Raw genomic sequence first — 57,671 nt, 5'->3', positions numbered from 1 at the left:
GAGGAATCAGTTTCTATTCAATTTAATTAACTATTTTTCAAGAAATTTAGATAATATTTTAATTGGAAAATTCATATCTTTAAAAGCTTTAGCTTTTTATGACAAAGCATACATGTTATCACTGTATCCAAATCAAATGCTAACTGGTGTTATTACATCGGTTATTCAACCCATTATGTCTGAATATGAAGATCAAAAAGAAATAATTAAAAAAACTTATATAACTATCTCAAAGTTATTAGCAATAGTGGGAATGCCACTTACTGTATTTCTATACTTTTCTTCAAAAGAAATAATATATATAATATTTGGTCCTCAATGGGCAGAAAGTGTAGTACCGTTTCAAATTCTAGCTATATCAATTTGGATACAAATGATTTTAAGTAGTACAGGTTCAATATTTCAATCTGCTAATCGAACTGACCTATTGTTAAAGACTGGAATAGTAAATACAGCTCAAAATATATTGTGTATTGTTATTGGTGTGTGGACTGGGAGAATAGAATATGTTGCGGCTCTTATTGTAATATCATTATCTGTTAATTTTATCATAGCGAATTATTTTTTGATGAATAAATTGTTTAAAACAAGGCAAATAGAATTTTATAAAATATTAATTTCACCTATAGTTATTTCTTTAATACTCTTAGTTCCATTATTAATTATTAACTTATTAAAATTACAATATTCCCTGCCAATTCTTTTTATTTTTAAAGGATTATTAAGTTTATTGCTCTATTTATTAGGATTAAAATTAACTGGAAATATGATTTTAGTAAAAAAAATACTTAAAAGAAGAAATGCTTGATCTATTATGAGTTAAATAATTGCTAGGTAATAATCAATTCACTAAAAGATGTAATAAAATGATAGTACTAAAAAAGAAACCTTTAAAATAGACCTATGTTCGAATAAGAGAAAAAGATAACTTGTTACAGTTAGAAATTTCAAAGTTTAATAATAATTTAAGTATTTTCGACCGGAATTGGATTAAGATAGTGACTCTTTAAAGTGTATAGTATCTGTTATCCGTTTCGCCGGATTAAAGGTAGTGGTGATTCGGTAGTAACTCCCTCCAAAAAAGGGATATATTCCTATTATATAAAAGCATTAATTATCAACCTTTATTTAGATATTATAATGACAAGCTAGGGAATTTGTTCTTATTAACCCATATCCGCAATTACACTTGAGATTGTTGCATTATCATGGGCAGCAATATAATACTTAAACAAGTTATTAAGGAGACAATCTTCTATGAGACGTTATGAAGAGTTAGACTCGCTTAGAGGTTTAGCAGCTTTATCAGTTGTTTTTTGCCATTTTTTATTGATATATCCAGCATTAGATTATCTGAACAATATTAACAACGACTTTTGGTTTTTTAAATTCACTCCGTTACATCTTCTTTGGTCTGGTCATGAAGCAGTAATATTGTTCTTTATTTTGAGTGGGTTTGTCCTTTCATTACCTTTTTATAGTGGAAAAAGTGTAGATTATATCACGTTTTTAACTAAGCGCATATGTAGAATCTATTTACCTTATATTATAGCAGTTGTTTTTTCATTGGCTGGATGCGTTGTACTTTACAATGGAAACCTGACAGGTTTGAGTGAATGGATAAATGTAAGATGGGATGATCAAATATCCTTAAAAATGATTATTGGCTATGTATCCTTAATATTTCTTCCTAGTTACTCAGGAAACGAATATAATCCTGCGTTATGGTCTTTAGTACATGAGATGAGGATTTCAATAATCTTTCCTATAATAATTTTCTTCATTAATCGTTTAGATTGGAAAGTAAGCGTATTAACAGCTGCCTTGCTATCCTTCCTAGGTTTCGTGGGGAAACAAGCAGGATTGCATTTTCTGTTAAGTGATTTCCTGTTTAGTTTGCAATATCTTTTTATGTTTGTAATTGGTTCACTAATGGCAAAGCACAAAGATTGTTTAGCTACACAATACTCAAAATTATCTAGACCGGTACATGGATTGGCATTAATAGCAGGAATACTTTGTTATACTTATAGCTGGTGGTTCTTTTACGATATAAAAATACTTCACTTAGAAGTCATAAATGACTGGGTAATTACTTTAGGAGCGGCTATTTTTATTATCTACTCCTTATTTTCTAAAGTAACTAAAATACTGTTGTTATTTAAACCGGTTCACTTTCTAGGGGAAATTTCTTATAGTCTTTATTTATTTCATGGATTAGTACTTTTAAGCTTACTTCATATACTGCATGATTCTCTATCAACTTGGATAATATTAATGTGTTCACTATTTGTATCTATAGGTATTTCGACTATTTCTTATTATCTAATTGAAAAACCTTCTATAACATTGGGTAGAAAAATTGCATCACAACTTACAGAAAAACAAAAAGTATTTAAGAAATCAGCATAGCATTTGAAATTGTTGAACTTTGGGTGTCAGGCATCAAAAGACAAAAGGGGCATTTTGTACATGTGGAAAGTACAACGAACTTTGTGTAAGCGTAAAATAATCCCCACCTACTCCGTAGATGGGGATCAAGTTATTATTTAGATAATCGGTTAAACACTCTACAGTAGATTGGTAGGGTTGTTGACCAGGGTAGTACTTTATCAATGGCACTTTCATCTTTAATATCCATGTTGGGAAGAACCTCGAATAGATAGCGAAGATAATAATATGGGTTTAATCCATTTTCTTTTGCTGTCTCTTGAATATTGCGGACGTAATAAGCCAGCTCTGCGGAGTTTCGAGCCACCGTTAAAATCGGGTGTCCGGTAGAGCGACCGAGCTTAGGTTGCAACATATACTGGGTGGGATTCCCACCGAGAAAAAGTTAGCCACTCACTCGTGGCGAGTCTTGGAGGGTAATGGGTAACCGTTGCCTTTAAGCGTAGACAGTTAGATGATGGGCTGTAAGCCGTGTGGCTGAAGGGATTGAGCTCCGAAATGCCAAATCGAGAGGGCTGATGCGTTTACCGGTGCAGAAAGCAACATTTCTATTATCGCAACTGGCGAGATAATCTCGATGGGAATTTCCCTCGCTGACCAAAACGGAATCGGGTGTCCGGTACCGACAAAAGACAAAACTGTGAGTTTGTTCGCATGGAAAATACACTTCGGTTAATGGGTAGTATGGGTTAAAAAGGGAGTTGATTAATTCAACTCCCTTTGTGTGATTCGCCATGCATATGAGTGTGAAAAATTTTTTATCTTAGAAGGATTCTAGCAAACTATGTCGAAATGTATTTTTTAGAAAGCTGTGTTAGCTATATTACCCTCATGCCCGCTTATCCTCCAGTCGTACATGCTTAAATTCCCTTACACACTCAATTAACTTCCATCTCATTTTTATGCACCGGTTCTGTGTTTACTGTAATGTTTCCAAAATAGTTAATTTCACTCCGGTATGTATTTCTAAATGTGTAAAATATTGATTCTAATAAATAATCCTTAATCTATCTTCTATGTTATTATTTCTATTAGTTAAAGATATAGGAAGGAAGTTATTTATGAAGAAACTTTATAGTTTACTAGCTGTATTATTGTTTATTTCGGTTTTGGTTACTCCTGTTGATGCTTCGGCAGCTTTAAAAAAGGTTCCTATTGAAGATCAAATAGAAAAACTTACTCTGGAAAACAAAGAAATGAAAAATGAAATTAAAGAGCAATCATCGTCTATATAAAGGGATTGGAATTAGAAAAGGAAATGTTCGATAGTCTGATTGCTATAAAGGACGACAGAATAGGGCTATTAGAAGGGAATATTAGCACTATACTTGAAACCATAGGGTTAATTTTTGCGATTTTGATTGGGCTTAGTTTCTTTATCAATCGTAGAATAAGCAAAAGTTTAAGGAATGCTGAAAAAGTTAAAGAAAAGTATGAGTTGTTGGCTGAACAAGTAGATAAAAGAGTAGAAGAAGTAAACGAGGCTTATGAACAAATTGGAATAATAATTAACTCTAAAGAATTTGCTGATGCTCTAACTAAGATAGATGAATTGTCACATGAGCTTGAGACTAGTAAACAAAAACATACGAAGTTACTATCCACTTTAAAGAGAATGGATTCTACAATTGAACGATTACAAGAAAGTCAAACAAAGGAAACTCTTAGGAATCTTGTATACGAGTCAGATGAATTGGCCTCTAGTATATTAATAAAAAATAGTTTATCTGACTTTAGATCACCGTTACCTATTGAAAAAGTACTACATGATTCAAGATTGAAACCTAAAAAAAGTATAGCTAGAAGTACAATTGATAGAGAATTTTAACACCATAAATATTTGCAGACCAATAGGGCTATGGTGCCTGACACCATCAAAAGACAAAATGGACAATTTTTCCGTGTGGAAAGTACATTATACTTTAATAAAGAGGAAGTCTCAAAAACATATGTTTTTGAGACTTCCTCTTTATATTTTATAATCCGAAATCTTCGTTTAGTTGGTGATCATGAACCCATGGCGGATAAAACAAAATAATCCACATCTCTAATACAATATATTATTTTTACTCCCTTATGATTACGGTGTGACCGTCAAGTAGAATGACACAATTTTTGCTCGTTAATTTGAAATAGGGTATCCGGTACCGACAAAAGATATGGTAGTGTTAGGGGGCTAAAAACCTATACCTCGATAGTAAACAGTAGTGTTAATTAACCGGAAATTGAGGCAATACATGTTCAAATAATTGGACATATTAACTGAAAGAGGAAATAGCCGGGTCTATTATTTCCATGAGGGTAGTGATTATTAGAACGGAAGCAAGGTGGCCGTTTCATGCTTCTACTGGAATCTGGGTGATAGGCATAATGAGTAAATTATCTTGGAAGGTAGTTAACCATTTTAATAGTGTTAACTGCTTTTTTGTTGTTTATTTTTGAGGAGTTTCTGGTGTTAGACAACGAAAAAAGATAAACAGTGCAAAAAATGACATTAAAGTACAAAAATCTATCTTTTTTTCTATTATTTACTTATTTTCGACAATTTTTTCATGTACCATATAGCATAATGAAAATATAGGAAGTGGCAGTACTGAGTTAATCAGGGACTGAGTATTTTTACCCACGCGAATTTCATTAATTTGGAGGTGCGATTTTCATTGATTGATAAAAATCAGGTTACATATATACACAAATTAACAAAAATAGAAAATCATAATTTCCTTCAAAAACCTGAGTTTGCCATTTTTAGAAAACGGGCTCAATATATGAAGAAGCAACTGGATCAACAAGAATTTCGAATTACCATAGTAGGGGAGTTTAGTGCCGGAAAATCGACTTTTCTGAATGCATTAATGGGTGAAGACGTTCTACCTCACGCTTTGCGAGAAACGACAGCCTCTGTGACCTATATTCGAAATGTTGGACCGACCCATCCGCTTGTCAATAAGATGGTTATTGAGTTTTCAGATTCGACAAAAAAACCCATTACTCTCGATATTGATAGTAATCCTGAGGCTCTCAAACAATATGTAACGACGATGTCAAAGGACTTTAATGTGGTAGAAGAAATAGGCGCAGTACATATTTATTTAAATTTCCCTTATACAAATGAACCGATTGTATTCGTCGATACTCCTGGATTAAACGGGATGGCAGAGGGGCATTACAGTTTAACGTTATCTGAGATTCAAAAGGCCCATGCGAGTATTTTCCTATTCCATATCCGTGGGTTATCTCAAACGAACATAAGGTTACTGAATCTTTTAGAACAGTACCAACAGAAATTTATCTTTGTCATGAACTTCATTGATGAACTGAAGAGTGAAGAAGGTGAAAGCGTTGAAAAGAAAGTAAAGCAGCTTCAGAAAGAGTTAGAGAAAGCTGGAGTACAGCCTCCTTTTCCATTGTTTGGGGTTTCTGCATTAAAAGCATTAGTGGCTAAAGACACCAATTTGAAGAGAGTCTATGCTCATGATGAAATTGATGTGGATGAAATGAAACGAGCTCAGCTGATGATAGATTCCCAATTCACCGAGCTAGAAGACTATCTCTGGAAAGACGTCATTTTACAAGAGAAAGAGAAGATCTTCAAAGATAGTATGGACCGAAGTATTCAACAATTGATAACAGACTTAGTAGAAGAATTACAAGAGTTATCCAAGCTGAATGCAGCTAAGATTGATCAAGAGGATCGTCTCGAAGTAGAAAGGCGAATCGAGCGATTAACATCCAGATCGGTGAAAAATTGGCAGATAACCGAAGACTATATCGGAAGTCGTGAAAATGATCTTGTAAAGATATTTAGAGAAAAGGTACAACAAGACCTTACCATGATACGAGAGGACTTTGAAATAGAAATACGAAAATTGACTTACCAGCAATTGGACCTTTTTAAGTCAAAAGTTGAGAACCATGAATATCAAAAGGAACTCACCCAAAAGATTATTGAACTCCGAAATTCCTATGAAGGGGTTTTAAAAGATTTTTTAGAAGAGGTTTACCAAGGGGCCATTTTACGAATTCGGAAATTCCACCCTACCATTGTTGTCCAATCGAATCAAAAATTAAATTTTCAATTTGCTATGAAAGAGGCTGAGTTTGATAGTCTTGATATCGTTAATCAATTAAAGTCGATTAAGCAAAAAGAAAAGAAAGCGGTTGAAGATTCTAGGGCTTTTACTGTAGAGAAGGCTAACTCGGAAAATGAATTAAATAAGATTAAAGCTGAATCTCAGAATCTAGTTAGAAAAGAAAATGAAAGCATCCAAGAGAAAAACCGTAAAATAAGTCATTTAGGTTCTATGCCGGATGTCTATCGTTATGATGAAAAACGTTATCGAGAAGTGGAAAGGGCAAAGTGGAGCCCGTTTAGACTGTTCAGTGAAACCAAAACGGAAAAATATACTGTAAGAGTAACAGACGATAGCGAACAGCGTAAATGGAAGGCCAATAAAGAAAAAATAGAGAGAGAATATAACCAACAAATTTCAGATATCCAAAAGAAACAAGAGGATTATGAAGAGAAACAACGACGACTTTCTCGTAATAAGGTTGAAAACAGCCACAAATTAGACCAAGTCAATCGTAAACTGGATGAGTATGCAAAGGAAGTGCAGCACCTTGAAAAACTTAGAAGAGAAATCTATGAAAAGAACAAACGTGAGTATTTTGAAATACAAAAACGGGACTTATTGAATCTAGTTCGTACCCATATGGATGAAATTGTCCTTCATGAGTTTGAAGAATTACTCATCCAAAATATTCAATCCAACATAATGAAAATCAAAAAATCGACTCAAAAGTATTACATCGATTCAGAGAATAAGTATCGCCAAAAGCTACAGCTATTATTACAAAGAGCCAATCATGATTTTGATGAAAAACTAGAGAGAACTATTCAAAACGCTATCAAGGAAATTTCGAGCTTTTTTAAAGAAGAGGTACATGTTTAAGGAGTGTCAGTCTATGGAAACTTTAGAAATACAAGCATTTGAAGGACGCAAAAACAATCTATTAGGTCTATTGGAACGAACTAGAGCTTATTTTGAAAAGATAGGAAATGACGACAAGGTTAAGTCCTTCGAATCCTTATATCAAAATGTGCAAAATGGGGAATTTGTCATTGTAGTGGTAGGGGAGTTTAGTGCCGGAAAATCGACTTTTCTGAATGCATTAATGGGTGAAAAATATTTGCCATCCTTTACCAGTGAGACAACAGCCACCATTAACTACTTGAAGCATACAAATAAATCTCTAAATGGACGCGGTTTGGAGGTTGTTTTTAAAGATCAATCTAAGGGAGTGGCATATGGGGATGCTACGCAAAAGGATATTGAAAAGTATGTGTCGACCTCTAGCACCACTGATGTTGTGAATGAAGTAGAGTATGTGAATCTATTCTTAGATTCTCCTTTTCTTGAAAAAGGAGTTATGCTCGTTGATAGCCCTGGATTAAATGGAGTAGCAGAAGGTCATCAGGAAGTAACGGAACATCAAATTGAAAAGTCACATGCTTGTATTTTCATGTTCAACTCTACCCAACCAGGAAAAAAATCAGACTTTGAAGTCTTAAGCAAACTCACAAAGAAATTCAATACTATTATTCTCGTGTTGAACCAAATCGATAAAATCAAAAAAGACGAAGAAACAGTAGAGGAAGTAGTTGATCGCTTAAAACGAGATTATGCTAAGCAATTTGAAGGCAGTGCCATTCCAGAAATTTGGCCGGTAGCTGCTTATCCTGCCCTAGTTGCTAATAGTACTCAAAATTTAGAATATCCCGATAATACAGGTAAGCGAGACCATTCCCCTCAAGACCGTGCCAGATACTTAGATGCTTCTCGTATCGAGCCATTCAAAAATCGCCTATGGAAGTTTATTACCCAAGGTGAGAAAGCACAACAAGAGATGCTTGCACCTGTTGAAAAAGTGAAAAGTGCCTTATTGGATCGCCGCACGGATATCGAAAACCAGATCTTTAATCTCACTACATTAGAGGATGCACAAGAGGTTGAGGCTCAAATGAATTTTTTACAAGAAGAAATTGAAAAGCTGGAAGGTGAAATGCAAAAAAGTAAACAAGGCATTGATGGGGTACTGAAAGAAAAACTAAGCGACTCCATAAACCAGTTGAAGTCTGGAGCTCAAAACATCCAACAACGTTATGCCAGAAGGATTGAGAATTGGACAGAATTGGACGATGTTGAGTATGAATTTGACGAGATTCAAAATCGAGCGAGTCGTGATTTTGATGGAATGATGAAAAACGCCTTTGATACCTTCATGACTGAATTTGAAGACACAATGAGATTACAGTATGTAAGCTTTATGGAACAGGTCCAATCTAAAGTACAAGAAAGTCACTCTATTTTAGAAAAAATGACTGTTCCTAAACCAGAGGAATTTGTTTTTGACGCGACGCAATTCCATGTTGGGTTAGATAAATTTGAAGAACAAAGAAGAGCCATTGAGGCGGAGCTTGCTAAATTTGATGGAGAAATTGAAAGGGTTCAAAAGGATTTTATCCAAGCAGAGCTCATTCGTTCGGACAAGGAAGCCCTGGAAAGAAGATTAGAAGGTTTAAAAGAGAAGGAAATGTTTTACATCCAAGCACTTGGAGCAAGACCTGCTGTAAACTACTATACGGAATTTGAAGATACGAAACAAGGCCGTGGTGGTATATTGGGCTGGACTGCTGATTTATTTATCGGAAAGAAGAATGTACAAACCCAAAAGAAAGTCATGGATGACTCCCTTGTCAAAAGCTATGAAGCAGAACGTGAATCTTATCGAAATGCGATTCTGCAAAGTGAAGATAGTATTAAGAAGCAAATGGAAGATCTAGAAAGTAAAGTGGAAAAATCACCAGAGGTATTAGAGTATGAACGTCAACAAATTGAGCGCCAAAAGGAAGCTATTCGACAAAAAAGAGAATCTTATGAGCAGCAATTTAAAGAAGAATTCCAGAAAAAGAATCGCCGAGCGCTGTTGAAAGTGAAGCACCAAATGGGCGATTACATATCGGAGTTAACGAAACAAGGGGAAGAAACCTTTAAGAACTCATTAGGAAAGAAACGGAAGGAATTAACGGAGATTGTCATCAACGTAGTAGATGCAAAAATTCGCAAACAGATTTTGGATAAGGAAAAGGAATTACAGGAGTTGGCTGATACCTTAAAATCCTCAGCCGCAGAAATACAGAAGAAAATTACGGCTTTCGAAGAAGAAAAGTCGGATGTCATCGAGCTATTAAGCGAAGTGGTTTCTTTAGAAATGGAAATCCAAAGTCTGACAACCGATTCCATTCAAACATCTAGCGTGACAGCCACTATATCGTAATGGAGGAGACCAGATGAGTTTTGAGGTTTTCAATAATATTGCCTTGTATTTACAAAATGCACAATTAGTAAAGCAAGTAGAAGTACTACAGAAAATGAATGAGAAAACAGCTGTATACGTCCCTCTCATAGGTCAATTTTCAGCAGGGAAATCCAATTTACTAAACAACCTGTTCGGAAGGAAGATTCTCCCGACGATGTTGAGTGAAACGACAGCTTTCTCTACGTATATTTCTTATGGAGAAGAGGAAAGTGCCTATCTCATTACAGTAGAAGGTATCCGTTATCCCATTAGCTTAGAGCAGCTACTGAAGCTAAGCCAACAAACTTTTTCTGATCAAAAAAGTTTAACTGAAATTCTGGATATCCCTATTTCAGAACTGGATGTGGATTCTATACATGTTCACATTCAGCACCCATTATTACAGAACGGCCTAGTCTTTGTGGATACTCCGGGATTAAATACTTTACTACAAACACATGAGAATCGTACGCAAGCCTTACTTCCACAAGCCAATGCCATTCTTTATGTGCTTGGAAAAAGTTTAACTGACTCAGACCTTACCATCATTCGGCAAATTGACCAGTTGGGAATTGAGATGATTTTTGTCCGTACTCGATTGGATGAAGTAAAATCTTCAGAAGGAGAATTCGTAGAAGATGTCCTTCAAAAGGATCATTTACAATTAAAAAAATGGCTAGGTAAAGAACCGAAATTACTTGGAGTTACCAACGAACTTGATTTCTTAGCCTATCCTGAATGGAAAACTCGTATGAATACGTTGTATCAGCATCTATCACACCATCTTGCTAGTCAAGTAGAACAAGTGAAAGCAACTAGTATTCAAACCCGTTTGTTGTTAATCGCTACCGAAATGCTTCAAGAATTGGAAGATAGAAAACACCAGTTGGAAGAGCTTAAGCAAGTGGATTTGATTGTTTTAGAAGAACGGGTTCAAGAATTAGAAAGACAAATTTCTATTTTAGAAGGAAAGTTAGCCACTCAATTTGACCGAATTCATTCCCAATTTACCGAAGTAGAGAAGCAAATTTATTCCCAGTTGGAGAGTGGCTTTCATAAGACTAAGAAGAAATTTGAAAATAGCCTTCAGGAGCAATCATCTCTTCAAAGTCTTCAAGAAGTGGGAAGACAGTTATCTCGAACTTTCATAGATGAGGTGACAAAAGAAGCAGATCGTATCGTAAAAGACAATGTCAATCAATTTTTTCGTGGAATGACCGTTGAATCAAATGAGCTCCTTGCAGATGTGGAGCGTCAAGTAGAAGGTAAACAAGCATTATCTATGAAATTAACTATCGATATCCCAAGTATAGAGGATATTTTTGAAGATGCTGCCTTTCTCGAAGAATATTTCGACCAGGCTGAAGGAAATGAGGATTTGCAGGAGCAACTTCAACAGCTTAAAGAAGATCGGGAACAGCTGAAAGTGGAAATGGCGATTATTTCACAACAAAAAAATGAAGTGGATAGAGAGAAAAGAACGTTAGGTGGGTATCAATCCCGTTATAAACAAGTCCGAACCTCTAATATACAAGAGGTGTTAGGAAAGCTTGGGATGGGGTTAGATTTGGCCTTATTATTTGTCCCGGGGACGGCTGTAGCAAAGGGAGCTGGTCTAGTAGCAAAAGGCGCCGGGGCGATTTCTAAATCAACTAAAGTGATAAAAATTGCCACTGATGCTGCTAAAATTGCCGAAAAGGCAACGAAAACGGCCAAAACGATTGATAAGGTGAAAGATGCCCTTTATATGGCAAAGACCGTTCAAGAAAAAATAAGAAACAATGAGATCGCTCAAAAAACACCAGGGTTATTAGATATGGTAACCGTTGAATTCTGGTTCCGAAAAGTCGGTGAAGTTATCGATGGACCTACTAAGCATGTGGAAGACGATGAATATCGCCAACAATATCAAGCAGTAGAAAGGGAACTCTCAGCTAAATATGAAGCAGCAAAACTAGAGGAATTAACCCGTTTACAACAATTAAATCTAATTAATACGAAAGAAGAACGATTGAAAAAAGAAAAGGAAATTGAAAAACGTAACCAACTGCGGATTCAGCAGGAAGTGCAGAGGGAAAGAGATCATTTCATGCAAGAAACAAAAAGGAAGCAAATAGAATCTTATCGAAGACAATTAGTCAGCCAGTTTGAGGAAGCAGTTGATGGGTTATTACACCAGCAATCAGAATTTGTAGCACAATTCTTAGCGGAATTAATAGAGAAACTTCCAACTTCCCTTTCGATGCGGTTACAACAAGAGATTACCATTTATCGAGACCAGCTTCATAAAGCAATAGAATTGAAGCAAATGGGGGAACAGGAAGCCCAACAAAAAGAGCAGTTGCTAACAGAATATATTCAATTTCTAAAAGAATATAGTCTAGAGACATATGCTGTGAACTGAGGGGATATCTAAATGTCAGTCAGTGTAAAAAAGAAAAAGCGTGTAAAAAATCATTTTACTTGGCTCCAAGTCCTTTCAAAGCTGAGAAGTATTGTGATTCTAGGGTGCAAAGGAAATGAAAGATATGAACTAGTTCGTTCCTATCTTTCTCCTTCTTTTTGTTTACAAGACGTTTGGCGGAATATCATGTTTGACAAGACGTATGTGTTATACCCAAGTATAACCAATGAGTTATATGTCAAAAGGGAAAATAACCAAGTGGAGAGTTGTGAAAACATTCATTTGGCCACAGAAGATGAGATTGTTTTTGTTCCAGTTGATCCAAGTCAATTGCCAAGTGGCAGTATGATGGTTATACCCCCTGCCATTCTTGAGAAAGAATTACATTCTGTGATATGGGACCCTATGTTTCGAAATCAACGAACCGAATTTGTGTGGGTCGAAGCCTTTCCATATGGGAAAAGTGAAAGTATCAATGCCCTCCTCCATCTGGAAAAGGAATACGAAATTCAAAGGAATGAGATTCATTATGCTTTTATCGAATCTCAACGAAACTTTGCCTACACAGACTTGGATACAATTCAAGAAGCGATGGAAGTGGCGAAACAAGTTTATCGGAAGGAAGGATTTAGAAAGTCCATATCTATCATTCATGGGCTGCTTTCTCCGTATACGTTGAGCTTACTCATGACAGAGGAAATGCCATATACAGAAAAGCTTCTGAATGAAATTCATCAAGTAGTGGAGAAAAATAAGCGACAGTGTGAAAGGTTCTTTGAGGAGGATTATTTAGACATTGTGGTAGAATTACGTCTTCCTATCATGCTTGAGGAAGTATTTGATTATCAGGCATTAAAGAAAATAAAAAAGAAGAAGGTTTTTGACCAATGGATGGATCAAATGGAAGAGTATATTTTTCAGAAATTCACTCAACTTATCAAAAGATTATTCATCCAAGATCTTATGATGGATACCATCTATCCTCTAGGAAACTATCAAACTGATTTACAAAAACTACTAGAATCCGAATGGATCCGTTTTAAGAAAGAGCTAAAAAGGGAGCGGGAAATGGCGGAAAATGTTACTTTGCATTTAGACGCCATCCAATATGCAACTGCCATAAAAGATGTGAAAGTACAACTAAAACATAAATTAACGAGTTTTATTGAAATGCATTTTTTTGAAGTGCTGAATACTCATATTCTATATGTATTTGGTCTTTGGAATAGGGAAGGGATGTAAGGATGGTCACCGATATTATTGTCGCATTTGGTTTTATTCTTATTGCAATTTTACTAGTCATTAGTTTCAAAAATCTAACCTCGAGTAACGAATCGAAATATAGAGAGCTTTTCACCAGTTTATTGGAATGGAGAAAGCAAATGGAGGAGCAACAAGCAAACTTTCAATTGACTCTTCTTCAACATGCCCAACAAGCGGACCAATCATTACAGAGTGTGTGGGAGAAGACGAATGCGGAATTAGTGCAGTTCACCGAAAAAGAACAACAAGGATTGAAAGCAACCTTACATGAATGGAAAGAGACACAAGTAGCGCTGCAATCCAGTTTATTCATTACTCATAAAGAGACTATGGAAGGTCTACAAAAAGTCTGGAAACAAACCAATCAGGAATCCTTGGCGCTGTTGGAAGCGGAAAAGGTATCAAGGAACGAACTCCTACAAAATGTTTCTTCCGTACAAGAGACAAGCCGTTTGCACTTACTTGAACAGAAGGACCAAATTGAAAAGTTACAGAACCATAATGAAAATGTCCTCGCTAAGCTCATTTACTTTATTGATGAAACTAAGCAGGTTGCGGTTAATACAGAAGCTTATCATAAGCAAATAACGACCGATTTTACAGCCTTTACGTCAAAAATGCATGACTTATTTGATACGAAAGTGAAAGAACAGCATGAATTGCTTTTAAATGCGGAGCAAACTATTAAGGAATCCTTAACAGCCATGGTGGATGCAAGTGATTCAAACCTTGGAAAATATGAAAAAGCGATCCAAGAAATCACAACGATTCAGCATTCTCAAAGCCAATTAGTCTTATTAATGAAAAAGGCTCAAGATGAACACCATCAAAAATTAGAAGAATACCAGAATGAACTGAAAGAAGGATTAGAGGAATTATTTAGTGATAAACTAAATGCCTTAAACGAAAAAAGCAAAGAGCAAAATCAAGAAACCACAATCATTCTCGAAGAAGTCAAAGACACGATTGAGGAAATGGTCCTTTCCGTAAGCAAAAGTCAATTAGAGACAGAGCGGACCTTCCAGAATTTCGGATCCGTTCTAAAAGGCTTAGACGATTCCCTTAAGCAAACCATCCAAGTCACTCAAACAATGCAATCCGAAATGAAATCGTTAGGTGAAAAAGATATTAAATTACTCGAAAAGATCTTGAGGTAAGTGTATGAAAGAAGTTACCTATCAAAAAAATCTAATAACTAGCTCCCTGTTAAATGAAGCACTAGAAAACCAAATTAACCGACTATTCGGAAATGAAATGGGTAAAGCTCGGTTAGCCTATGTTTTATTACATGATAAGAAAAAACAAGAAACTTATGAAACAATGAATGAGTGTGTAAATAGTGTTAAAAGGAATATATCGAGCGGAAATTATCGAAATGCGTTGGGGTTGTTGGTTGTTTTGAAAAAGGAGATTGATGAATTTAGGGTGTGAAGAGTGTACTGACTAAACGCCTAAATAGTTGTTTGGGAAAGGGGAGAGTCTTGTTATTAGGGCTTTTTCCTTTTTTTATTCTGGCTCTATATATTTAGTTACATCTACAATGATCTTCTTACCCAACATCGGGTAGTTTAGTATCGGCGGAAAAGGAACAAGAGAGAAGAAAAAGATGGGAGAGTGCTTAGAGGATAGGTGTCAGGTAATGCAAGGAAAAATCATATTTACCTCGCGCAAAATATAATACATAATAGGAATAAAATGTAATAGGTTAATTTCAAAAGCATTAAATTTGAAAATCCCTCAATCTAATTTTTCCGTTGCAAGATTTCACGCACAAATCAGCGGTTTTATCTTTTTGTCGGTACTAGTTCAAAAAGAAGGTGCAAATTCTATTTTTTACTTTGCTCATCCACCTTGAGAGTAGAATAAAAGTACTAAAGGGAAATGATAAACCATTAAACTACCTCCTTCAAAATCATTCATAGGGGAGGTGCGATACATAAGGAGGATCATTATGACTGAACAAAAAAATTATATCGAATTAATTCAAAATACTTTTTCTACGATTATTTTAGATGCTATTCAATACTTCCCAGAGAACGTTAAAAAGGTGCATTATGAATCTAGTGGACTATTATTTGGGATGAATAAAGGAGACTTTGTTGAGTGTGACTATGTATTTCCAGTAGGAAGTGTTGAAAAGCGAGCAAAAGATTCAATTAAATCGAATCCAAAAGTGGACGCAGCGATAAAGACGTCTAGGCAATTATTCTCTACTTCAAATTTTTTAGGAACCTATCATAGTCATCCTTATGATGAGTATTTTGAAGACTGGGCATGTCCTAGTAATGCGGATGTAGCATATTCTCTACACACAAAATACCCTTATGAAATTATAATTGCAATTACACGAGGAGGAGAAAATGAAAATCCATTAACTCTGGACTTCTATGAAGGCAATGGTTATGAATTCCTCTACAATCATGATTCAAGGGATCCTCACAGCTTTCCAAAAACTAAAGAGCTGGGTTATAAAACAACTTACCTTATGGGCAATTTTCAAAGATACCAGTTTGAAATTCGTGCTTATCAATTTACAGGGAATTCTTTGAAAGATATCGATTTGGAGTCTTCAGAGGCTGACTTACTGTGTATGCTTAATGAGGAAAAAATTATGCTGAAAGATTTGCAGGCAGAGGATACCTACCGACTCCGCAAATTAGAATTTAATCTGAGAACGGAACAAAACAAAAAAAATAGCGAAGACAATATCAGGTATCATATGAATAAGTTAATTAGATAGGATTTGATCAAATAAAATGAATGTGAGTGGCCTTTATCTCTAAAATCGGGTATCCGGAACTGATAAAAGGGATAGTTGAAGTCGATAATCAATTGGGTGGAATGACAACTCAGTTATTGATGATAGGAAAGGTAACACAAGAAAATTATTTGTGGAAGAGTGGGGCAGCACAAGGGGGATTAGATAAAATCCTAGAATCTTGGGCTTTTAATAAAGAACGTTTAACTTATCTCTTAACTAATAGTTAAATCAATAATAGCGACAAATTAAGAATAAATGCGAAATTAGAGGGGGCAATTGTATGGTTAATTTGCAACCAATAAAAATTAAAGAGGCAAAATCTTTAGTAATTCGTGCATCATTATTCCAGGATAAATTATTAAGTACTTCTATTTCATCTGAGATAATTGAAAGGTCAACTCCAGTTGTATGGTTTGGTAACACTATGAAAAACAACTGGGTTACAATAGCAACTAACCCATCAACAAGGGAGTTTTTAGATAGGGATAACCATTTACTTATAGGAGAGAATGCAAGGTTCTTTGTTAGGGAACAAGGTGTTAATTTGGTGGATTATGCAAATGATGATAGTCAGTTAGAATCATCTATTCAACTTTATAATTCATATTTTAGTAGAAAAACTACATATCGTAATTGGTTTGGTAAACCAAAAGGAGCAAAATTAGAAGGTTTTTTAAATGGTATGGGTGGTTCCTTATATAATTTTAAGAATTATAAAAATGTTGTTCATACCGACTTTTTCCCGATTGCTACAAAAAGTCAAATGGGTAAAATCCCTTCAAGAAAAGAGCTACTTGATTCAGATTTTGCGAATCAATTTCTAAAAGATACCTTGGATTTCTTAGAACCGTCACTGATAATTATCTTAGGGAAAGAGCATTGTAAAAGGTTTACTAATTTAGAACATGGAATATATCTCGATTCCCCTAAAGTAGTTTCTCAATTTCCTAATTCAAAATATCAACTAGGTTTTCACTCAAGACTAAAGGTTCCAGTGGTTGGACTACACTTTAAACCATCAGAGCAGTTTATTGGTTTAGGTGGGGGTGCAGATGAAAAGGGAAAAAGCCATGGAGAATATGCAAAGAAAGACTCATTAGACTTTATGGGAAATGAAATCTTAAACGAATTAAAAAAGCTTTTTCCAAACCTTTGAGGAATTTGTTTAAATATTACATAAGATACCAAAAAAGGGGATAGGTGTCCGGTTCCGACAAAAGACATAAATGCTGATTTGTACCTGTGGAAAATACAGTATGGGATATGAGTGACAGTAATGTAATAGAGTAAACGATAAAGCAGGCAGAGAGTTTATTAAACTTTCTACCTGTTTTTTTGTTCTTAGTATTAACTCCATCTGTTATTAAACCTTTTTCCTATTCAGAAAAAACAATACTATTTAACGGTATTGAAATTACAATATTTAGTATATTTTTTCCATGTATGTAAATGAATGGGATTGGTGAATTAAATGACAGAACAAAAAAATCAATAACTCAAGAAACAATTATAAAAGCTTTAGATTGGTCTTATGATAAAGCAATTAATGGTGGTATTCCTTATATGGATACTGCTATAGAGTTAGCTGAAAGCTATATTAAAAAGGATGGCTTACTAGAAGACAAAGTTAATAGTTTAATACGCTGCAGAATACAAAAGTGCAACAAGTGGTTTTTTAACGGGTTTAGGGGGATTCGTTACATTACCCGTTGCCATACCTGCAAATATAGCTAGTGTGATCCTAGTGCAAATTAGAATGGTAGCAGTTATTGCTTATATGGGTGGTTATGACCTTATAGATGATCAAGTGAAATCTTTTGTTTATGCATGTTTAGCAGGTAGTGGGGCAAAAGATATTTTAAAAGATGCTGGAATTCAAATAGGTAAAAAACTTGGGGTGGCTGGAAAAAAAAATACCGTTTGAAGTAATTAAAAAAATTAATCAAGCAGTTGTATTCCGACTGTTAACAAAGTCCAGTGAAAAAGGTTTAATAAAACTTAGAGAAAATGGTCCCTTTAGTTGGGGGAATAGTTGGTGGTACTGTAGATGCTGTATCAACCAATATAATTGGAAATGTTGCACTAAAACTTTTTATCGATGAGTCAATTTTTAAGAAAAATGATGAACCAGTTATTATTGATATGAAATAAGGTATTTGGAAATATGGGCTTCAAGTACTTTCTTTGATCAAATCTCATGAAATGGTTGTCCGTCCGGTACCTGGCTATGGTGTCTGGATCCAGCAAAAGACAAAAACAGCATTTTATCCATGTCAAATGGGAGTTTGTTTGTAGTTGAAGATAAAAGAAGGAGTCTCGAATTTATTTTATCTAAACTTACCGAAATAGGTAAAAATAAAGGGGAGGAGAGAATACCCTCCGTCCCCTAATATATAGCACAAAGTTCCTCTGAGATTTAACTTTAATGGCACAATGTATTATTTCGTTGCATTATTCTTTTGGTTCCATGTTATCGATTTTACTAGGATAATCAGCATTGTCCTCTTGGATTTGTCTTACGAGCTCATAAGGTTCAATCCCCAATCCATATGCAACTTGAAACATCATATCAATTGTTGGATTATTCTTATCTCCTTCAAGATCGCTTAAGTATCCTCTATTGATTCTACCCTTTCCTGCTACACTCTCCTGAGTTATGCCCATCTGTTTTCTTACTCTTTTTAAAGCAGCTGCTATGTAAATGATTTTGTCTTCTTTCAAGATAAAACCCCTTTTTAAGACAATTACACAATTAGAAGGTAAGTGGCTCCACCTGCTATAGCCGACAAAAGAGTTTAAAGTGAAAGTTTATTTAGGATGGTACAAGGGGACAGGTACCTTGTCCCAGGGTAGCGGCAAATATAGCTTTGTACATATCAGATACATGGCATAGATTTATGGATGAGTTTGGTTCCTTTTATACATGTGTAGAGGTATAGGGGGGGGAATTGCCCTTTTTCAATTGTTTAATTTGATTTGGCGGCTGTTTTTCTGGGGTTGTACAATACTTACCTAGTGTCAGAACCTCCCTTCGCTTTGATTTGAATCAGGTGAAAGGTCTTAGTGGGTTCCTAGCTCCTCTCTAGTTGTGAATACTGACTCTAAATGGTGAGTTTACTCCTGTATCTTTTTAAAATAGCCTGTCCTATTGCTAGGATTTACCGGATATAGAATGTGAGAGAGCAAATTGGCCAATGGAAAACCTCCTTTGCATGGATACAGAAGGCATTTTGATCCTATCAACTTTAAAATGGAGGGATAAAAGGATGAACATGTTATTAATGATGGATTACCCGTTACTAATTAGTTGGTCTTTTACAGTGAAGGTAGGCCTGACGGAAGCGGTGATGTTGCAGAAGGTACAGTTTTGGTTGAGTTCTAGTAATAATGTGAAAGAGGGGAAGAAATGGATATACTGTTCCTATAAGGATTGGCAAAAGGAAGTCCCGTTTTGGTCAGAAAGTACAATCAAACGAGCCATTAAATCTCTTGAAGATCTAGGAATCTTAATCTCGGCCAACTGGAACGAATCGAAGTTAGATAAAACGAAGTGGTATAGGATTAATTATGAGAGGCTTCAAGAATATGAGAGTGGATAACTTCCTAATCCCTGAGCAGCAGTCGACAAGCCAACCAGACATAGTAACGTTCCAAAAGGGGGATGAAATGGATTCATTAGATATGATCTTAGAGAAACAGATCTTGAATTCCCTATTCGGAAATCATTGACTACTTAAATACAAGAATGAGTTCTAATTATCGCAAGGGTACGAAGAAAACCAAAGAGCTCATTCAGGCGAGATGGGAGGAAGGGTTTACCTTAGTAGATTTTTAAAAGGTTTTAAATATTAAAGCCTCTGAATGGCTAAATGATCCCGAGTGGAGTAAGTTCTTGAGACCAATCACCTTATTTGGGTCAAATTTCGAGTCTTATTTGAATCAGAAACGAAAGTTGGTTAATCGGGAAGAGGATTTTGGCTTGGTGGAATAAAAGCGAATGAATAAAGGGAGTCTCGGGATTGATACTCGAGACTCCCTTTTAGATTGAGACATGGCGTTGTTATCTTCAACATAATTCTCCTTTTTAATACAACTAGATAATTGGGAGGAATAATGAGCCACCGTCTCCAGCCAACAAAACAGGTGTTAGAAGGAAATTTTTTTTGTTTTTTTAACTTAGATTACTAAATTTCAAGAGATAATAGGTAAGTTCCGATAAATCATAGCTTTTTCTCTCGTTTATTAATGCAAATTCGCTTGAATCTATGTGAGGAACATCCTGTAAATTAATTTCTCTAACATAGCCAAATTTAATGTTTTGAGTGCATAAGTTAAATTTATTCGTTGATAGTATTCCATTCGAATATTTGCTCATTAACCTAACAACCTCATCTAGCTCTTGGCCTTTAATATAGTACTCATGAGAAAAGGAAGATTGCTCATCGATTGCGACTGTTAGTACAAAGTATTTCATTACTTCACCTCCAAACAAATTACACTAGTTGCTCAAAGATCTGGTCAAAATCTAATTCCCTATGTATTTCGGCTAAGAATTGGCCAGGACAAGTCCCAAAGCCTTTGGCCAATTTTAGTACAGTGAATATGGATGGGCTGCTTTGATTTCTTTCTAACTCACTAATATAGGAGCGGTCGATTCTACTTCTAACTGCTAGCTCTTCTTGAGAAATGCCCTTTAATCTTCTCCATCTTTTAATGATTTCTCCGATGTATATTCCTTCTTTCTTATTCAAATGCATTCTCCTTCTTTAACATTCTCGTAATTCACTGTTTTTCTTGACTATAATAAATGCTCGCTATTCTCGCTTTTTTAGCGGTCTTTTTTTAGGATCGAGTATGAAGGATATCGGTCGTTTTCCTCTTTCATAGTTGGTTTTTCTATATTGTTCGGCTAGTTGTACCTTTGCTCTAAATGGAGTAAGTCTTGAATTGACAATAAAGAAACTCCCATTACTAAATTCAATCACGGTTTGTCCATCCAATGGTTGCGTGTCTATAATTTGATTCGAATTAATCCAAACACAATATTCATTCTTGTAGGCACGGTCAGGGAATACGCAAATGTTCAATATGAAATTCACCATCATCGGGGTCATCCTACTTCTACCAGTGGTTTTCCTTGCACTAGCTAACGAACCTTTAAAATCAGAGCCCACATAGTGAATGGAATCCTTCAGAACCTGCAGTGGACACTTATCCACTATAAACGAACGATCCTCTTCCACAATAATGGTGCAAGGCTTGCCGTTTCGATCTAATTCACCAAATAGATAAAGCAATTGTGGCTGGATAATATAATCACTTACGATAAACAAATGAATCAGCTCCTTTAAAATTTTATAATCAGGTGTCGTTCTTGATTTTTGCTCACATATTTTTACCTCCGATTAATGTCTTTTGCTTATGGATTGGAACTTGATGTGTGTGATGATAGGGATCTATTTTTGTTAGGAAGTGTAAAGTAAATGGTTGCAGAAGGAAGGAGTGTGGGTTTCATTTACCTTATATGATTATTAAAATATGAAATGGTTAGTCGAACTGCCGTCTATAGCCAACAATAAATGACAAATTTCGTACGAAATGGAATAATTTGTGTGGAGTGAAAATGAGATTTAATTTTTCTAAATGAACAAAAACGGCTCCTTATTGGAAAATAAAACGCATTTTTTGTTCATTTCGTGCAAAAAAGCGATTCTTAAATGAAATAACGACATTCGAATTGTTTCGTTAAAGATTGTATCGTAGGGATACCAAGTCGGCCCAAAAGGAGAAATGAATCGTGACTTATATCCCTCCCATTGCACTAAAATTAAAGACCTTCTCAAGCGTAGAGGAAATGAATGAACATATGAATCTACAATACTTACTCATTAAGAATAGACTTACTAAAAGCTATGACGTGATCTTTCACCTGATCAAGAAATATGCCTGCAAGGTAGCGGGAGTGTGCTGGTTAAAGCAGGAGAAGCTGGCTGAGTTGGCTAGTGTATCTGTCAAAACCGTTGAGAGAGGGCTGCATTTTTTAAAAGAAAATGGTGTGGTCAAAATCTATCACACCAAACGATCGAATGGATTAAATGGACATTCGTATTATGTGCTGCAGCGGTTTGAGGGAGAGTTGCCTATAGATGATGAGGAGATTGTAGGAGTTGAGGAGAGAAATGTCGGAGCGGTGGATGTGATGGGAGACTATGAAACTGTTGGGTTTGAATGGGATAACGTGGATGACAAACGTCCTTTAAGCTCTTATAAAGCTCTTGAAAGCTCTTTTGAAACTAAAGAAGAAGAAAATATATATAAACGTGCGTGTGAGAAATATAAGCTTCATAGTCATCCTATTAAAGAGGATCACTGTCAGGAATTAGTTGGATATCTAGTACATAATGGATTTTCAAGAGAAGTTGCTGGTGAAATTACGGAACGTGTACTTGAGAAGAATGAGGGGATCATGGCACCTGTCATCATGAATGCATATTTGGGAGCCTTGCGGAAATTTAGAAAAAGGTTGGCGCATCAGCCCGTTTATTCTGTGGTAAATTATGTGGTTAAGTTGGTGCAGGACGAGATTCGTCCTGGGTATGTGGGAGTGACGAGGGAGGATAGGAAGCGGTCGGGAGGGGAGAGTTATGCAGCAAAGGCATTTCTTAATGAGGTGGGGGACTGGTTGATGGGGTTTTAGGGGACAGGTATCACTATTATTTTAATAGAAAGTGCGAAAACTGTAGAATTTTGTAAGGGTGAAAATAATTCAATAAAACCGCAGATGGAATTTGAATTCAATCAAACGTTTGATTGAAAATTGCTATTTAAAAATAGGGTTGGTCTTTATCTCCTGTATTTCACACAACAAGTGCTTATAACAGAACTTGTCACACTTCTTTCCTTTGTACATTAAATCGTATTGTGTATCATTAACTTTTTATTTTTGAATAAAATTTCAATTTTTTCACAAAATATGTAAAAACTAAAGGGTGATAAAATGGTACAAGTATGCATTAAAGTTTTCGTGTTTTTAATTTCTTGGTTATCTGTATTTTTTCTTCCAAATAAAAAGAAATTATTCGTTAAATATCTCCCAGTTATCTTGTTTTCCTCTATGACCCTTATGTGCGAGATTTTTTATTTTACTACTCATAAATTGTGGAAAGTAAAAGGGGGTCAAAAGAATATGACTCATACTGCTTTTTTGCTCTTATTTGGACCTTATGTGGTAATAACAGTATGGTTTTTTTACTTATCCAAAGGGAAGTTCCTTTTATATGCACTAATAAATTTTATTGCAGATTTGATCTATGCTTTTCCAATAAAAGCTTTATTAAAAAGGTTTGATATTTTTGAATTAAAAGTGAAATCCATTAATTTTTTCCTATTAATCTTTGCTGATGCGTTGTTAATCTTTGGTTTTCAAAAGGTAATTGAAAAGCTTTACCCAATAACACAAGACAAATTACCAGAGGGTTAAAACTCTTTGGTTTTTTAGTTTTTACAAATTTGGTGTCGGGTACTACGAAAAGACATAAAGGGCATTTTGTACATATGGAAGTTACAAAGAACTTTATGGAGAGGGAGTCTCAGAAGCATATGCTTTTGAGACTTTCTATCTTCGGATTAGTGGGCCGTTAAACAGAGGCGACTACTAGGCGGACACAGAATCCCTTATTTTGATAAAAATAGTTTAAATCATTGCATTTGCGGACACCAGTTCCTTTATTGGCATTTAAATCACGTAAAAGTAGCCTTTAATGCCTTAATAGAGGAACTGGAGTCCGATCAATGACTGTAAATCAGAGGTTTAACTGACATAACGGAAGGTCAGTCCGCAAAATTTCCGTTCCAAATTGGTTCATACTTTTAGTGTTTTGAAAGTATACCCAGCAAATCTCGATGAATGCTAGGATGTGATGCAAGTAGGCTTCCACCATATTCTAGCGAAACGGGTTGACCATTTAGTCTAGTAATGGTTCCCCCTGCTTCCTTCAGGATGATGATACCAGCTGCGTAATCCCAAGTGCTTAACGCTGGCACTATATACGCATTAAGTGTTCCTTTTGCAACCTCGCATAAGCTGATGGCAGCTCCGCCAAACATTCTCAAACCACGAGTTTCTTTATAGATTTGGATCACGCTAGGATGCATCGTGTTCTTTGTATTCGGATTTTCCCAAAACATAGCTGTGGAGATCAGCGATTCCTTTAGTGTAATAGGCTGGTCTAGGTGTAACCGAACATCATTCACAAAAGCGCCATTGTCTTTTTCCGCATAGAAGAGTTCATCTGTTACAGGGTTATAAACGACACCAATCATCCCCACACCTTTATGGACCACTCCCACAGAAATCCCATAGAAAGGGAAGTTGTGAATAAAGTTTGTTGTCCCATCAATCGGGTCAATCACCCATTGAGTTTGATAATAGGTATCACCCTGATCAAAAATACCTTCCTCACCGACAATTCCATGCTGAGGGTAAGTGCTCAGTATTTTTTTTACTAAAAACGACTCGATTTCCTTATCTGCAAACGTAACCAAATCTGAATGATCATGCTTCTCCTCTAACACCATTGGTTCTTTTCGTAACTTAACCAGTAAGGCACCAGCTTCCTTTACAACCTCTTTTGCAAACCGCCCAATCTCACTTATATTAAAATGATTCATTCCTGAATACCTCCTATCCTCTTGTCCATTCTAGATTATTTTTAGTATACCTCTAAATGAAGAGGAACTTGAAGTGGGGTGTATGTTCTGTAAGCTTTTCATGTAGTATTTTACTGCAAAATTTGGCTTGAGTTACTATAAGTAGAGTAATGATTCATAAAGAATACAAGTAATTGATAGTAAAGTCCTTTTATCGAAAAGAGTAATGGTGTAAACTATTTTGGACTCAGATGATTTTCGGATTTATTCTACTAAAGTGTTATTCTACAAAACCTAGCAAGAACAAAAACTAGCTAAAAATATACATGCTTTCCTTAAGTGAACAGGAAAGAGTTTTTGAAGATCTAATTTGTTTTCATTTTTAATGAAATCATCACAATTCATATTTTTCAATTAGGGAGAGATTACAATTTATAGAGTTATGGTTCTAATAATTACCATTCTATCATTAGTTGCTTGTTCAGCGTCAGAGGAAATAGTAGAGAGTCATATAGTAGAAATAAATAAAATGCAACCAATTACTTTAACGGGAAGTATTGAAGAAGCAAGTGATACTAAATTAATTGATTATGCTAGAAAACTCACTGCCTTATATGCTGAAGCGTATAAAATTAAAACTCAAGAGGAACTAGACATAATTAATGGAATGATTTTTGAAGATGTAGAGAACTTTGGAATTTCAAAAATAAGTATTGAACAACAAGTGGGTTCTAAGAAATTTTCAAGTATTACTACTGAAGTATCTAACGAGGTAATTATCCATAAAAATAAAGATACATTTAAATATAAATTTGATATTAATACATTCGGAACCAAAGAGGATGGATCGAAAGTAGTGATAAGTAAAATTACTAATTTAATTTTTAATATCTACAAAACTGATGAAAATGAATTAAAAATATTATCCATAGAAGTAATCCGACTTTAAGTTACTTAAAAAGGCTGAAATGGGACAAGGCGACAGGTTGAGACCACTGAAAAAATCACTTTAAAAATAAAAAGGAAGCTAAAGACCTATTTCATATAGGTTTTTGGCTTCCTTTTTATCTGTTTATTAATAAAAACCTGGGTTATCAACCGTATTTTGGTTTTTATCAACCGTTTCTGTATTCTTATCAACCATTTCGGTTTGACCCCCTAATTCCTAACACTAGCTTTGTTTATCTCAATCATTCTTAGTTTTTAATTTTATTTAGTTGTCCTTCTCCACTTTTGCCGATTTTAGATGATTCCACTCCAGCGTCAAGCCAAAACCGCTTGACCCTTTCGCTTCATCATCTATGTAGTTGGCAAGTGGATAAGGACTCCCTTTGCCTGTATTACAGGCTAACTGCCATTTCCTTCGGAAATCCAATATCCTTATACTTTTCATAAAACTTATAAGGAGACATCCGACCTAGGCTCCCATGATATCTTCTCGCATTATAGAATTCTATGAACTCATCAATACGGTAATATGCTTCATCGAAATACTCAAAGGCATATCGCCTGAAAAGATCCCGTTCAAGGATACTAAAAAATGACTCAATATAAGCGTTGTAATTTGGTGATCTTGGAGGAATTCTTTCATGAAAAATCTTATTTCCTTCACAAAAATCGCCAAAAAGGTTACTAACAAATTGAGGGCCATTATCTGTCCGAATTACGATACAGTGGCCATTCTCCTCTTTCGGTGCTTTGAGATTGCGCCTAATAATTGCTTCTTTAAGCAATCCTGTAATGTTTTTTGCCTGGCACCTTGACCCTCTGTAATATCCCACAATAGCCCTGTCAAAAACATCAATAGCACAGGCTACAAAGAAAAACCTTTCGCTTCCTTCGATCTTTCCGTATTTAATATCTAGCTGCCATAGCTGGTTTGGAGCAGTGATTAAGTGATTCTTGGCAAGCCGTTTTGGATACTTAGGATTGCCAATCCTCTGGGGAAGGAGAATTCCAAGTCCTTTGCACAGTCTCGCTACTTTTTTATGATTAATGATAAGGTTGTGATTGTCCTGCAAATATTGAGTAAGGTTCTTTGTGCCATAAGTAGCTCCTTCTCCTTCAACGGCCTCCATGAGGTACTCGTCTATCTGTTCATCTGGAACGATAGTTCCTGATCTTGTTATGGAATACCCAGGAATAGGGCGTCCTCTTTTTCCCTTAACGTCTAATACTTCTTCATCTCCTGAATGATAATAATATAATGAACGATTAACTCCTACTGCTTCGGTTAGCTTAGTAATGGCAATACCCTCCTCTGCCCATAACTTAACTTCTTCTATAATAGTCAGGGCCGGAATTGGGTTTTTTTTAATAGATTTCTAAGCATTGCGACTTCAAGTTCTTTTTCTCCAAGGAGCTTCATCGCTTGTTCGTATTTAACTTTTAATTCTTCTTTTGTGGGATCTGTTGATAAGATAGCTGAAGTAGGGTCATCCATTTGATCTCTCACTTCGTCCCCATACTCCTTTATCCACTTCATAAGTGTGTCCCGATGGATACCTGCACTTCTAGCAACTGATGAATAATGCCCTTGTTCCAATGCCATCCGCACGTAATTCTTTTTAACATCCTCAAGTGCTTCAATTTTCTTTTCGGCATCTTTTACTCCCCCTTATTTAAGAAATTCCTTGTCCATAGTTTACTTTTTTAGCAATTTGATGTCCAAAGGAATTAGGGGGTCGTAAAGATTTCATGCAGTTTATCAACCGTATTGCTTAAATTATCGACTTTCGACATACAATTTACTCCAAAAATTCCCTAGTGATGATCTTCAACGCCCCTTTGTTCCTTTTTTATATATTCATTTCTAATATAACTTTTGCAAATTGCTTAAAATCATCAATATGCTTGTCTAAAATTGCCTCTAAAATATCAAGCTGTAGAGCTTGATAGTCATGTACCGCAATGTTTCGAAAGCCAACCATATTCATTAAGGTTTTGGCAAGTAATTCATCAATTAGCCCAGCTTCCTGAAGTAGTTTAAACCCTTCACGACTCGTTTTTGGTACACCTAATTTTTTCTCGCTTACGAGATGCATCGCAATATCGATACTTGCTTCGCAGGCGCGTTGAATATTTAAAATAATACTGTCCTGTTTTGTGAGGTCTGATAAATTTTCTGAATTGCCCTCATAAACTTCATGAATTCTTTTCACGCATCGCTCAATTGTTGTAACTTTATTTAATATGACATCATTCATCACCAAATACACTTCCCCTATTTTTTATACCTTTAATCACAATCGATCTTTGCTCATTTAGCTCTGCATACATACGGTACGCTTTAATTTTTTGTCGGGTATATTCATCCTTATCGTAAATAAAAAGAGGTACTCCACTTTCAAAAATCTGCATGGCTAATATCGTATCGATTTCAAGTATGTCTACAAGATCAACATCTCGTCCACAAGTAAGTGCTAACTCATTCGCCAAATTAAAACGTTCATACGATGAAAGCTGTTTGTCACTGAAGTAAGCAAGATCAACATCACTATCTTCATGTGCAGTTCCTTTTGCAAAAGAGCCAAATAAAATGATGAAATCAGGATTCGTTTCATTACGTAGCACATCAATCATTTGTTTCTTCATTTCTTCAGTCAACATGCTTTCACCACCTTTGTTTTTATTATACCTTTTTTTTGAAGTTAGGGACAAGGGGACAGGGTACCTTGTCCCTATCCACTTCCCAAAATTCCGAAATATATAGTATATTAGTACTATTCTAATAATCTGTTAGTTTATGGCATATGATAATTGAAGAGGGGGAGCTAGGTTCTATCATTTTTTTATAAAGCCTAGAAACATATTTTAATAGAGGGGAAAAATTTAAGATGAATTTTTTACTAAAGGAAAACAAGCAGAGATGGGTATCTATCTTCATCATTTTATTGCTGCTTTTGCAATATGTTCCGACAGCAAATGCAGCACCAATGTCAACAGATTGGTCGGCAAATCAAATTGCTTCAACTGGAGACCTATATGGTGTTTCTTATGGTAATGGTCAATGGATAGCTGTTGGTGATGGAACTGCGATTGCCCAATCAACAGATGGTGTCAATTGGACGAAAAAACAACTTGCGGGAACGGTTCCGTATGCAGCAAATTCCTTCTATGATGCGCTTTATACGGGGTCAAAATGGATCATAGTAGGAGCATTCGGTTCACTTATTCCTGGTATAGGAAATATGGCCCAAATTTACACGTCACCTGATGGCTCAACTTGGACTTCGAAGGACTCAAAGGTCATTGGTGTTAGTAGCAATCTAGTGTCCATCGCCCAAAACGGCCAAACATTAGTGGCAGTAGGAAATATAAATTACGAAACTCCTGTCGTTACTACCTCAACAGATGGTGGGGAAACATGGACGAATTATAGCAGTCAAATAGGCAGCGGGAGAAACTCGTTGAATAAAGTCATTTACGGCGGTGGTAAGTTTGTAGCCGTTGGGGATAATGGGAATTTATTTACTTCATCAAACGGCACCATTTGGACCCAACAACCAAGCAATACAGTCGCTGATTTATTTGGGGCCGTTTACACGAACGGGAAGTTTTACGTTGTCGGAAATGAAAAACTACTAACATCTACCGACGGACAAAGCTGGACAGTTACGAACTTACCTATTGAGTACCCAGCTATTGCTTCTAGTGGCGGTGAATCTGTCATTGTTGGCATAATGGGAAAAATTTTATCATCAACAGATGGGGTTACCTGGACAGAAAATAACTCCGGAACCACTACCGATCTTTGGAACGTGAACTACGGTAATGGCAAGTTTGTCACAGTAGGCGCAGCAGGCCAAACAGCCACAAGAACGGCCATACCTGGCTACGTGCCTTCAACAAACGCAAACCTTAGCCATCTATCGTTAAGTGCAGGTACCTTAACACCTAGCTTTTCTGCAGCTACAATGAACTATACGGCAGCGGTTTCAAATCAAAATAGTATAGACGTAACCGCTATAACAGCGGATGCAAAAGCAAAGTTTACCGTTAACGGAATGGCACCAGTTAGTGGGAATAAAGTAACAGTCCCTCTAGTTACAGGTACGAATACGGTAGCCATTAAGGTAACGGCAGAAGATAATACGGCGGCTCAAAACTATACTGTTACGATAACCAATGTGGTGGGCTCGCCACTTGACCCATTCAACAATGCGGCAACTGTGGGCGAAATGAGAACCGCAATGGAAGGGGCAGCTCCTTTATTTATCTTCCAATCACAAGCTGGTTATGATAGCTTTTTTTCAAATGTAAAAAACGATAAAGACAATGTGTATCAATACATGTTAGCAAATAGAGGCGCAGGTTTTATTAATCAAAAAAATCTTCAGGATGTTATTGGAGATGGTATTGAAAAAAGATCACCCTACATGAATTTGCACGAAACAAGGGATGCGGCAAGTATGCTTTATTTTGCCTATCTTTTAGGACCTGATTTTGACTTTGGAATCAATCTCTCGGGTTACATGTCATTCATCATTGATGAGAATATGTTAGAGGCTGATAAAATCGGGGCAAAGCTATCTGCGCGAATCCCAGTTGATGGATTTGTTGGACCTACTGATTTACAGGCAGCATTGGATGAATCGATTCAGGAATATGTAAGTGAGTCGCTTGCAAGTGACAAAGCTAATCTATTGATTGGATATGCAGCTGGTGATTCCGAAAATCATGTGACACAAAATCTGATTCTTCCTGTTACAGGGGACTCGGGGCTAACGACGAGAATTATATGGACATCTAACTATTCGTTTATAAATGCAAACGGGAACGTAACTCGTCCAACTAGCAGCCAAGGTAATACAACGGTCACATTGACAGCAACCATGGTTAAAAGTGGTGCAGTGGCTGTAAAGACTTTTACTGTTTTATTAAAAGCGCTTGAAATAACCGATGCGGAAGCTGTTATACAGGATAAATCATTGTTAGACATTGGCTACAACGGCACGGATTCCGCATCTAGTGTGACGCAAAATGTGAGTTTAAAAACATCCGGACAAAACGGGACGACCATTACATGGTCTAGTAATGCACCGCAATTTATCGCAGCGGATGGAACCGTTATGCGTCCTAGTTTCATTCAAGGAGATCAGACTGTTATTTTAACCGCGACCATCACAAAAAATGGCGCGACTGCCACAAAGCTGTTTACCCTTACCCTTCCTAAGATGCCGATGAGCGATTCGGAAGCAGTAGGGAATGATAAAGCTAGTTTAGACATTGGCTACAATGGCACGGATTCCGCATCTAGTGTGACTCAAAATGTTACTTTAAAAACAGCTGGACCATTTGGAACCACGATTAGCTGGTCAACGAATTCTCCAGCATTTATCGCAGTGGATGGTAGGGTTACCCGTCCATCTTACCTGCAAGGAGATCAGACTGTTATTTTTACAGCGACCATTATGAAAAATGGAGTCGTTGATACAAAGCAGTTTATGCTTACCATTGTTAAACTGCCGATGAGTGATGTGGAAGCGGTGGAGTTAGATAAAGCTGGATTAAATGTTGGCTACAATGGTTCGGACTCCAATTCTAGTGTGACGCAAAATGTTATTTTAAAAACGGCTGGGGAAAATGGAACAACACTTACTTGGTCAAGTAATTCACCGGCATTTATCGCAGCGGATGGAACTGTTACTCGCCCAACGTACCTGCAAGGAGATCAGACCGTAATTTTAACCGCGACCATCACAAAAAATGGCGCAAGGGACACGAAGCCGTTTACCCTTACCCTTCCTAAAATGCCGATGAGCGATTCGGAAGCAGTGGGGATTGATAAAGCTGGGTTAGAAATTGGCTACAATGGCACGGATTCCGCTGCTAGTGTGATGCAAAATGTTATTTTAAAAACAGCGGGGCCGGCTGGGACAACGATTAGTTGGTCAACGGATTCACCAGCATTTATTACAGCGGATGGTAAGGTTACTCGTCCAACTTACCTGCAAGGAGACCAGACTGTAACGTTGACCGCGACCATTATGAAAAATGGAGCCGTTGATACAAAGCAGTTTACGGTTACCGTTGTTAAACTTCCGATGAGCGATTCGGAAGCAGTGATGTTAGATAAAGCTGGATTAAATGTTGGCTACAATGGTTCAGATTCAGCTACCAGTGTGACGCAAAAGGTTACTTTAAAAACAGTTGGGGGAAATGGAACAACGATTACTTGGTCAAGTAATTCCCCGGCATTTATAGCAGCGGATGGAACCGTTACTCGCCCAACGTACCTGCAAGGAGATCAGACCGTAATTTTAACCGCGACCATCACAAAAAATGGCGCAACGGACAGGAAGCCGTTTACCCTTACCCTTCCTAAAATGCCGATGAGCGATTCAGAAGCAGTGGGGATTGATAAAGCTGGGTTAGAAATTGGCTACAATGGCGCGGATTCAGCTTCTAGTGTGGCGCAAAATGTTATTTTAAAAACAGCGGGGCAGGCTGGGACAACGATTAGTTGGTCAACGGATTCATCAGCATTTATTGCAGAGGATGGTAAGGTTACTCGTCCAACTTACCTGCAAGGAGACCAGACTGTAACGTTAACCGCGACGATTATGAAAAATGGAGCCGTGGATACAAAGCAGTTTACGGTTACCGTTGTTAAACTTCCGATGAGCGATTCGGAAGCGGTAGGAATAGAGAAGGTTGGTTTAGATATTGGATACAACGGTGCGGATTCAGCTACCAGTGTGACACAAAATGTGATTTTAAAAACAGCTGGAGAAAATGGAACAACAATCTCTTGGTCGAGTAATACTCCAGCATTTATCGCAGCGGATGGTAAGGTTACTCGTCCAACTTACCTGCAAGGAGATCAGACTGTAACGTTGACCGCGACCATTATGAAAAACGGAGCCGTGGATACAAAGCAGTTTACGGTTACCATTGTTAAACTTCCGATGAGCGATTCGGAAGCAGTGGAATTAGATAAAGCTGGATTAAATGTTGGCTACAAGGTTCTAGATTCAGCTACCAGTGTGACGCAAAATGTTACTTTAAAAACAGTTGGGGAAAATGGAACAACGATTACTTGGTCAAGTAATTCCGCTGCCTTCGTAGCAGCTGATGGTACGGTAACCCGTCCTTCTTACACAGAAGGGGACCAGGTTGTCACTTTAACCGCAACGATCACGAAAAACGGTGCAACAGATATCAAAACATTTACCTTAACGCTTCCTAAGCTGCCAATGACAGATGCCGAAGCCGTTACGTTAGATAAAACTTCATTAGAAATTGGCTATAACGGGGCAGACAATGCGAACTCCGTAACCGATCATGTTGTTTTAGAAACAGCAGGACAATATGGAGCAACGATTACTTGGTCAAGCAGCAATCCTAGCTTTATTGCAGCAGATGGCACCGTTACACGACCAACTTTCACCCAAGGGGACCAGATTGTCACCTTAACCGCAACAATCACGAAAAATGGGGCAACAGATATCAAAACATTTACCTTAACGCTTCCTAAGCTGCCAATGACAGATGCCGAAGCCGTTACGTTAGATAAAACTTCATTAGAAATTGGCTATAACGGGGCAGACAATGCGAACTCCGTAACCGATAATGTTGCTTTAGAAGCAGTAGGACAATATGGAACAACAATTACTTGGTCTAGCAGCAATCCTAGCTTTGTTTTGGAAGATGGCACGGTTACACGACCAACTTTCACCCAAGGAGACCAGGTTGTCACCTTAACCGCAACCATTACGAAAAACGGCGCAACAGATATCAAAACATTTACCTTAACGCTTCCTAAGCTGCCAATGACAGATGCCGAAGCTGTTACGTTAGATAAAACTTCATTAGAAATTGGCTATAACGGGGCAGACAATGCGAACTCCGTAACAAATAATGTTGTTTTAAAAACAGCAGGACCATATGGAACAACGATTACTTGGTCCAGTAGCATTGCTAGCTTTGTTGCGAAAGATGGCACGGTTACAAGACCAACTTTCACAGAAGGGGACCAGGTTGTCACGTTAACCGCAACGATCAAGAAAAACGGCGCAACAGATATTAAAACATTTACCCTACACTTACCGAAACTGCCAATCAACGATGCGGAAGCAGTGGGGATTGAAAAAGCTTCATTAAGTATTGGCTACAACGGGGCTGATGCGGAAAACTCGGTCACCAATGATTTAATTTTAAAAACGGCGGGGCAATATGGCACGACGGTCACATGGTCTAGCACAGCACCGGAATTTGTGGCAGTTGATGGAACGGTTACTCGTCCATCTTATACCCAAGGAGATCAAGAAGTTACTTTAACAGCAACTATCCAGAGAAGCACGGTAACAGAGGTAAAGTTGTTCACTGTATTCCTTCCACATCTGCCAATGAGCGATGCCGAAGCTGTTGAAATCGAAAAAGGGTTATTAGAAATCGGCTACAATGACAACAATCATGCCGACAGTGTTACCACCAACGTGATGTTAAAAACAACAGGCCAACATGGTACGACCATTGCGTGGAGTAGCAATCTACCTGCTTACGTTACACCTGATGGAAAAGTAACTCGTCCAGAGTACTTTCAGGGGAATTTGAAGGTAACCGTTACCGCAACGATTACAAAAGGGTCTGCAAGCACAACCAAAACGTTCGTTCTAACCCTTATGAAGTTACCGAAGCCTCCTGTAACTGAGCCTCTTTCAGAAACAATCGTAGTAGATGTGGTTTCTGGAGATGGGTCAAATGGAGTTCTTGTTCAAACGGAAATTAAACGAACAACGAATCCAAATGGGGTCATAAAGGATCATGTTACGTTTACAAATGAAAAAGCATTAGAAACGATTGAAAAAATGAAGGCTATGGCTAGTAAAACCGCTCGAATTATGTTGCCAGATATTCAGGATAAAGTGTCTGAAGTGACCGTTACGGTACCAAAAGAAGCAGTAAAAGCCTTGTTAGATGCTGGAATTGACTTAGAAATTTTCACAGAGAATGGTAGTATCTTTATTTCAAAGGAATCCTATTCGAATGTGAACGGGGATCTTTATTTCCAAATCGTTCCGGTTAAGGATAATAAGGAAAGCGATGCTATTGAAAACCGTGCGAAGCAAGACCAAATGGTTCGTCAAATAGGGGAAAATAATACAGATGCCATTACGATTCTTGGTCGTTCTATGGAAATTGAAACGAATATGCAAAACCACCGTGTAACACTTACGTTCCCAGTTGGATTATCCCTTCCGACCGAACCAACTGCACGCAAGGAAATTTTAGATAACCTTGTGATCTTTATTGAACATAGCGATGGAACGAAGGAAGTTTTACAAGGAAAAGTGGTTGATTACAAAGAAGGAAACCTTGGTATTGAGTTTGATGTAAACAAATTTAGTACATTCACGATGCTTTATGTCAAAGGGGCTAAGGATTATTTTTCAAAAGAAGAAATCACCCATAAACCATATATTAAAGGGTACGCGGATGGGAATTTCAATCCGAACGCGCCAATTACAAGAGCACAAATGGCGGCAATGCTCGCTCGTAATCTTGGGGTAGCCTATAGCGGTAACGGAGTTCCTTCCTTTGTTGATACACCAAAAAGCTATTGGGCGTTTATCGAAATCGAATTAGTGAATCAGACTGGGATAATGACCGGCTCTGTGAACGGTACATTCCAACCGCAAGAAACAATTACACGGGCACAAATGGCCACAATCGCCTTCAGATGGGTGCAAAAAGAGTGTCAAGCTAATGCTAACGCCTACCCGTTCTGTGAAAAAGTGTTAACGAAGGAGTCTGTTTCCTTTAAAGATGTTTCTGATAAACACTGGGCAAAAGAGGCTATTGCTGTAATGGCCACTACCGGGATTATGGAAGGATACGAAAATAACACCTTCCGTCCAAATGAAAAACTAACACGCGCGCAAGCCGTAAAAGTGCTAAACCGACTCTTTAAACGAGAGCCATTAAATGGGGCAACAACACAAACCTTTAAAGACGTCCCTGTAACCCACTGGGCCTATAAAGAAATCGAAGAAGCCGCAACAGAACACATCCATTAAAAATGAAAAAGGGATCCTGCCCCGAGCGATCGCTCAGGTGCAGGATCCCTTTTTCATTCGCTCCAAGGGAGACGGAGACAGGTTTCTTGTCCACCCGTATTTTTCCAAATAGACAAAAGGGCAGTTGACCGGAAAACCTACCTCGCTGATTAGCGGTACGAACTGCTCCATTAAGATTACCTCCTTTCTCATAAGTAAATTGCGCAACATCTAAAAAAAGACTGACCTCATCACTGAACTCAGCCTCTATACCGATTACACGATTTCATAATCTGTTACGTTTCGATCCACCAATCGTGCTCCTTTTACAGAGGCTTGATAGTTAATCGGATTCATGTCCTTTGTATAATTTAGTAACCAGTGATATTTAGATAAGCGGAGATTTTCCGGTTAAACTGCGTAATAGGGATCTGTTCGGGGATATAAGCGGAGGTTTTCCGTTTAAGTAAAGCAAAACGCCACATTTTGACGTTTTTTGAGTAAATAGTCGGAATTCCTCCGACTATTTAAGCCGTTTTCAGTGCAAATTGGTCATTAAGAGAAATTTCTCCGCTTATTTATCAAGCCAAGATGATTCCCAGATCTTGGCGATGGGCGTTGGGTTTTTCGTCTATAAGAATGTAGCACTTCTTCCAAACAAGGGGACAAGGTTGTCCCCTTGTCCCAAGACAAACTATCAAACTAGGGATATAATGAAAAAAATGACATTTAGGTATAAAGAGGGGTAACGGTACATGACTTTTATCAGAGGTTTAGGAAAAGGATTTGGGAAGGCGGCTGGATTTGTTGTTGGTAAACCAATCGAATTCATTGGTGAGGTAACAGGGATCGATTTAATAGAAGACGTCGGAAAAGGTGTGCAAAAGGCTTCTGAATTTGCTGGCGATACGGCCGGACAAGTAGTAAGCGGAGCGTTAGATACGGTTTCAGGTATGATCAACGATGATCCTATGAAACGTGATAAAGGCTTAGGTGATATGGGCAATGCCGTTAGTAGAACGGCAAAGGGGGTAGTTGTTACTGCCAAAAATGCTATTCATGACGGTGGAGATGTTATTGGTGGATTCATGGATGGAGATCATGCTCGTTTAAAAAAGGGAGCTTCATCTCTGGCTAAAACAGTGGCGATTGGTGCTCTAGCTGTTGGAGTTATTGATATAGTGGATGGTGTCGATGGAGGAGATGTTGCTCATGCTGAAACGGTAGATTCTCCTAATGCGTCTGCTCCTACCGAATCGGTACCTTATGAAGTTGACGGAGAAGGATCTGTAACTATTCAAACGACGAATGACCATTTAGAAGGATCTGTACATCCAGAGACGAATGTTCCTTTTGAGGAGAATACCGTTGAATTACCTAATGGACAAGAAGTAACAGGAGTATATCCTGTATTTGATGCGGAGTATGAAGTTGAAATAGACGAGAGTATGTACCTTCAATCCGATTATGTTCAGTTTAGTTATGCGAATGCTGAATTATATGATGAGATTCAATCTGACCCACAGTTAGCAAATGAAATGGGATTAACAGAACAAGATCTTCAAGCCTTAGCAAACGGAGATACTCCAGAGGGCTTTACTTGGCATCATAGTGAGGAACCAGGTGTCTTACAATTAGTAGATGAAGATATTCATGCGAATACTGGACATGATGGTGGTAGGGAATTATGGGGTGGTGGAGAGAAATATCGTTAAGGGACAGAGGAACTTCGGGTGTAAAATATCTGGTACCTGTCACTCTCTGAGAAAACGAAAAAACAGGGTGAGAGTTTAGTAAACTTTCATCCTGTTTTTTGTTTTGCAGTCGCGTGACTAGTACCTATATTTATTTTGGCTTTTATTTTTCTACTGGTAAAGGGAACTTATATCCCACAAAAAATTACACAGCTAAACTGGAGTTATATACCTTTTTGAATTTTGAATAACTTATGATTCTCCATAACCCAATGTACACAAATAGGGAAATGATTGACAGAGCATTTAAGGTTAAAACATCAATGTGTGGCAAGAAGTTAGTAACTAATCGTCGGATTATAAAAACACAGATTAGAGCAATCACAAAACCAATGCTTTTTTTGGCATATATTTTTCCATCCTCACGAACTTCATAACCAGTTGTATAAATCAATGGAACAGATAAAATGATTCCAAAGATCACAGAAACCACAATTTCTATTGAAGTCATGTGTACGGAAGGTTGTATCACCACAGCTAGGGCAGGGGACATGTAGAGCAGCGGTAACAAAATCCGCAGGCCAGAACCTTTGATTGGGCGAACCATAGCTCTTGTTCGTCTCCAAAGTACCAATCCAAAAATAACAAGTAGCATTGCGTATATTCCATATTGCATGTTTAATATTCACTCCATTTCGTATGCCTCAATAGGCAAATAGCGTCATTCAAAGTAAAGCCACTTTAAAAATTGCCCACTTATTTACACTTTGCATATAGTGCTATTTTACTACTTTTTCAAATTTCCTAAACTAACATTTCCCTAAATAATAACTAACAATTTTCAAAAAAATGGAATTGGGAACAAGGGACAGGTCCCTTGTTCCGAATACTAACTATTATTTCAATAGAAAGTGCGAAAACTGTAGAACTTTGTAAGTGTGAAAATGATTCAATAAAATAGCAGATTGAATTTGAATTCAATCAAACGTTTGATTGAAAATTGCTATTTTTAAATAAGAATAGGTGTCCGGTACCGAAAAAATCCGGACAGATACATTGTCACAGCCCTGTGTGCGGTGATTCCATAATCAAAATGGAGATGAAGGTTTGATTAATATCCATCAAAGCTAGAGTGGATAAGGCTTTAACCTAATTCAATCAAACGTTTGATTGATAGATATGTTCGTGTTTTGATAGGTTGAATATTTTCTTTAAACTCTCGACCTCTTATAAGCGTTTCATCTAAATGAGTAAAAATGGTGTTGATAGTCAAAACCCTCCCATCCAGAAGACAAAACCTTCTTCTAATGGGAGGGTGCTTTTCTAGCTAACACAATGAGCTTCAATCTACGTTCTTTCCTTTAACCATTCAGGTAGATTTTGGATCGATTGCACGACTAAATCTAGCTTCGATTCAATTCGATAAAGCAAGTATAACGTCACGACAATGGGAAAACCTACCTCGCTGATTAGCGGGACGAACTGTTCCATTTAAGATTGCCTCCTTTCAAATAAAGATAGCGAATTATCCTAAAAAAAGACTGACTCCATCACTGAAGCCAGCCTCGATTCCGTTTACACTAGTTCATAATCTGTTACGTTTCGATCCACCACTCGTGCTCCTTTTACAGAGACAAGATTCCCTGTAGGAGAAAAGAAAACTCCAGCAGCAATAATCTGATTCATTGAAGCCTTCACTGTAGCAGTATCAATCGGTTCCTTCGGATTGTCGATTGTGATGCGAGCTGTTCCGCCCATCTCTGTTGCGAATTGAAGTTCTAATGTTTTCGCCATACTATTCACCTCCTTTTTTTGAAAAATTAATCACTGAGCTTACGCCATAATGTCAGAGCGGTCTGTACGTTCCACTGTGTAAAGTGGATCCTTACATAAAACGCCAAGAGCTTGTGCTGCTTGATAAAGCTGGGCCGCTGTTGCTTCATGCTTCAAATTACTGTACATCTTCCCTTTGAAAATCGGTTCTCCTTTCTCATTCACTCCTGTTTCAAATACCAAACGTAAATTCGAATCTACTAGAGTAGCTTGTGCCATGTTTTCCTCACCTCCTTTCAACTTCTATATACATGTGAAAGGTGGGTGAGGACAGGGTGGGTGGGAATTTTTTTTATTTTTGGTGCCTGGGACTAAGGGACAGGTAGTGGCCACTGAAAAGGTCATTAAAAAAACGAGCCTCTAGAATGGTTTCTAAGGCACGTTTAAAGACTAGTGAGACAATATCCCACCTAAAATCATTCATCTTTCAAAAACAGTCACTTTTAGTGTGGTCTCAACCTGTCCTGCCTGACCGGATTCATGTCCTTTGTATAATTTAGTAACCAGTGATATTTAGATAAGCGGAGATTTTCCGGTTAAACTGCGTAATAGGGATCTGTTCGGGGATATAAGCGGAGATTTTCCGTTTAAGTAAAGCAAAACGCCACATTTTGACGTTTTTTGAGTAAATAGTCGGAATTCCTCCGACTATTTAAGCCGTTTTCAGTGCAAATTTAGTCATTAAGAGAAATTTCTCCGCTTATTTATCAACGCAAGATGATTCCCACATCTTGGCGATGGTGTCGGGTTTTTCGTCTATAAGGATGTAGCACTTCTTCCATGTTTTTTACCAGCGTTGGTCACAGGATTTACCACTTGTCGCCAACATATTTACCAATGGAGTAATGTTAAGAAAAAATGATTAACTAAATAGATTTTGAGAGATAAAAAAGTCTAATTCCTCCACATTTTTACCGGGGAATTAGACTAATGGTCTTCAACAATCGTTGCCCGATTGCTGAATTTAAATATTATTAAATGTATTCTCAACGAACTCTATAGGGTGTTCGTTGAGAGTTAAGCCTAGAAAAATTGGCTGTGTATATTTCAGCTTATATTATTCTATCATTTCCAATTAGTATGATATACTCCTGCTAAATCACGTCGTTGATACGTATGGGCACCGAAATAATCACGTTGTGCTTGCAAAAGGTTAGCATTTGAGTTGCCTGTTCGATAACTATCGTAATAAGTAAGTGATGAACTTAAACATGGGAATGAGATACCAGAATTTATTCCCTCACAAACAACCTTTCGCAATCCTATCTGGTAATCTATAAGCTTTTCAGCAAAATAGGGGGAAATTAGTAAATTAGCTAGATTTGGTTGTGCTTGATAGGATTCGCTTATTACGTTTAAAAATTCTGCACGGATGATACAGCCGCCGCGGAATATCAGCGCAATATTTTCTAAAGGCAAATCCCAGCTGAAAAGTTCAGAAGTCATTTTATATTGAGTAAAACCTTGTGAGTACGCACAAACTTTTCCCATGTATAAAGCTTGTCTAATATAGTCAATCCACTCATTTTTATCTAAATTTTGCTCGACGTTCTTAGGGCCGGTTAGAATCTTTTCTGCATTAACCCGTTCCTCTTTTAAAGCAGAAATGTAACGAGCAAACAAAGACTCTGTAATAATCGATGCTGGAATGCCATTATCAATAGCTTGCATGCTTGTCCATTTACCTGTTCCTTTTTGTCCTGCTTTATCAAGAATTAAATCGATCAGCGGTAAGCCCGTTACTTCATCTTTTTTCCTTAAAATTTCTGCTGTGATTTCGATTAAATAACTTTTCAGTTCACCTTTGTTCCAAGTTTCAAAGATGTCAGCAATTTCATGAACTTCTAAAAGCAACTTTTCTCTTAAAAATGTATAAGCCTCAGCGATTAGCTGCATATCTGCATACTCAATCCCGTTATGCACCATTTTTACAAAGTGACCTGCTCCTTTTGGACCGATATAGATACAGCAAGGGACCCCCTCCACTTGAGCAGCTATTTTTGTTAGAATGGGTGCTACTTTTTCATAGGCTTCTTTATCTCCACCTGGCATGATCGAAGGTCCTTTTAACGCCCCGACTTCGCCCCCAGAAATACCAATTCCTAAATACTGGATTCCTTTCGCTTTCAACTCATCATATCTGCGTTCAGTATCTTCGTAATGGGAGTTACCACCGTCCATGATGATATCTCCTGCCTCAAGATGAGGAAGTAATGAATGGATCACCGAGTCGATGGGCTTACCCGCTGTCACCATTAGAAAAATCTTTCTCGGAGTTTCTAGGGACTGCACAAATTCTTGGATTTCGTAATACGGATTGAGCGACTGACGGTCCAATTTAGCTATAAGCTGATCCGTTAAATCTCTTGTGTAGTTATAGACAGCCACTTGTTCTCCTTTACTAGCCATATTTAAAGCAATATTACTGCCCATTACTCCTAAACCAATGACACCAATTGTATTAAACATTTATATTTCGCTCCTTTTATGAAAGAATAATGGGCAGTAAATCCCTCTCATAAGTGGGGGATTTACTGCCCGGAAAAGGCTTATACAAATAAGCTAAGTAATAAAATAAATCCTAATCCAGCTACTGAAATAATCGTCTCTAGCAGGGTCCATGTTGCAAATGTTTCTTTCATACTTAAACCAAAATACTCTTTAAACATCCAGAAACCAGCATCGTTTACGTGTGAAGCGATTAAACTACCCGCACCTGTTGCTAGTACAACTAAAGCAAGGTTAACATCTGTTTGTCCTAACATCGGAATAACTAAACCAGCTGTTGTTAAAGCAGAAACAGTGGCAGATCCTAATGCAATACGTAAGATCGCTGCAATAATCCATGCAAGCAAGATTGGAGATAATGAGGTTCCTTTGAATAATTCAGCAACATAGTCGCCTACACCGCCAGTGATTAAGACTTGTTTGAAGGCTCCGCCGCCTCCGATGATTAGAAGCATCATACCGATATGCAAAATAGCTGTGGTACAAGATTCCATAATATCTTTCATTGGAATCTTTCTTGCTAATCCCATTGAATAGATTGCAAATAATAATGAAAGCAACATCGCAGTACCAGCATCACCAATAAAACGGATAGCTGCTAGTAAACTATTATCTTCAAAGCCCATTGTTTTTTGCATTAAAGTAATGATCGTAGCAATTGACATTAAAATAACAGGAAGTAAAGCGGTAAATACACTGATTCCAAAGCTAGGTGTGTCTTGTAGTTTAAATGTTTTTTGTTCTCCTAAAGAGGCAATACTTCCAGTCTTCGTAAAGGATGCCGGTACTAATTTTTTCGCAAGCTTCGTAAATATAGGTCCAGCTAAGATGACTGTTGGAATCGCAATAATGAAACCATAAAGTAATACCTGACCAATATCAGCGCCATATTCACCAGCAATAACAGTTGGTCCTGGGTGAGGCGGTAAGAAACCGTGTGTCACGGATAATGCTGCTACCATTGGAATACCAAGATATAGGATTGAAACTTTTAATTCTCTTGAAATGGCAAATACGATGGGAATTAATAATACTAATCCTACTTCGAAAAACAATGCAACACCGATAATGAATGAGGCTGCTACGACTGCCCATTGAATATTCTTTTCACCAAATTTGTTAACAAGGGTCATCGCAATTCGTTGAGCGCCGCCAGAATCTGCGATCAACTTACCCAGCATCGCTCCAAGTCCAAAAATTAATGCTAAGTGACCAAGCGTTCCGCCTAATCCAGCTTCAATGGTTTTGACAACTTCCACTAGTGGGATCCCAAGTGCTAACGCAACACCGAACGATACAATGATTAATGAAACAAAGGTGTTTAATTTTAACCCCATGATTAATAAAAGTAATGCTAAAATTCCAACTGCAACAATAACTAATGGCATTTTATTTCCTCCTGTATTTTACCTAGTTGTGTGGGTTAAGCTTCTTTGATAGTTGGCAATCCTTGTATAGTCGTTTTCTAATACTCTGGATATGCTAATAAAAATCGGTAACAATTGCCTGTATTCACTTGCAGCAGCTTCTTCAGGTGTATGTGTGAAGGTGCTGCCAACCATTTCAGAAACGACTTCAAATGAGTCGATTTCTCCTGTTGCATACATTCCTAAAATACAAGCACCCAGGCATGAACTTTCGTAGCTTTCGGGGACGACTACTTCAGATTCGAAAATATCGGACATCATTTGCCGCCAAACTTCCGACCTAGCGAAGCCTCCTGTAGCTTGGATTCGGGTAACAGGACCATCCATGCATTCAATTAACGCTAAAAACACAGTATATAAATTGTAAATAACACCTTCTAGAGCTGCTCGAATCATATGTTCCTTCTTATGTGACATCGTTAAGCCGAAAAATGAGCCACGTACATCGGGATTCCATAATGGTGCTCGTTCACCAGAGAGGTATGGATGGAATAATAATCCATCAGCACCAGGTTTTACGCGTTCTGCAATTTTGGTTAATACTTCGTATGGATCGATTCCTAATCTTTTGGCTGTTTCTACTTCAGAAGAGGCAAATTCGTCCCGGATCCAGCGAAGCACCATCCCCCCATTGTTAACCGGCCCGCCAATTACCCAATGCTTTTCCGTTAAGGCATAACAGAATATTCTTCCCTTTTCATCTGTTTGCGGCTGATCAATAATGGTTCGTATCGCACCGCTTGTCCCAATGGTGACCGCAATCTCGCCTTTTCTAATCGCATTTACACCTAAGTTCGAAAGCACACCATCACTTGCACCAATGACAAAGGGGGTTTTTGGGTCAATTCCAATCTGTTTCGCTAGCTCAGGATCACAGTTGGTAAATATTTTGGTTGTAGGGACGATTTCAGATAATTGATCACGCGTTATTCCAGCAATTTTTAGTGCTTCTTCATCCCAATCCAGGTTTTTCAGATTCATCAGCCCCATGCATGATGCTAGGGAGTGATCGACAACATATTGGTTAAAGAATTTTTTAAATATATATTCCTTAATACCGATATATTTTTTCGTGTTAGCAGCGATTTTGGGATGTTCATTGACAATCCATGCAATTTTGCTTAATGGTGACATCGGATGAATCGGTGTTCCGGTTCGTTTGTAGATCTCATGCCCATTTAATTCATCTTTTATTTTATGGGCCCAAGCTTCACTTCGATTATCTGCCCAAGTGATGCAAGATGTCAGCGGCTGGTCATGTTGATCAATGGCAATGACACTATGCATCGCACTGCTAAATGAAATAAATGATAGGTTTTTATCTGAATGCTTTTTCGTGATATTTGTAATGGCTTTTATAACTGCTTGAAAAATTTCCTCCGGGTTTTGTTCAGCTGTTGATATATCCGGTGTGAAAAGTGGATAACCGATATTTTCTGTATGAAGGACATCGCCTTTTTTTGTAAATAAGACGGCTTTTGTACTGGTTGTACCGATGTCTACGCCTAGCATATAGTTAGTCATTTTGTTGTTCGCCTCCTTTTGAAAGCATCAGTTGCGACCTCCACAAGTCTTCAACTTTCTCTTGAACATCATCAAAGTTTTGATGTAACGATTTAACCATAAGGTCTCGATCCTTTGTTTTAATCGCATCAATATAGAGTTGATGATTATTAATAATCCTTGAAAAGTCTTCATACTTTTCTTTAAAACGACTACGCATAGATAGGAGAATTAAGCTTTCCATCACAGGTTTTAAATTATCCCAGATCATCATGATGTAAGAATGATTAATGGCCCGAATAATCGTTTCATGGAATAGGACATCCTGATAAGAAAACTCATCAGCATCTTGGTATTTTATAGCGATTTCCATCATTTCTAGTATTTTACTAAGTTCCATTACTAAATCTTTTGTGTCCAAGCTTACAAGCTGTTCAAATACAAACGATTCGATGAGCAAACGTACATCATAAATTTCTGCATATTCTTTTTCTGTTAAACCAATGACAACCGCACCCATTCTTTCTAATCGAATGATTTTTTCAGAAGCGAGTATTTTTAATGCTTCACGAATGGGGGAGCGGCTCACATTGAAATCAGCAGCTAATTTATTTTCAGAAAGGATGGAACCGCTTTCAGTCATACCCGAAATAATGCGCATTCTAAGTTCGGATGTTACACGATCACCAGCTGAAGCTTTTGAAAGCCATTTTAGGGGATAGAGAAATTCCTTTTGTTCTGTCATAAACTCACCTCTTGTTAATTCAAGTGTACTTGTATACAAGTATTATAATTCGATTTTTAAAAAATGCAAGCGCTTTTATTGAATTTTGATAGATTTACCAGTAAATGTCGAAGTTTGTTAGGGGGGACAAAGGGAACTTGTCCCAGAGAAATCAAAAAAACAGGCAGAGAGTTTATTAAACTTATTTTGATTTGTAAAATGTGTTAGCCAATCACACTGCTGCAATTCTTGATGGGTAATAGTAACTTTTCGACCTTAGGCGGAGCTGTTGGCTGGGCGATAGACCTGTCCCCGCCGTCTCCCCTGTACCGCCTGTTAGTTAAACGGAATCATGAATACATAAGGAAGTCTTTTAGTAACCACTGATATTGATATTGATATTAAAAATAAGCGGAGATTTTCCGGTTAAACTGCGTAATAGGGATCTGTTCGGGGAATATAAGGGGAGGTTTTCCGACTATGCAAAGCGAAATGACCCATTTTGACGTTTTTTGAGTAAATAGTCGGAATTCTTCCGTCTAATTAGGCCATTTCACTGCTAATTTCGAAATTAAGGGAAATTTCTCCGCTTATTTATCAACCCGAGATGACTCTCTCAGCTTAAGCAGGGCTGTTGGCTGGGACAAGGAACCTGTCCCCCGTCCACACCGCAAAAATTAACTCGTTTTAGATAATTTTTCATTATACGGGTAAATTACAGTAAAAGAGTGGAAAGGGGTGTCAATTAAGTGAAAAAAGCAAGTTGGATTTTTATTTTGTTTTTCCTTTTGATTTTTGCCATTGCCGGGTGCTCAAATTCGGACAAGGCAAACGATAAGAAAAATGAGGAGAATTCTGAAGCAAAGAAAGGGAACGAGGGGGAGGATAGTAAGCAGAATACAGAAGATGAACTACCGCGAAACACGGTGGCGGGTAGAAACGCTAAATCTTACCAGCATATGGAATATCCTGCGAAAGTAGCTCCTAAGTTTACGTCCGCTGAATTAGTCAAGGCACCGGCGGGAAATTGGGTAACAAATGGCGGAGATATCAACAATAGCAGGTATTCCCCGCTAGACCAAATTACGGCCTCGAACGTGAAGAATTTAAAAGTAGAATGGGTGACGAGTCTAGGTTCAGGTAAAGAATTTAAATATTCGGGTGAGGCGACGCCAATTGTTTATGATGGCGTGATGTTCACCATTACGGGTGCGAATGATGTTCAAGCGCTTGATGCCAAAACAGGTAAAATGATTTGGGAATATCGACCGCAGCTGGCGGAAGGATTAGACACCGTTTGTTGTGGTTGGACAAGCCGCGGTGTTGCAGTCGGAGACGGTAAAGTATTTGTCGGGCTTCTTGACGCAAGACTGGTGGCCTTAGATCAGAAAACAGGTAAAGTGGTTTGGGAAACACAGGTAGATGAATGGGAAAAGGGATATACGATTACCAGCGCCCCTCTCTACTATGATGGAAAGGTCTATACCGGAATTGCTGGTGGGGAGTATCAAATTAGAGGATTTGTAGCCGCCTATGATGCTGAAATCGGAAGACAAATTTGGCGCACCTACACCCTGCCAGCCCCAGGCGATGTAGGGAGTGAAACGTGGCCGAAAGATACCCGCAACTGGCTAACGGGTGGTGCTCCGGTTTGGCAAACACCAGCGATTGACCCTGAATTAGGGATGATTTATTTTGCCACTGGAAACACCTCGCCAGATCTAGATGGCAGTAAACGAGAAGGCGATAATTTATTCGCCAATTCAGTTCTTGCCCTAGATGTGAATACAGGAAAATACAAATGGCACTTCCAAGAAGTACACCATGATATCTGGGATTTAGACCCTGCCAATCCGGTTGTGTTATTTGATGTAAAAATGAATGGCAAGATGCGCAAGGGAATTGTCCAAGCCGGGAAAACGGGCTGGCTCTATATTTTAGACCGTACCAATGGAAAACCACTTATCGGCATAGAGGAAAAACCTGTACCGCAAAATAAAAATCAAAAGACTTCGCCAACGCAGCCCTTTCCAGTCGGCGATGCCTTTATCCCACAGACAATCACAGAGGAAGATGTAAAACGTGATCTGCCAGCGGATTTCAAGGGCAAAATTGGAGATATTTTTACACCATTCTGGGATACACCGATTACGCTAAAACCTTCGCCACAAGGTGGAGCTAACTGGCCACCATCGGCTTACAACCCGAACACTGAATTATTCTATGTGTTGGCCAACGATAATTATTTTGCCTACGCCCATTACGGGGAGGAAGAAGAACAGCGATTTGAGGAAGGTAAAGAGTACATCGGAAGCGTTTGGCAGCCAGTGGAAAAATCCCCTCACCTTGGGACCGTAACGGCACTTGATATTAAAACGAATAAAATCGTTTGGCAAAAAAATTGGGATACAATCGCTTATAGTGGAATTTTAACAACGAAAGGAAATTTATTATTTACCGGCCACAATGATGGACGGATCCTTGCCTATGATGCAACCAATGGGAAGGAGTTATGGGAGTTTATGATGGATGCGGGTGCCAATGCACCGCCGATTACCTATGAAATCAATGGAAAGCAATATATCTCGATATTCGCCGCTGGAAATACTCTAGCTGGCACCAAACATGGGGACAAAATTTATACCTTCTCATTAGAAGGTAAATATGGCTCCTTAAAGGACATCCCGAATGATAAAATCAATGTTTCACCAGTGAAAAAATCGTCGGAAAACGAGAAGCAGAAAGCAACTGATCAAAATAAAGAAGAAGATAAAACCACCGCAACAGGGGAAAACATCTATATCGGTAATTGTTTGGCTTGCCACGGTAATCAAGGGGCGGGTGGACATAATGGGCCAAATTTACAGGATTCCGCGATGGATCTTGAGGCCATCATCCACCAAGTTGAAAATGGTGGAGGCGGTATGCCGGCGTTTAAGGATACCTTAACAAAGGATGAAATTAAGGCTGTTTCCGAATATGTTAAGAGCCTCGGCGGTAGTTGAGATCTTTTTAGAAAAAAGCTTTGTTAAGTTTAATGTTGATTTTCTACTTCATTCAACAAATAATCTCCGTCTGATGGCGGTACTAACCAAAAAGAGGTAATTTTCTTTTGGGAAAATGGCTTAGGCGATTAAATGGTGGTTTTAGGCGATTATACGGTGATATTAGGCGGTTAAATTGGATATTTAGGCGATTAAAACGTCCTTTTAGGCGATTAAATTTATTGTGAAGGTGATGAGGGTTTGTTTTTCACTTAAAAGAAATGGCGGCAAAATTGCCTATTTTGGCTGGTTTCGGTCACAATTGATTGCTTGTATTTCTTACCGCTTTCTCAAGGACAAATATCAACAATGGTGTTTAACAGAGCCTACAAAAAAATAAAAAGGCAATCACCCAAGTTTAGTGGGTGATTGCCTTTTTTTAATTAGTTGACGCTTTTTTCGACAATGACATTTGAATTAATCGGTCATCTTTATCGGTTGGATTCCCCCGATTATCACGGTTACTCGTAATCGTGTAAAGCTCGTTTTCGTCCACTAATACATCCCGTAACCTGCCTGCCTCGGTGAAAAACTCCGAAAGTTCTTGACTAGCCACATCATAAGTGAAAATTTTCTTACCTGCTAATGAAGCCACATAGAGATTGCCATCATGGAAGGCCATTCCAGAAGGAGCCCAAGTGGAATCGCCAGATTGAATCAACGGCTTCACCATACCTGCTGCTTCCATATCCCCTTGAATCTTAGGCCAACCGTAATTTTTGCCAGCTTGGATCAAGTTAATTTCATCATGCCCAGCTTCGCCATGCTCGGAACTATAGAGGTTTCCCTTATCATCCCAAGCTAATCCTTGAGGATTACGATGACCATAGGAATACACATAGGAGTCCTTAAATGGGTTGTCGGTTGGAATTTCACCCGATGTCGTCATTCGTAAAATCTTCCCGGCTAGACTGTTAAGGTTTTGGGCGTTGTTTTTCACGCCCACATCGCCTGTTGTGGCATAAAGCATCCCATCCGGTCCAATTTTAATTCGACCCCCACTATTGGCCGCTCCACCTGGAATATTTTCCAAAAGCACACCGTCTTCTTTCCATATATTGTCTGCGAGCTTCAATGAGACAATTCTGTTCAACGTTTTGCCATTCTTTTGGTAGGAGTGATAAGCATACGCTCGTTTCGAATCGGCAAAATCAGGAGCTAACGTAAACCCAAGAAAGCCACCTTCGCCTTTGTGATAAATCTCCTTAGAAACCTTCACATCCTGGACATCAACTAAACCAAGGTCCCCGTTGATTTGAATAACGGACCCTTCCCGTTGACTCAAGAAAAACAAACTACCATTCTTATTAACCGTCCACGGGATATACAAATGATTAGCATTCACATTCCCATCATCCGAAACCGAAACCTCAACTGCCTTTTTCATTACCTCTTTTGCATCCTGACCATAAGGACTTTGATCACGACTTGAATCAGTAGCCTCATTATCATCAATCAAATCAACCGCAGACCAAACCCCAACCGTTAAAGCTAACCCCAATACACAAAAAATCAATAACCTCTTCAAAATACCACCCCAAAATAAAATCATTTCCCCTACAGTGTAGACACATTTCTGATTATTTAAACTAGTGGAGCAGTTGGCTGGGACGATGAACCTATCCCTCTGTCCCGATGTAAAATTTCCCTCTTTTTAAGACATACTACAATAATAGGAGGGCGATTATTAAATGAAAAAAGGTTTAGTTGGTTTAGGGGTCATTGTAATTGTGATTGTCATTATTGGTGGCATGTTAATGTCTAGCTATAATAAGTTTGTGACGTTAGCGGAAAATGTGGATCAGTCGTATGCACAAATTGAGAACCAGCTGCAACGAAGACTTGATTTAATACCGAACCTAGTTAATACCGTAAAAGGCTATGCGGCGCATGAAAAAGAAGTGATTGCTTCGATATCAGATGCAAGAGCCCGACTAGCTGGTGCAGGAACGGTTGAAGAAGAGGCCACCGCCAATGCGGAGCTTTCCGGAGCTTTAAGTCGCTTGCTTGTGGTAGTTGAGAACTATCCTAATCTAAAAGCGGATCAGCAATTTACACGTCTTATGGATGAGTTGTCTGGAACTGAAAATCGGATTTCCGTAGCTCGTAGAGACTATAATGATCAGGTCGCTGTTTATAACAAAAGAGTGAAGCAGTTTCCTGGTGCTCTTATTGCAGGAATGACTGGCTTTGATGAAAAGCAGTATTTTAAAGCAGCTCCTGGTGCAACTGAAGCACCTGAAGTTGATTTTGGAGGCAATGGTTAATGAAAGTAAGTCGTATCATCGGCTTTCTTTTACTATGTTTGGTTTGCGTCCTAAGTGTTGGGTATGCATCTGCTCAAGACCAGACTATTCCGAGCCCTGTCGGTGACATTTATGTTCAAGACTTTGCGCAGGTATTAACGGAGTCTGAGAAGGCTGGGATTAGAAGCTTAGGAAGAGCACTAGAGGATAAAACTACAGCACAAATTGCTGTTTTGACCGTAGACACGACTGGAGATCAACCGATCCAGGAATTTTCGAATACAGCTTTTCGTCAATATGGAATTGGGAGTAAGAGTGAGGATAACGGAGTTTTGATTGTGCTGGCAATGGCCGATCGAAAGGTATGGATTGAGGTAGGATACGGCTTAGAGGGTAGACTACCAGACGGTAAAGTTGGACGGATATTGGATGAATACACCATCCCTTACTTAAAAAATCAGCAACCCAATTTGGCCATTGATCAAACCTATAAAATAGTCACAAAGGAAGTATTAAATGAATACGGTCTAGAAGAGAACCAACTGACGATAGGATCTCCACCATCACTTCCTCAACAAGCACAACCTACAGGTGGTTCCGGTATCCCATCGTGGTTATTTATTATCATTGCCGTGGTTGTGCTGTTTCTAGATTTTAAATTCTTCGGTGGTTTCCTCACCCAAATGCTTCTATCCATTATTTTAAGAAGTGGTGGAAGAGGCGGCGGTGCTGGCGGTGGTGGTGGATTCCGCGGTGGGGGAGGAGGTTCTTCAGGTGGAGGTGGAGCAGGAAGAGGATGGTAAATCAGGAGGGACTGGGACAAGGGGACAGGTACCTTGTCCCAAAGAAAGCAAAAACAGGTAGAGAGTTTATTAAACTTTCTACCTGTTTTTTTGATTTGTAGCATTATTTTGTAAAATGAGTTAGCTTACGACTCTTGGTAATAACAGTAACTTTACGACCTTAAGCGTAGCTGTTGGCTGGGACGTTGAACCTGTCCCATTAACGCCAGCGTTCTAATTTTTTTAAGAATTTTTTTGTGTACATTTTATTTAGAAAAAATTTTGCAACCCGATTCATATCTGATTCTTGAAACCGTTTTAAACTGAATGCATAAAATTCATCGAATGTTAAGTCAGGCTGTATCCATTCACCATTTTTATAACAATAGTGACAGTATTTTTCTGACAGTGTCCCATCCTTTTCAGTTCCAAAGTCACTTGAAACTTTCATAGGCATTCCACAGCTTTGGCACATGTTTGTAGGCTTTGCCATTTGTATTCCTCCGAGTTTGTTAAGTTTTGAATTTATCATAATTCACATGTACGAGTTTTAACTTATTAGCCGATGTACATCTATCATATTGATATAATATACGAAATCTAGTAAATGGAACGCATTGGGAAATCCATTTGTGTGTAATTAAACTAATTATATAGATGATTCATATCAGTTTCAAGCGGACAGGTATGTTGTGACCCCCATATCACACCCGATAGTTTACCGTACTCTTGCCCTTCTATCACCCAATTAATCAAGTGTTTTTTAAAAACCAAAATGTCAATTCAGTAGAGTTAGCACACTAAAAAAGTGCATGATGCTGCCGGCTATGACAAACAGGTGCCAGAGAGCATGGTGGAATTGGAATCCTCTCCACATGTAAAAAACAGAGCCTAAGGTATAGAGCAATCCACCTATAACTAAATACATGAAGCCGGTTGGAGTCATGTTTTCAGATAACGGTTTCCAAGCAAACACAATTAGCCAACCCATCAGAACGTAAAGGGCAGTTGAGGTGAACAGGTATTTTTTGACGAAGAAGGATTTAAAAACCGTTCCCCCAATCGCCATTCCCCATACAATCCCAAAAATCGTCCAGCCTACCCAACCTTTAACGACGACAAACATATAAGGTGTATACGTTCCAGCAATAAAAAAGTAAATAGAAGAATGGTCAAATATCTCAAATAAGTCCTTCATTCTGCTTCCTTCTGGGAAAGCATGCAGCAGTGTAGACGATGTATACATGATGATCATCGTCGAACCAAAAATGGTAAAGCTTACAACATGCCAAGCTGTTCCGTGCAATGCGGAAAAGACAATCAGCAATACGAGCGCTGCTATGCTTAATAGAATACCTATTCCATGTGTAATCGAATTTGCGATCTCCTCGCCTTTACTGAAAGTGTGGGTGTTTGCCATAGTATCTCTCCATTCCTCTCCATTCTCAGTCCTATGTCATTCTTCAATTTTCCATGTTTCAAACTATGTTACATGGAAGTCATTGAGGATTAACTGCTTGTTTACTGTATTTCTACTAAATGATGGTAACATCTACATAGAGGTTATACAATATGTTGATTGGAGGACAGGTTCCTTGTCTCTGCCATAGTTAGTTAAATTAGGGAAACGCATGTTAGTTGAGGTTACTAAGAATCCATCATGCTTCCTCATGACCATTTAGGTGTGTCAACTGTGCATGACTTAAGAGTTTTTTAGATGGCTAATCTTACTAGCTACTGAAGAAACACTTTTTATTATTTCAATAGAAAGTGCGAAAACTGTAGAACTTTGTAAGGGTGGAATTTCTTCAATGAAGTCGGTGAGTGAATTTGAATTCAATCAAACGTTTGATTGAAAATTGCTATTTTAAAATAGGTAAAAGGAAATAGGTACCTTGTCCTAGCTCTGAGGGGTGTGCATTCTTAATCAAACGTTTGATTAAATCTCATCAAAGCTAGAGTGGAAGAGGCTTTAGCCCGATTCAATCAAACGTTTGATTGATAGATATGTTCGTGTTTTGATCAGTTAGTTATTAACTACTTTAATCGTCTCAATTTTGATCTAATACGGAAGTTATATGAGGGGTTGCGGGATTGGGAATACCCTTCTGTCTGTCACTATGGCAGATTTTAATAGTCCACCAACAATAAACAATCCCCAATCCTAACTATCTATCGTGTTAATATATACTTAAATAACTTCCATTATTAGCACAAAGTGAATTCCAAGTGCAGGAGGAGATTTACGAAATATAACTAGGTAGCCAACTATGAATATATTAAAAAATAACACTAGAGGGGTAGTTAACAGATGATACAATTTAGTGATTTGCAAGACTTTTTACATAGGTATGCAAATTGCTAATGAAAATCAGTTCCAGGCGTTACAAGCATATGTCTCTCCAGTCTTATCACCCTTAACTATTGGACGTTATGATGCAGATAAACAGCTTTTCCCTATTGAAATGGGCGAGAAAACGAAACAAATCTTTGTCCCAATTGAAAAGGCTCAACACTTCAAAGAGAATTTCAACACGCATATAGCCTACGTCGAAGGGGAATTCACTTTCAAAAATGAGCAACCGTTATACAATTGGAGTATCATCATGCAAACCGAAGAAGGAGATAAATACATCTTTGACAGAGGGCAAACTGTATAAATGAGGGTGATTTCCACGCGGGAAGAGGATATTCAACAAAAGTGCAGAATTCATCGGGAGGGGCATGAGAGTGTTTAAAGTTGAAAAGAAGAAGTTACTTATTGTGTGTGATGACAAAACTAAGGTTTTTGCCAATCAGCTGTCCCAGTTGATTAGCTCCAATGACGATACCGAAAATGAGGTAATTGGAAGTAAGGATGGTTCAGTTGTAGCGAGTGTTTGGGAAGAAAAGCACTTTCTTGCAAATGAGGCCGCCATTTCGTCTGATCAAAACATTTTGTTTATCGGTAATACTAAGCCTGCCAAATCGGTGATTCCGAATGTTACAGAGAAATTCAATCAGTATGGGATTCATTATGGATGGCTAGGAAATCAGGCTGTTATTTATGTCGAAGATAAATTACTTAAAAAAGAAGAATATGATCGATTTAATGATTTTTGCAAACGTCAGAAAAAAGAATTTGAAGAGAAGGTCAAGCTCAACCAGTTACATTCTACGCCTAATGTAATGAAAGGTATCGGCTTATTATTACCTTATGTATACCCAGTTGCCATTTTCAGTATTATTTCAAGCATGCAGGCAAAGAAAAAAATTATGAAACAACAACACCATATGGCCGTGTACCATTTTTATATGAATGCCTTAACTCTCTTTTTGGAGGATTAATTGATGGATTCTTTTACAAAAGGGTATGAATTCTTCGCGAAGAATGCTTCCTCGTTTGCTGGGTCACATGGCGGTATTGAATATATTTCTTCTATTAATAAAGAAATAGAGAAACTTCAATCAGACATCAACCAGTTCCAAGGCTTTCAAACTAAGTCCTCCATCTTACAGGGGGATGTCGCCGAATTTTGGCATTCAGGTACACATAATATTGATGCCGCTATAAAAGGAAAGGCAATCCGAACAACAGTGGATAGAAGTCATCATTTTGCATCGGCTGATGTTACTGACAATAATGGAAACGCATATGGTATGAAGTATTATCAAACGGGAAGCGGCAGTGCAAAGGCTCAGGCTGAAAGTCTTTTTGAAAGGTATTCTCAATATAAAGCAAATGCGATCAAAGCCGACAGACCTTTTCAATCAGTGGAGCAGTTTATAAATGAACGAGGTTACGATGAAGCCCAACTATTGAATGACCCGATTTATGCTGGACAAGTGAGGGTTATTCCAAAGGATCAAATGCAAGAGGCGATTCATTGGCTAGAAAGAAAAATAGCTAAAGAAAGTATCAACCGACCAGACCAAGTTCAACGGTATGAAGATACGTTAAAGATGTTAAAAGATAAAATCGAAACATCGGAAGGAACGGAATCGATACCCTTTACTAGAGAAGAGTCAGAAATACTTGCACGGCTGGCCAAAGAGGGTGAATTTGACGCAGGTGAGTATGGTCTTACGACGGAACAACTCGTGAAGTACAAATATGTTATGGAGCAAGCGTTTAAAGCGGGTCTTACCGCAGCAACGATATCCATCGTCTTAAAGGCAGGTCCAGAAATATATAAAGCAATCGATTACCTAATCAAAACTGGGGAATTAGATGAAAGGCAGTTTCAAAAGATAGGGTTCGCTGCATTGGAAGGTGGAGCAGAAGGATTTGTTCGTGGATCCATCTCAGCAGCGCTAACAGCTGCATGTAAATCCGGATTAGCGGGAGAAGCGTTAAAGTCTGTTAATCCAGCAGTGATTGGTGTAGTTACAGTACTGGTTTTAGATGTAATGAAGAATTCATACTTAGTAGCGAATGGAAAAATGACGAACGGTGAACTCATTGATAGCTTGGTTAGAGGTATGTATGTCTCTGCCTGTTCCCTCATTTTAGGGGGGATTACCCAAAGCCTTATCACCATCCCAGTATTCGGATTTATGTTAGGAAGCTTTATCGGATCGACCATTGGTTCTTTTGCCTATTCAGCTTCGTATAAAGCCTATATCTCCTTTTGTATCGATTCTGGTTTCACCATGTTCGGCATCGTAGGACAAGATTATCAATTACCAAAAGATTTACTAGACGAAATTGGGTTATCCACGTTTGACTATGAAAAAATGCAACTCGAAACATTTGAAATAGCTGCCTTTGAAGTAGACATCTTTGAATTTGAGCATTTTTCATATGAAACTCTTGGGATTACATTTTTGCGTAGAGGCGTTATCGGTGTGAATCAAATAGGTTATGTATAAAGAGGTGGGATAAGGACCATTTCCCAGCCTAAGGGTGGTGCCTCCTTACTAAAAGGAAGAGGAATGTTTGGTTAAATGGCATTAAAGCTAGAGTGAATAAGGCTTTAGCCCGATTCAATCAAACGTTTGATTGATCGATATGTTCGTATTTTGATAGGGTTAGTATTTAAACTTTACCGAGGATTTAAGAGAATAAAGAAAATAACCGGATAAACTCCACTGATAGTTATATACAGGGGTATATCCGGTTATTGGTTCTTATGAATGATGGACTAGACGATACCGTGTGCCATCATGGCATCAGCAACTTTCAAAAAACCTGCAATATTAGCGCCGACAACAAGGTTACCAGGGTGACCATATTCGTTTGCAGCATTTACACTGTTTCGGTAAATGTTGGTCATAATCTGGTGTAGTTTCGCATCAACTTCTTCAAATGACCAGGAAATTCTCATGCTATTTTGGGCCATCTCTAGTGAAGATACCGCTACCCCGCCTGCGTTGGCTGCTTTAGCTGGTCCGAAGAGTACTCGATTGTTTAGAAACACATCGATGGCTTCAAGGGTGGATGGCATGTTTGCCCCTTCCCCAATGGCGATTACCCCATTAACTACTAATAATTTTGCAGCATTTTCATCTATTTCATTCTGGGTAGCACATGGCAGAGCGATATCACAAGGGATCGCCCAGATTCCTGTGCATCCTTCATGGTATTCAGCATGAGGATGTTCTTTTACGTATTCCCGAATTCTTTTTCTCTCCACTTCCTTTAATCTTTTAACAGTGTGGAGGTTAATTCCATTCTTACAATAAACATAGCCGTTTGAATCACTGCATGCTATGACTTTAGCCCCTAATTGAATAGCTTTCTTCATCGCATAAATGGATACATTGCCTGACCCTGATACCACCACAGTTTTTCCTTCAAAACTTAACCCTTTGTCTTGTAACATTTCTTGTACAAAGTAAACCGTGCCGTATCCAGTTGCTTCTTTTCTAGCGAGACTGCCGCCGTAACCGATTCCCTTTCCAGTTAATACACCAGCATGATAGCTGCCAACCATTCTTTTATATTGTCCAAACATATATCCAATTTCTCTGGCTCCGACCCCTATATCCCCAGCGGGAACATCGGTATCAGGACCAATGTAATTGAAAAGTTCTGTCAT

General features: G+C 38.0%; 50 protein-coding genes and 2 pseudogenes (2 of these 52 running past the window's edge). 29 read left to right on the top strand and 23 right to left on the bottom strand.

Annotated features, from left to right (window positions below; all coding sequences use genetic code 11):
- Positions 1-808: the 3' portion of a lipopolysaccharide biosynthesis protein gene (locus LRP83_RS01360; RefSeq protein WP_230494863.1), read on the top strand. It extends 632 nt beyond the left edge of the window; the window shows 808 of its 1,440 coding nt (coding positions 633-1,440); its start codon lies beyond the left edge, outside the window; the stop codon is at positions 806-808.
- Positions 809-1,257: 449 nt separating this feature from the next.
- On the top strand, positions 1,258-2,412 hold the full coding sequence (locus LRP83_RS01355; protein WP_230494862.1) for an acyltransferase family protein: 1,155 nt from the start codon (positions 1,258-1,260) through the stop codon (positions 2,410-2,412).
- Between the two features lie 133 nt (positions 2,413-2,545).
- Here the strand turns inward: LRP83_RS01355 and LRP83_RS01350 are convergent.
- Together LRP83_RS01350 and LRP83_RS01345 are read right to left on the bottom strand one after the other, a co-directional pair.
- Positions 2,546-2,713: pseudogene (locus LRP83_RS01350) on the bottom strand (transposase domain-containing protein); the annotation flags it as partial.
- A gap of 188 nt (positions 2,714-2,901) precedes the next feature.
- Positions 2,902-3,087, bottom strand: coding sequence for a hypothetical protein (locus tag LRP83_RS01345; protein ID WP_230494861.1), 186 nt, complete (start codon positions 3,085-3,087; stop codon positions 2,902-2,904).
- Positions 3,088-3,512: 425 nt separating this feature from the next.
- Between LRP83_RS01345 and LRP83_RS01340 the strand changes: the two genes are divergently transcribed.
- From LRP83_RS01340 to LRP83_RS01275, 14 genes are all read left to right on the top strand, one after another.
- The gene (locus LRP83_RS01340) at positions 3,513-3,686 is read left to right on the top strand and encodes a hypothetical protein (protein ID WP_230494860.1); all 174 of its coding nucleotides are present in this window, start codon (positions 3,513-3,515) and stop codon (positions 3,684-3,686) included.
- A 5-nt stretch (positions 3,687-3,691) separates the two neighbouring features.
- Complete coding sequence (locus tag LRP83_RS01335) at positions 3,692-4,279, top strand: hypothetical protein (protein ID WP_230494859.1); 588 nt, start codon at positions 3,692-3,694, stop codon at positions 4,277-4,279.
- Positions 4,280-5,111: 832 nt separating this feature from the next.
- Complete coding sequence (locus tag LRP83_RS01330; protein ID WP_230494858.1) at positions 5,112-7,406, top strand: dynamin family protein; 2,295 nt, start codon at positions 5,112-5,114, stop codon at positions 7,404-7,406.
- A gap of 13 nt (positions 7,407-7,419) precedes the next feature.
- On the top strand, positions 7,420-9,792 hold the full coding sequence (locus tag LRP83_RS01325; protein ID WP_230494857.1) for a dynamin family protein: 2,373 nt from the start codon (positions 7,420-7,422) through the stop codon (positions 9,790-9,792).
- Between the two features lie 13 nt (positions 9,793-9,805).
- Positions 9,806-12,217: a dynamin family protein gene (locus tag LRP83_RS01320; RefSeq protein ID WP_230494856.1), complete on the top strand. Its 2,412-nt coding sequence runs from the start codon at positions 9,806-9,808 to the stop codon at positions 12,215-12,217.
- A gap of 12 nt (positions 12,218-12,229) precedes the next feature.
- Positions 12,230-13,459 (top strand): hypothetical protein, encoded by a 1,230-nt coding sequence (locus tag LRP83_RS01315; RefSeq protein ID WP_230494855.1) that lies wholly within the window; start codon positions 12,230-12,232, stop codon positions 13,457-13,459.
- Positions 13,460-13,461: 2 nt separating this feature from the next.
- On the top strand, positions 13,462-14,637 hold the full coding sequence (locus LRP83_RS01310) for a hypothetical protein (protein WP_230494854.1): 1,176 nt from the start codon (positions 13,462-13,464) through the stop codon (positions 14,635-14,637).
- A gap of 4 nt (positions 14,638-14,641) precedes the next feature.
- Entirely contained in the window at positions 14,642-14,911 is a 270-nt protein-coding gene (locus tag LRP83_RS01305) for a hypothetical protein (RefSeq protein ID WP_230494853.1), read from the top strand.
- Positions 14,912-15,431: 520 nt separating this feature from the next.
- A complete protein-coding gene (locus LRP83_RS01300) occupies positions 15,432-16,220 on the top strand; it encodes an MPN domain-containing protein (RefSeq protein ID WP_230494852.1) in 789 nt (262 codons plus the stop codon).
- Between the two features lie 26 nt (positions 16,221-16,246).
- Entirely contained in the window at positions 16,247-16,468 is a 222-nt protein-coding gene (locus tag LRP83_RS01295) for a hypothetical protein (protein WP_230494851.1), read from the top strand.
- A gap of 53 nt (positions 16,469-16,521) precedes the next feature.
- Positions 16,522-17,397: a hypothetical protein gene (locus LRP83_RS01290; RefSeq protein ID WP_230494850.1), complete on the top strand. Its 876-nt coding sequence runs from the start codon at positions 16,522-16,524 to the stop codon at positions 17,395-17,397.
- Positions 17,398-17,690: 293 nt separating this feature from the next.
- Positions 17,691-17,975 carry a hypothetical protein gene (locus tag LRP83_RS01285; protein ID WP_230494849.1) on the top strand — a complete coding sequence of 95 codons (285 nt, stop codon included), beginning with the start codon at positions 17,691-17,693 and terminating at the stop codon, positions 17,973-17,975.
- Between the two features lie 10 nt (positions 17,976-17,985).
- Positions 17,986-18,165 carry a hypothetical protein gene (locus LRP83_RS01280; RefSeq protein ID WP_354002318.1) on the top strand — a complete coding sequence of 60 codons (180 nt, stop codon included), beginning with the start codon at positions 17,986-17,988 and terminating at the stop codon, positions 18,163-18,165.
- An 83-nt stretch (positions 18,166-18,248) separates the two neighbouring features.
- Positions 18,249-18,392: a hypothetical protein gene (locus LRP83_RS01275; RefSeq protein ID WP_230494848.1), complete on the top strand. Its 144-nt coding sequence runs from the start codon at positions 18,249-18,251 to the stop codon at positions 18,390-18,392.
- A gap of 300 nt (positions 18,393-18,692) precedes the next feature.
- Here LRP83_RS01275 and LRP83_RS01270 read toward each other — a convergent pair whose 3' ends face one another.
- A complete protein-coding gene (locus LRP83_RS01270; protein WP_230494847.1) occupies positions 18,693-18,962 on the bottom strand; it encodes a helix-turn-helix domain-containing protein in 270 nt (89 codons plus the stop codon).
- A 545-nt stretch (positions 18,963-19,507) separates the two neighbouring features.
- Between LRP83_RS01270 and LRP83_RS01265 the strand changes: the two genes are divergently transcribed.
- Together LRP83_RS01265 and LRP83_RS01260 are read left to right on the top strand one after the other, a co-directional pair.
- A complete protein-coding gene (locus LRP83_RS01265) occupies positions 19,508-19,840 on the top strand; it encodes a hypothetical protein (RefSeq protein ID WP_230494846.1) in 333 nt (110 codons plus the stop codon).
- A 146-nt stretch (positions 19,841-19,986) separates the two neighbouring features.
- A pseudogene (locus LRP83_RS01260) lies at positions 19,987-20,232 on the top strand (conserved phage C-terminal domain-containing protein).
- Between the two features lie 180 nt (positions 20,233-20,412).
- Here LRP83_RS01260 and LRP83_RS01255 read toward each other — a convergent pair.
- The 3 genes from LRP83_RS01255 to LRP83_RS01245 form a co-directional block, all read right to left on the bottom strand.
- Positions 20,413-20,715, bottom strand: a complete 303-nt coding sequence (locus LRP83_RS01255; protein WP_230494845.1) for a hypothetical protein — start codon at positions 20,713-20,715, stop codon at positions 20,413-20,415.
- A 19-nt stretch (positions 20,716-20,734) separates the two neighbouring features.
- A complete protein-coding gene (locus tag LRP83_RS01250; RefSeq protein WP_230494844.1) occupies positions 20,735-20,992 on the bottom strand; it encodes a helix-turn-helix domain-containing protein in 258 nt (85 codons plus the stop codon).
- A 63-nt stretch (positions 20,993-21,055) separates the two neighbouring features.
- A complete protein-coding gene (locus tag LRP83_RS01245) occupies positions 21,056-21,574 on the bottom strand; it encodes a competence protein ComK (protein ID WP_230494843.1) in 519 nt (172 codons plus the stop codon).
- Positions 21,575-22,038: 464 nt separating this feature from the next.
- Between LRP83_RS01245 and LRP83_RS01240 the strand changes: the two genes are divergently transcribed.
- Positions 22,039-22,938, top strand: coding sequence for a helix-turn-helix domain-containing protein (locus LRP83_RS01240; protein ID WP_230494842.1), 900 nt, complete (start codon positions 22,039-22,041; stop codon positions 22,936-22,938).
- A 489-nt stretch (positions 22,939-23,427) separates the two neighbouring features.
- Complete coding sequence (locus LRP83_RS01235; RefSeq protein WP_230494841.1) at positions 23,428-23,721, top strand: hypothetical protein; 294 nt, start codon at positions 23,428-23,430, stop codon at positions 23,719-23,721.
- A gap of 389 nt (positions 23,722-24,110) precedes the next feature.
- On the opposite strand, the gene LRP83_RS01230 is transcribed toward LRP83_RS01235, so the two are convergent.
- Positions 24,111-24,911 (bottom strand): inositol monophosphatase family protein, encoded by an 801-nt coding sequence (locus LRP83_RS01230; protein WP_230494840.1) that lies wholly within the window; start codon positions 24,909-24,911, stop codon positions 24,111-24,113.
- A gap of 421 nt (positions 24,912-25,332) precedes the next feature.
- On the opposite strand from LRP83_RS01230, the gene LRP83_RS01225 reads away from it, so the two are divergent.
- Complete coding sequence (locus tag LRP83_RS01225) at positions 25,333-25,839, top strand: hypothetical protein (RefSeq protein WP_230494839.1); 507 nt, start codon at positions 25,333-25,335, stop codon at positions 25,837-25,839.
- A gap of 391 nt (positions 25,840-26,230) precedes the next feature.
- Here the strand turns inward: LRP83_RS01225 and LRP83_RS01220 are convergent, their stop codons facing one another.
- From LRP83_RS01220 to mntA, 4 genes are all read right to left on the bottom strand, one after another.
- Positions 26,231-27,136 carry an IS3 family transposase gene (locus LRP83_RS01220; protein WP_230494874.1) on the bottom strand — a complete coding sequence of 302 codons (906 nt, stop codon included), beginning with the start codon at positions 27,134-27,136 and terminating at the stop codon, positions 26,231-26,233.
- A 44-nt stretch (positions 27,137-27,180) separates the two neighbouring features.
- Complete coding sequence (locus LRP83_RS01215; protein WP_290369469.1) at positions 27,181-27,480, bottom strand: transposase; 300 nt, start codon at positions 27,478-27,480, stop codon at positions 27,181-27,183.
- Between the two features lie 208 nt (positions 27,481-27,688).
- The gene (hepT, locus tag LRP83_RS01210) at positions 27,689-28,099 is read right to left on the bottom strand and encodes a type VII toxin-antitoxin system HepT family RNase toxin (RefSeq protein ID WP_290369468.1); all 411 of its coding nucleotides are present in this window, start codon (positions 28,097-28,099) and stop codon (positions 27,689-27,691) included.
- Complete coding sequence (mntA, locus tag LRP83_RS01205; protein ID WP_230494837.1) at positions 28,089-28,499, bottom strand: type VII toxin-antitoxin system MntA family adenylyltransferase antitoxin; 411 nt, start codon at positions 28,497-28,499, stop codon at positions 28,089-28,091. The genes hepT and mntA overlap by 11 nt, the downstream gene beginning before the upstream one ends.
- A 227-nt stretch (positions 28,500-28,726) precedes the next feature.
- Between mntA and LRP83_RS01200 the strand changes: the two genes are divergently transcribed.
- Both LRP83_RS01200 and LRP83_RS01195 read left to right on the top strand, forming a co-directional pair.
- Positions 28,727-35,911 (top strand): immunoglobulin-like domain-containing protein, encoded by a 7,185-nt coding sequence (locus LRP83_RS01200; RefSeq protein ID WP_230494836.1) that lies wholly within the window; start codon positions 28,727-28,729, stop codon positions 35,909-35,911.
- A 734-nt stretch (positions 35,912-36,645) separates the two neighbouring features.
- Positions 36,646-37,605, top strand: a complete 960-nt coding sequence (locus tag LRP83_RS01195) for an HNH endonuclease (protein WP_230494835.1) — start codon at positions 36,646-36,648, stop codon at positions 37,603-37,605.
- Between the two features lie 184 nt (positions 37,606-37,789).
- On the opposite strand, the gene LRP83_RS01190 is transcribed toward LRP83_RS01195, so the two are convergent.
- The 8 genes from LRP83_RS01190 to LRP83_RS01155 all read right to left on the bottom strand — a co-directional run bounded on the left by LRP83_RS01190 (position 37,790) and on the right by LRP83_RS01155 (position 45,600).
- Positions 37,790-38,260 carry a CcdC protein domain-containing protein gene (locus LRP83_RS01190; protein WP_230494834.1) on the bottom strand — a complete coding sequence of 157 codons (471 nt, stop codon included), beginning with the start codon at positions 38,258-38,260 and terminating at the stop codon, positions 37,790-37,792.
- A gap of 671 nt (positions 38,261-38,931) precedes the next feature.
- Complete coding sequence (locus LRP83_RS01185) at positions 38,932-39,075, bottom strand: YvrJ family protein (RefSeq protein ID WP_230494833.1); 144 nt, start codon at positions 39,073-39,075, stop codon at positions 38,932-38,934.
- Positions 39,076-39,159: 84 nt separating this feature from the next.
- Positions 39,160-39,378, bottom strand: coding sequence for a DUF2922 domain-containing protein (locus tag LRP83_RS01180; RefSeq protein WP_230494832.1), 219 nt, complete (start codon positions 39,376-39,378; stop codon positions 39,160-39,162).
- A 39-nt stretch (positions 39,379-39,417) separates the two neighbouring features.
- Complete coding sequence (locus LRP83_RS01175; RefSeq protein WP_230494831.1) at positions 39,418-39,636, bottom strand: DUF1659 domain-containing protein; 219 nt, start codon at positions 39,634-39,636, stop codon at positions 39,418-39,420.
- A gap of 846 nt (positions 39,637-40,482) precedes the next feature.
- Positions 40,483-41,886 carry a decarboxylating NADP(+)-dependent phosphogluconate dehydrogenase gene (gene gnd, locus LRP83_RS01170; protein WP_230494830.1) on the bottom strand — a complete coding sequence of 468 codons (1,404 nt, stop codon included), beginning with the start codon at positions 41,884-41,886 and terminating at the stop codon, positions 40,483-40,485.
- An 80-nt stretch (positions 41,887-41,966) separates the two neighbouring features.
- The gene (locus LRP83_RS01165) at positions 41,967-43,313 is read right to left on the bottom strand and encodes a GntP family permease (RefSeq protein ID WP_230494829.1); all 1,347 of its coding nucleotides are present in this window, start codon (positions 43,311-43,313) and stop codon (positions 41,967-41,969) included.
- A gap of 18 nt (positions 43,314-43,331) precedes the next feature.
- Entirely contained in the window at positions 43,332-44,876 is a 1,545-nt protein-coding gene (gene gntK / locus LRP83_RS01160) for a gluconokinase (RefSeq protein WP_230494828.1), read from the bottom strand.
- The gene (locus LRP83_RS01155) at positions 44,869-45,600 is read right to left on the bottom strand and encodes a GntR family transcriptional regulator (RefSeq protein WP_230494827.1); all 732 of its coding nucleotides are present in this window, start codon (positions 45,598-45,600) and stop codon (positions 44,869-44,871) included. Before LRP83_RS01155 ends, gntK begins: the two co-directional genes overlap by 8 nt.
- Before the next feature lie 728 nt (positions 45,601-46,328).
- On the opposite strand from LRP83_RS01155, the gene LRP83_RS01150 reads away from it, so the two are divergent.
- Entirely contained in the window at positions 46,329-48,584 is a 2,256-nt protein-coding gene (locus LRP83_RS01150) for an outer membrane protein assembly factor BamB family protein (RefSeq protein WP_230494826.1), read from the top strand.
- Positions 48,585-49,002: 418 nt separating this feature from the next.
- On the opposite strand, the gene LRP83_RS01145 is transcribed toward LRP83_RS01150, so the two are convergent.
- The gene (locus LRP83_RS01145; protein ID WP_230494825.1) at positions 49,003-50,151 is read right to left on the bottom strand and encodes a PQQ-dependent sugar dehydrogenase; all 1,149 of its coding nucleotides are present in this window, start codon (positions 50,149-50,151) and stop codon (positions 49,003-49,005) included.
- Between the two features lie 163 nt (positions 50,152-50,314).
- On the opposite strand from LRP83_RS01145, the gene LRP83_RS01140 reads away from it, so the two are divergent.
- Positions 50,315-50,890 (top strand): LemA family protein, encoded by a 576-nt coding sequence (locus LRP83_RS01140; protein WP_230494824.1) that lies wholly within the window; start codon positions 50,315-50,317, stop codon positions 50,888-50,890.
- A complete protein-coding gene (locus LRP83_RS01135; protein WP_230494823.1) occupies positions 50,890-51,672 on the top strand; it encodes a TPM domain-containing protein in 783 nt (260 codons plus the stop codon). The genes LRP83_RS01140 and LRP83_RS01135 overlap by 1 nt, the downstream gene beginning before the upstream one ends.
- A gap of 199 nt (positions 51,673-51,871) precedes the next feature.
- On the opposite strand, the gene LRP83_RS01130 is transcribed toward LRP83_RS01135, so the two are convergent.
- Together LRP83_RS01130 and trhA are read right to left on the bottom strand one after the other, a co-directional pair.
- Positions 51,872-52,144 (bottom strand): zinc ribbon domain-containing protein, encoded by a 273-nt coding sequence (locus tag LRP83_RS01130; protein ID WP_230494822.1) that lies wholly within the window; start codon positions 52,142-52,144, stop codon positions 51,872-51,874.
- 285 nt (positions 52,145-52,429) lie between these two features.
- Entirely contained in the window at positions 52,430-53,071 is a 642-nt protein-coding gene (trhA, locus tag LRP83_RS01125) for a PAQR family membrane homeostasis protein TrhA (protein WP_230494821.1), read from the bottom strand.
- Positions 53,072-54,002: 931 nt separating this feature from the next.
- Here trhA and LRP83_RS01120 point away from each other — a divergent pair.
- The 3 genes from LRP83_RS01120 (at position 54,003) to LRP83_RS01110 (ending at position 56,502) form a co-directional block, all read left to right on the top strand.
- Complete coding sequence (locus LRP83_RS01120; RefSeq protein WP_230494820.1) at positions 54,003-54,311, top strand: hypothetical protein; 309 nt, start codon at positions 54,003-54,005, stop codon at positions 54,309-54,311.
- Positions 54,312-54,381: 70 nt separating this feature from the next.
- Complete coding sequence (locus LRP83_RS01115; RefSeq protein ID WP_230494819.1) at positions 54,382-54,978, top strand: hypothetical protein; 597 nt, start codon at positions 54,382-54,384, stop codon at positions 54,976-54,978.
- Between the two features lie 3 nt (positions 54,979-54,981).
- A complete protein-coding gene (locus tag LRP83_RS01110) occupies positions 54,982-56,502 on the top strand; it encodes a hypothetical protein (protein WP_230494818.1) in 1,521 nt (506 codons plus the stop codon).
- Positions 56,503-56,774: 272 nt separating this feature from the next.
- Here LRP83_RS01110 and gdhA read toward each other — a convergent pair whose 3' ends face one another.
- On the bottom strand, positions 56,775-57,671 hold the 3' portion of the coding sequence (gene gdhA, locus LRP83_RS01105; protein WP_230494817.1) for an NADP-specific glutamate dehydrogenase. Its footprint extends 486 nt past the window's final position; only the last 897 of its 1,383 coding nucleotides appear in the window; its start codon lies beyond the right edge, outside the window; it ends in the stop codon at positions 56,775-56,777.

Origin of the sequence: Pseudoneobacillus rhizosphaerae, from assembly GCF_917563885.1 — a bacterium.
Taxonomy (GTDB): Bacteria; Bacillota; Bacilli; order Bacillales; family Cytobacillaceae; genus Pseudoneobacillus; species Pseudoneobacillus rhizosphaerae.
The sequence above is the reverse complement of the archived record's forward strand: the minus strand, read 5'-3'. Positions and strand labels throughout refer to the sequence as shown.

Excerpts from the sequence above, each read along its gene's own strand:
- LRP83_RS01355 (WP_230494862.1), top strand. The coding sequence starts at position 1,258 with ATGAGACGTTATGAAGAGTTAGACTCGCTTAGAGGTTTAGCAGCTTTA.
- LRP83_RS01340 (WP_230494860.1), top strand. The coding sequence starts at position 3,513 with ATGAAGAAACTTTATAGTTTACTAGCTGTATTATTGTTTATTTCGGTT.
- LRP83_RS01325 (WP_230494857.1), top strand. The coding sequence starts at position 7,420 with ATGGAAACTTTAGAAATACAAGCATTTGAAGGACGCAAAAACAATCTA.
- LRP83_RS01320 (WP_230494856.1), top strand. The coding sequence starts at position 9,806 with ATGAGTTTTGAGGTTTTCAATAATATTGCCTTGTATTTACAAAATGCA.
- LRP83_RS01315 (WP_230494855.1), top strand. The coding sequence starts at position 12,230 with ATGTCAGTCAGTGTAAAAAAGAAAAAGCGTGTAAAAAATCATTTTACT.
- LRP83_RS01310 (WP_230494854.1), top strand. The coding sequence starts at position 13,462 with ATGGTCACCGATATTATTGTCGCATTTGGTTTTATTCTTATTGCAATT.
- LRP83_RS01305 (WP_230494853.1), top strand. The coding sequence starts at position 14,642 with ATGAAAGAAGTTACCTATCAAAAAAATCTAATAACTAGCTCCCTGTTA.
- LRP83_RS01300 (WP_230494852.1), top strand. The coding sequence starts at position 15,432 with ATGACTGAACAAAAAAATTATATCGAATTAATTCAAAATACTTTTTCT.
- LRP83_RS01290 (WP_230494850.1), top strand. The coding sequence starts at position 16,522 with ATGGTTAATTTGCAACCAATAAAAATTAAAGAGGCAAAATCTTTAGTA.
- LRP83_RS01285 (WP_230494849.1), top strand. The coding sequence starts at position 17,691 with ATGAATGGGATTGGTGAATTAAATGACAGAACAAAAAAATCAATAACT.
- LRP83_RS01275 (WP_230494848.1), top strand. The coding sequence starts at position 18,249 with ATGGTCCCTTTAGTTGGGGGAATAGTTGGTGGTACTGTAGATGCTGTA.
- LRP83_RS01265 (WP_230494846.1), top strand. The coding sequence starts at position 19,508 with ATGAACATGTTATTAATGATGGATTACCCGTTACTAATTAGTTGGTCT.
- LRP83_RS01255 (WP_230494845.1), bottom strand. The coding sequence starts at position 20,715 with ATGAAATACTTTGTACTAACAGTCGCAATCGATGAGCAATCTTCCTTT.
- LRP83_RS01235 (WP_230494841.1), top strand. The coding sequence starts at position 23,428 with ATGACTCATACTGCTTTTTTGCTCTTATTTGGACCTTATGTGGTAATA.
- LRP83_RS01230 (WP_230494840.1), bottom strand. The coding sequence starts at position 24,911 with ATGAATCATTTTAATATAAGTGAGATTGGGCGGTTTGCAAAAGAGGTT.
- LRP83_RS01225 (WP_230494839.1), top strand. The coding sequence starts at position 25,333 with ATGGTTCTAATAATTACCATTCTATCATTAGTTGCTTGTTCAGCGTCA.
- mntA (WP_230494837.1), bottom strand. The coding sequence starts at position 28,499 with ATGTTGACTGAAGAAATGAAGAAACAAATGATTGATGTGCTACGTAAT.
- LRP83_RS01200 (WP_230494836.1), top strand. The coding sequence starts at position 28,727 with ATGAATTTTTTACTAAAGGAAAACAAGCAGAGATGGGTATCTATCTTC.
- LRP83_RS01195 (WP_230494835.1), top strand. The coding sequence starts at position 36,646 with ATGACTTTTATCAGAGGTTTAGGAAAAGGATTTGGGAAGGCGGCTGGA.
- LRP83_RS01190 (WP_230494834.1), bottom strand. The coding sequence starts at position 38,260 with ATGCAATATGGAATATACGCAATGCTACTTGTTATTTTTGGATTGGTA.
- LRP83_RS01185 (WP_230494833.1), bottom strand. The coding sequence starts at position 39,075 with ATGGAACAGTTCGTCCCGCTAATCAGCGAGGTAGGTTTTCCCATTGTC.
- LRP83_RS01180 (WP_230494832.1), bottom strand. The coding sequence starts at position 39,378 with ATGGCGAAAACATTAGAACTTCAATTCGCAACAGAGATGGGCGGAACA.
- LRP83_RS01175 (WP_230494831.1), bottom strand. The coding sequence starts at position 39,636 with ATGGCACAAGCTACTCTAGTAGATTCGAATTTACGTTTGGTATTTGAA.
- gnd (WP_230494830.1), bottom strand. The coding sequence starts at position 41,886 with ATGTTTAATACAATTGGTGTCATTGGTTTAGGAGTAATGGGCAGTAAT.
- LRP83_RS01165 (WP_230494829.1), bottom strand. The coding sequence starts at position 43,313 with ATGCCATTAGTTATTGTTGCAGTTGGAATTTTAGCATTACTTTTATTA.
- gntK (WP_230494828.1), bottom strand. The coding sequence starts at position 44,876 with ATGACTAACTATATGCTAGGCGTAGACATCGGTACAACCAGTACAAAA.
- LRP83_RS01155 (WP_230494827.1), bottom strand. The coding sequence starts at position 45,600 with ATGACAGAACAAAAGGAATTTCTCTATCCCCTAAAATGGCTTTCAAAA.
- LRP83_RS01140 (WP_230494824.1), top strand. The coding sequence starts at position 50,315 with ATGAAAAAAGGTTTAGTTGGTTTAGGGGTCATTGTAATTGTGATTGTC.
- LRP83_RS01135 (WP_230494823.1), top strand. The coding sequence starts at position 50,890 with ATGAAAGTAAGTCGTATCATCGGCTTTCTTTTACTATGTTTGGTTTGC.
- LRP83_RS01130 (WP_230494822.1), bottom strand. The coding sequence starts at position 52,144 with ATGGCAAAGCCTACAAACATGTGCCAAAGCTGTGGAATGCCTATGAAA.
- trhA (WP_230494821.1), bottom strand. The coding sequence starts at position 53,071 with ATGGCAAACACCCACACTTTCAGTAAAGGCGAGGAGATCGCAAATTCG.
- LRP83_RS01120 (WP_230494820.1), top strand. The coding sequence starts at position 54,003 with ATGCAAATTGCTAATGAAAATCAGTTCCAGGCGTTACAAGCATATGTC.
- LRP83_RS01110 (WP_230494818.1), top strand. The coding sequence starts at position 54,982 with ATGGATTCTTTTACAAAAGGGTATGAATTCTTCGCGAAGAATGCTTCC.